The 57,671-nt window shown below is 32.2% G+C and carries 53 protein-coding genes, 1 other RNA gene and 1 pseudogene (1 of these 55 cut by a window edge); 23 read left to right on the top strand and 32 right to left on the bottom strand.

Annotated features, from left to right (window positions below; translation table 11 throughout):
* The 5 genes from glf to rny form a co-directional block, all read left to right on the top strand.
* A protein-coding gene (gene glf, locus NNH57_RS26250) for a UDP-galactopyranose mutase (RefSeq protein WP_074409964.1) crosses the window boundary here: on the top strand, window positions 1-874 show its 3' portion. The gene continues 248 nt to the left of window position 1, outside the view; 874 of the gene's 1,122 nt are visible here — the last part of the coding sequence; its start codon lies beyond the left edge, outside the window; its stop codon occupies window positions 872-874.
* 89 nt (window positions 875-963) lie between these two features.
* Entirely contained in the window at window positions 964-1,254 is a 291-nt protein-coding gene (locus NNH57_RS26245) for a hypothetical protein (protein WP_074409963.1), read from the top strand.
* Window positions 1,255-1,261: 7 nt separating this feature from the next.
* The gene (locus tag NNH57_RS26240) at window positions 1,262-1,552 is read left to right on the top strand and encodes a cell division protein ZapA (protein WP_025667461.1); all 291 of its coding nucleotides are present in this window, start codon (window positions 1,262-1,264) and stop codon (window positions 1,550-1,552) included.
* Window positions 1,553-1,604: 52 nt separating this feature from the next.
* A non-coding RNA gene (ssrS, locus tag NNH57_RS26235) (6S RNA) lies at window positions 1,605-1,711 on the top strand.
* Window positions 1,712-1,764: 53 nt separating this feature from the next.
* Complete coding sequence (gene rny, locus NNH57_RS26230) at window positions 1,765-3,333, top strand: ribonuclease Y (protein WP_074409962.1); 1,569 nt, start codon at window positions 1,765-1,767, stop codon at window positions 3,331-3,333.
* Window positions 3,334-3,398: 65 nt separating this feature from the next.
* On the opposite strand, the gene NNH57_RS26225 is transcribed toward rny, so the two are convergent.
* Window positions 3,399-3,788, bottom strand: a complete 390-nt coding sequence (locus tag NNH57_RS26225) for a hypothetical protein (protein WP_108807601.1) — start codon at window positions 3,786-3,788, stop codon at window positions 3,399-3,401.
* A 270-nt stretch (window positions 3,789-4,058) separates the two neighbouring features.
* On the bottom strand, window positions 4,059-6,617 hold the full coding sequence (locus tag NNH57_RS26220) for an ATP-dependent Clp protease ATP-binding subunit (RefSeq protein WP_074409960.1): 2,559 nt from the start codon (window positions 6,615-6,617) through the stop codon (window positions 4,059-4,061).
* Window positions 6,618-6,973: 356 nt separating this feature from the next.
* Between NNH57_RS26220 and gyrA the strand changes: the two genes are divergently transcribed.
* Together gyrA and NNH57_RS26210 are read left to right on the top strand one after the other, a co-directional pair.
* Window positions 6,974-9,517 (top strand): DNA gyrase subunit A, encoded by a 2,544-nt coding sequence (gene gyrA, locus NNH57_RS26215; RefSeq protein WP_074409959.1) that lies wholly within the window; start codon window positions 6,974-6,976, stop codon window positions 9,515-9,517.
* A 27-nt stretch (window positions 9,518-9,544) separates the two neighbouring features.
* Complete coding sequence (locus NNH57_RS26210) at window positions 9,545-10,834, top strand: tetratricopeptide repeat protein (RefSeq protein ID WP_074409958.1); 1,290 nt, start codon at window positions 9,545-9,547, stop codon at window positions 10,832-10,834.
* Window positions 10,835-10,952: 118 nt separating this feature from the next.
* On the opposite strand, the gene pheT is transcribed toward NNH57_RS26210, so the two are convergent.
* On the bottom strand, window positions 10,953-13,379 hold the full coding sequence (gene pheT, locus NNH57_RS26205; RefSeq protein WP_074409957.1) for a phenylalanine--tRNA ligase subunit beta: 2,427 nt from the start codon (window positions 13,377-13,379) through the stop codon (window positions 10,953-10,955).
* A gap of 129 nt (window positions 13,380-13,508) precedes the next feature.
* Between pheT and NNH57_RS26200 the strand changes: the two genes are divergently transcribed.
* From NNH57_RS26200 to NNH57_RS26185, 4 genes are all read left to right on the top strand, one after another.
* Complete coding sequence (locus NNH57_RS26200; protein WP_074409956.1) at window positions 13,509-13,712, top strand: hypothetical protein; 204 nt, start codon at window positions 13,509-13,511, stop codon at window positions 13,710-13,712.
* A gap of 65 nt (window positions 13,713-13,777) precedes the next feature.
* Window positions 13,778-14,440, top strand: coding sequence for a hypothetical protein (locus NNH57_RS26195; protein WP_074409955.1), 663 nt, complete (start codon window positions 13,778-13,780; stop codon window positions 14,438-14,440).
* A 77-nt stretch (window positions 14,441-14,517) separates the two neighbouring features.
* Window positions 14,518-15,747 (top strand): peroxiredoxin family protein, encoded by a 1,230-nt coding sequence (locus NNH57_RS26190; protein ID WP_108807603.1) that lies wholly within the window; start codon window positions 14,518-14,520, stop codon window positions 15,745-15,747.
* Between the two features lie 138 nt (window positions 15,748-15,885).
* Window positions 15,886-16,986: a DUF2911 domain-containing protein gene (locus NNH57_RS26185; protein WP_074409953.1), complete on the top strand. Its 1,101-nt coding sequence runs from the start codon at window positions 15,886-15,888 to the stop codon at window positions 16,984-16,986.
* A gap of 74 nt (window positions 16,987-17,060) precedes the next feature.
* On the opposite strand, the gene NNH57_RS26180 is transcribed toward NNH57_RS26185, so the two are convergent.
* Complete coding sequence (locus NNH57_RS26180; RefSeq protein ID WP_108807604.1) at window positions 17,061-18,137, bottom strand: DUF418 domain-containing protein; 1,077 nt, start codon at window positions 18,135-18,137, stop codon at window positions 17,061-17,063.
* Between the two features lie 69 nt (window positions 18,138-18,206).
* Window positions 18,207-19,076, bottom strand: a complete 870-nt coding sequence (locus tag NNH57_RS26175; protein ID WP_074409951.1) for an AraC family transcriptional regulator — start codon at window positions 19,074-19,076, stop codon at window positions 18,207-18,209.
* 194 nt (window positions 19,077-19,270) lie between these two features.
* On the opposite strand from NNH57_RS26175, the gene NNH57_RS26170 reads away from it, so the two are divergent.
* From NNH57_RS26170 to NNH57_RS26150, 5 genes and pseudogenes are all read left to right on the top strand, one after another.
* Window positions 19,271-19,666 (top strand): lipocalin family protein, encoded by a 396-nt coding sequence (locus NNH57_RS26170; protein ID WP_108807605.1) that lies wholly within the window; start codon window positions 19,271-19,273, stop codon window positions 19,664-19,666.
* Between the two features lie 13 nt (window positions 19,667-19,679).
* Window positions 19,680-20,762 carry a hypothetical protein gene (locus NNH57_RS26165; RefSeq protein ID WP_132066048.1) on the top strand — a complete coding sequence of 361 codons (1,083 nt, stop codon included), beginning with the start codon at window positions 19,680-19,682 and terminating at the stop codon, window positions 20,760-20,762.
* Between the two features lie 55 nt (window positions 20,763-20,817).
* Window positions 20,818-21,375: a porin family protein gene (locus NNH57_RS26160; protein WP_159099187.1), complete on the top strand. Its 558-nt coding sequence runs from the start codon at window positions 20,818-20,820 to the stop codon at window positions 21,373-21,375.
* 270 nt (window positions 21,376-21,645) lie between these two features.
* Window positions 21,646-23,739: a phosphate acetyltransferase gene (gene pta, locus NNH57_RS26155; RefSeq protein WP_074409947.1), complete on the top strand. Its 2,094-nt coding sequence runs from the start codon at window positions 21,646-21,648 to the stop codon at window positions 23,737-23,739.
* A gap of 49 nt (window positions 23,740-23,788) precedes the next feature.
* A pseudogene (locus NNH57_RS26150) lies at window positions 23,789-24,974 on the top strand (acetate/propionate family kinase).
* Window positions 24,975-25,000: 26 nt separating this feature from the next.
* On the opposite strand, the gene NNH57_RS26145 reads toward NNH57_RS26150, so the two are convergent.
* From NNH57_RS26145 to NNH57_RS26085, 13 genes are all read right to left on the bottom strand, one after another.
* Complete coding sequence (locus NNH57_RS26145; protein WP_074409945.1) at window positions 25,001-25,441, bottom strand: SRPBCC family protein; 441 nt, start codon at window positions 25,439-25,441, stop codon at window positions 25,001-25,003.
* Window positions 25,442-25,588: 147 nt separating this feature from the next.
* Window positions 25,589-26,137, bottom strand: a complete 549-nt coding sequence (locus NNH57_RS26140; protein ID WP_108807607.1) for a DUF1697 domain-containing protein — start codon at window positions 26,135-26,137, stop codon at window positions 25,589-25,591.
* 25 nt (window positions 26,138-26,162) lie between these two features.
* Window positions 26,163-26,681, bottom strand: a complete 519-nt coding sequence (locus tag NNH57_RS26135) for a hypothetical protein (RefSeq protein ID WP_074409943.1) — start codon at window positions 26,679-26,681, stop codon at window positions 26,163-26,165.
* 220 nt (window positions 26,682-26,901) lie between these two features.
* Window positions 26,902-28,338 carry a serine hydrolase gene (locus NNH57_RS26130; RefSeq protein ID WP_074409942.1) on the bottom strand — a complete coding sequence of 479 codons (1,437 nt, stop codon included), beginning with the start codon at window positions 28,336-28,338 and terminating at the stop codon, window positions 26,902-26,904.
* A gap of 2 nt (window positions 28,339-28,340) precedes the next feature.
* Window positions 28,341-28,778 carry a MarR family winged helix-turn-helix transcriptional regulator gene (locus tag NNH57_RS26125; RefSeq protein ID WP_074409941.1) on the bottom strand — a complete coding sequence of 146 codons (438 nt, stop codon included), beginning with the start codon at window positions 28,776-28,778 and terminating at the stop codon, window positions 28,341-28,343.
* A 77-nt stretch (window positions 28,779-28,855) separates the two neighbouring features.
* A complete protein-coding gene (locus NNH57_RS26120; protein ID WP_108807608.1) occupies window positions 28,856-29,287 on the bottom strand; it encodes a hypothetical protein in 432 nt (143 codons plus the stop codon).
* A 21-nt stretch (window positions 29,288-29,308) separates the two neighbouring features.
* A complete protein-coding gene (locus NNH57_RS26115) occupies window positions 29,309-30,097 on the bottom strand; it encodes an MBL fold metallo-hydrolase (protein ID WP_108807622.1) in 789 nt (262 codons plus the stop codon).
* A 550-nt stretch (window positions 30,098-30,647) separates the two neighbouring features.
* Complete coding sequence (locus NNH57_RS26110) at window positions 30,648-31,046, bottom strand: GlcG/HbpS family heme-binding protein (RefSeq protein WP_074409939.1); 399 nt, start codon at window positions 31,044-31,046, stop codon at window positions 30,648-30,650.
* 133 nt (window positions 31,047-31,179) lie between these two features.
* Complete coding sequence (locus tag NNH57_RS26105) at window positions 31,180-32,019, bottom strand: helix-turn-helix domain-containing protein (protein ID WP_108807609.1); 840 nt, start codon at window positions 32,017-32,019, stop codon at window positions 31,180-31,182.
* 161 nt (window positions 32,020-32,180) lie between these two features.
* Entirely contained in the window at window positions 32,181-32,672 is a 492-nt protein-coding gene (locus NNH57_RS26100) for a DinB family protein (RefSeq protein ID WP_074409937.1), read from the bottom strand.
* A 352-nt stretch (window positions 32,673-33,024) separates the two neighbouring features.
* Window positions 33,025-34,422: a glycoside hydrolase family protein gene (locus NNH57_RS26095; protein ID WP_074409936.1), complete on the bottom strand. Its 1,398-nt coding sequence runs from the start codon at window positions 34,420-34,422 to the stop codon at window positions 33,025-33,027.
* A 203-nt stretch (window positions 34,423-34,625) separates the two neighbouring features.
* Window positions 34,626-36,038 carry an AraC family transcriptional regulator gene (locus tag NNH57_RS26090; protein WP_108807610.1) on the bottom strand — a complete coding sequence of 471 codons (1,413 nt, stop codon included), beginning with the start codon at window positions 36,036-36,038 and terminating at the stop codon, window positions 34,626-34,628.
* An 80-nt stretch (window positions 36,039-36,118) separates the two neighbouring features.
* Complete coding sequence (locus NNH57_RS26085; protein WP_108807611.1) at window positions 36,119-37,360, bottom strand: S41 family peptidase; 1,242 nt, start codon at window positions 37,358-37,360, stop codon at window positions 36,119-36,121.
* A 188-nt stretch (window positions 37,361-37,548) separates the two neighbouring features.
* Between NNH57_RS26085 and NNH57_RS26080 the strand changes: the two genes are divergently transcribed.
* Complete coding sequence (locus NNH57_RS26080) at window positions 37,549-38,535, top strand: sensor histidine kinase (RefSeq protein ID WP_159099188.1); 987 nt, start codon at window positions 37,549-37,551, stop codon at window positions 38,533-38,535.
* Window positions 38,532-39,269 carry a LytR/AlgR family response regulator transcription factor gene (locus NNH57_RS26075; protein ID WP_074409932.1) on the top strand — a complete coding sequence of 246 codons (738 nt, stop codon included), beginning with the start codon at window positions 38,532-38,534 and terminating at the stop codon, window positions 39,267-39,269. Before NNH57_RS26080 ends, NNH57_RS26075 begins: the two co-directional genes overlap by 4 nt.
* A gap of 211 nt (window positions 39,270-39,480) precedes the next feature.
* On the opposite strand, the gene NNH57_RS26070 is transcribed toward NNH57_RS26075, so the two are convergent.
* The 6 genes from NNH57_RS26070 to NNH57_RS26045 all read right to left on the bottom strand — a co-directional run bounded on the left by NNH57_RS26070 (window position 39,481) and on the right by NNH57_RS26045 (window position 41,766).
* On the bottom strand, window positions 39,481-39,972 hold the full coding sequence (locus tag NNH57_RS26070; protein WP_074409931.1) for a hypothetical protein: 492 nt from the start codon (window positions 39,970-39,972) through the stop codon (window positions 39,481-39,483).
* Window positions 39,973-40,197: 225 nt separating this feature from the next.
* A complete protein-coding gene (locus NNH57_RS26065; protein ID WP_109097090.1) occupies window positions 40,198-40,380 on the bottom strand; it encodes a hypothetical protein in 183 nt (60 codons plus the stop codon).
* Window positions 40,381-40,564: 184 nt separating this feature from the next.
* Window positions 40,565-40,753: a hypothetical protein gene (locus tag NNH57_RS26060; RefSeq protein WP_074409930.1), complete on the bottom strand. Its 189-nt coding sequence runs from the start codon at window positions 40,751-40,753 to the stop codon at window positions 40,565-40,567.
* Between the two features lie 131 nt (window positions 40,754-40,884).
* Entirely contained in the window at window positions 40,885-41,070 is a 186-nt protein-coding gene (locus NNH57_RS26055; protein WP_024769611.1) for a hypothetical protein, read from the bottom strand.
* A 184-nt stretch (window positions 41,071-41,254) separates the two neighbouring features.
* Entirely contained in the window at window positions 41,255-41,431 is a 177-nt protein-coding gene (locus NNH57_RS26050; protein ID WP_159099189.1) for a hypothetical protein, read from the bottom strand.
* 149 nt (window positions 41,432-41,580) lie between these two features.
* Window positions 41,581-41,766, bottom strand: coding sequence for a hypothetical protein (locus NNH57_RS26045; protein ID WP_025667826.1), 186 nt, complete (start codon window positions 41,764-41,766; stop codon window positions 41,581-41,583).
* Between the two features lie 443 nt (window positions 41,767-42,209).
* On the opposite strand from NNH57_RS26045, the gene NNH57_RS26040 reads away from it, so the two are divergent.
* On the top strand, window positions 42,210-44,783 hold the full coding sequence (locus NNH57_RS26040; RefSeq protein WP_234423340.1) for an endonuclease: 2,574 nt from the start codon (window positions 42,210-42,212) through the stop codon (window positions 44,781-44,783).
* Between the two features lie 62 nt (window positions 44,784-44,845).
* Here the strand turns inward: NNH57_RS26040 and NNH57_RS26035 are convergent, their stop codons facing one another.
* The 7 genes from NNH57_RS26035 to recG all read right to left on the bottom strand — a co-directional run bounded on the left by NNH57_RS26035 (window position 44,846) and on the right by recG (window position 51,526).
* Window positions 44,846-45,376: an alpha/beta hydrolase gene (locus NNH57_RS26035; protein WP_074409928.1), complete on the bottom strand. Its 531-nt coding sequence runs from the start codon at window positions 45,374-45,376 to the stop codon at window positions 44,846-44,848.
* A gap of 19 nt (window positions 45,377-45,395) precedes the next feature.
* Window positions 45,396-46,421: an alpha/beta hydrolase gene (locus tag NNH57_RS26030; protein ID WP_074409927.1), complete on the bottom strand. Its 1,026-nt coding sequence runs from the start codon at window positions 46,419-46,421 to the stop codon at window positions 45,396-45,398.
* Between the two features lie 61 nt (window positions 46,422-46,482).
* Window positions 46,483-47,262, bottom strand: a complete 780-nt coding sequence (locus NNH57_RS26025) for a glycerophosphodiester phosphodiesterase family protein (protein WP_108807614.1) — start codon at window positions 47,260-47,262, stop codon at window positions 46,483-46,485.
* A gap of 129 nt (window positions 47,263-47,391) precedes the next feature.
* Window positions 47,392-48,051: a LysE family translocator gene (locus NNH57_RS26020; RefSeq protein ID WP_074409925.1), complete on the bottom strand. Its 660-nt coding sequence runs from the start codon at window positions 48,049-48,051 to the stop codon at window positions 47,392-47,394.
* Window positions 48,052-48,096: 45 nt separating this feature from the next.
* Window positions 48,097-48,627: a GNAT family N-acetyltransferase gene (locus tag NNH57_RS26015; protein WP_074409924.1), complete on the bottom strand. Its 531-nt coding sequence runs from the start codon at window positions 48,625-48,627 to the stop codon at window positions 48,097-48,099.
* A gap of 145 nt (window positions 48,628-48,772) precedes the next feature.
* Window positions 48,773-49,300 carry a hypothetical protein gene (locus tag NNH57_RS26010; RefSeq protein WP_082995019.1) on the bottom strand — a complete coding sequence of 176 codons (528 nt, stop codon included), beginning with the start codon at window positions 49,298-49,300 and terminating at the stop codon, window positions 48,773-48,775.
* A gap of 120 nt (window positions 49,301-49,420) precedes the next feature.
* Window positions 49,421-51,526, bottom strand: coding sequence for an ATP-dependent DNA helicase RecG (gene recG, locus NNH57_RS26005; protein ID WP_108807623.1), 2,106 nt, complete (start codon window positions 51,524-51,526; stop codon window positions 49,421-49,423).
* A gap of 102 nt (window positions 51,527-51,628) precedes the next feature.
* On the opposite strand from recG, the gene NNH57_RS26000 reads away from it, so the two are divergent.
* From NNH57_RS26000 to NNH57_RS25990, 3 genes are read left to right on the top strand one after another with little or no spacing between them, the layout of a single operon-like run.
* Window positions 51,629-53,749 (top strand): M1 family metallopeptidase, encoded by a 2,121-nt coding sequence (locus NNH57_RS26000; RefSeq protein WP_074409921.1) that lies wholly within the window; start codon window positions 51,629-51,631, stop codon window positions 53,747-53,749.
* 8 nt (window positions 53,750-53,757) lie between these two features.
* Window positions 53,758-54,651 carry a patatin-like phospholipase family protein gene (locus NNH57_RS25995; protein WP_074409920.1) on the top strand — a complete coding sequence of 298 codons (894 nt, stop codon included), beginning with the start codon at window positions 53,758-53,760 and terminating at the stop codon, window positions 54,649-54,651.
* 1 nt (window position 54,652) lies between these two features.
* Window positions 54,653-55,576 (top strand): patatin-like phospholipase family protein, encoded by a 924-nt coding sequence (locus NNH57_RS25990; RefSeq protein ID WP_074409919.1) that lies wholly within the window; start codon window positions 54,653-54,655, stop codon window positions 55,574-55,576.
* 23 nt (window positions 55,577-55,599) lie between these two features.
* On the opposite strand, the gene NNH57_RS25985 is transcribed toward NNH57_RS25990, so the two are convergent.
* Window positions 55,600-56,118 (bottom strand): DUF7935 family protein, encoded by a 519-nt coding sequence (locus tag NNH57_RS25985; protein WP_108807615.1) that lies wholly within the window; start codon window positions 56,116-56,118, stop codon window positions 55,600-55,602.
* Between the two features lie 380 nt (window positions 56,119-56,498).
* Between NNH57_RS25985 and NNH57_RS25980 the strand changes: the two genes are divergently transcribed.
* Window positions 56,499-57,656, top strand: coding sequence for a type III secretion system chaperone family protein (locus NNH57_RS25980; RefSeq protein ID WP_132066087.1), 1,158 nt, complete (start codon window positions 56,499-56,501; stop codon window positions 57,654-57,656).
* The last annotated feature ends 15 nt before the right edge of the window (window positions 57,657-57,671 follow it).

Below are 57,671 nucleotides of genomic sequence, written 5' to 3'. Positions count from 1 at the left end.
AAATTCTCCACTATCATTGTCAAAAGGTAAACTGTATAACCTGCCTTTTAATATGAATACTTTTTATCAACTGTGGGGAACCAAGACACCGCAGGAAGCAAAAAAGATTATTGATGAGCAAGTAGCGCAATATGGAGTAAAGTCTCCACAAAATCTTGAAGAACAAGCTTTATCTTTGGTCGGGAAAGATATTTATGAAACTTTTATTAAAGCCTATACAGAAAAACAATGGGGTAAAAAAGCTACAGAACTCCCTGCGTTTATCATTAAAAGACTTCCGGTTAGATATACATATAACAACAATTATTTTAATGACATTTATCAAGGAATTCCTGTCGGGGGTTACAATGTAATTATTAATGGTTTACTAGACGGTATTGATACCAAAACAGGAGTGGATTTTTTTGAAGATAGAAAAGAGCTTGAATCTCTAGCCGATAAGATTGTATATACTGGCAAGATAGATGAGTTTTTTGAATACAAGCATGGACATTTAGAATACAGATCATTACGATTTGAACATGAGCTTCATAATATTGAAAATTACCAGGGTAATGCAGTAGTAAACTATAATGATGAAAGTTATGCATTTACCAGAATTATCGAGCATAAACATTTTGAATTTGGAAAGCAGGATAAAACAATTATAACAAAAGAATATCCCGAAAATTGGGATAGAAGCAAAGAGGCATATTATCCTATTAATAACGGTAGAAATCAAGAAATTTTTAAAAAGTATAAAGAAGAATCACAACAATTAGAAGGTGTGATTTTTGGAGGAAGGCTGGCAGAATATCGTTATTATGATATGCACCAGATAATCGCATCGTCTTTGGTTAAAGTAGAAGAAATATCGAGGATTAAACCACAATAAAGAAAGGGTTTAAAATTAGTTGTAAAACTATTGGGTTTTTTCAATTGGTATGTTAACTTTGTGTAACGAAGTATTGTGTAAAATTTACAATGAGTGATTTAATTGAAATTATTGATTCTCTTGAAAATAGAATAAGTAAGTTGCTTCATAAATATGAATTAATTAAGCAACAAAATTTAAGTTTAAAAGAGAAAATATCGGATTTGGAGTCTAATTCAGAACTTCAAATAGATCAATTAAAGCAGTGGGAAGAAAAATTCAGTGCACTCAAAAATGCAAACGCAATATTAGGCAGTGACGAATATAAAAGGGAAACCAAGCTCAAAATAAACGCTTTAATAAGAGAGATTGATATGTGCATCGCACAACTTTCTGAATAAGTAAAATATGGCAGATAAGCTTAAAATTAAATTATCTATTGCAGATCGTGTATACCCGTTAACCATTAATCCGGATCAGGAAGAAGGTTTACGGAAAGCAGCAAAAAAGATAGAAGCCATGATAAAGCAATTTGAGCAAAGTTATGCAGTTAGAGATAAGCAAGATGTATTGGCAATGTGTGCTTTACAGTTTGCTGCACAAGTAGAACAAAAAACTATAGATAAAGATGATGACACGGTTAATGTGGCTAATAGATTAAATGAATTAAATAATTTGCTACATGAACATTTATCATAACGTTCTTTAAAATAAATAAGGTTACTGCCTGCACTAGTTGTTATTTTGATAAACTCAACAAGAATTAATTAAAAAGGGTGAGTTTAAGTTGTAAAAGCGCGCCGCCTTGAGCGGATTCTTGAGCAATTTGTTAGCCCTAAACCTGTTTTTACAGAGTTTATACAAAACCTTTGCTAGTGCAGGCTTTTTTTATATAAATACTAACACAAATTATGGATAATAATATTATATTTTTAATAGTTGCTGGGGTAGCAGGACTAATGATAGGATTTATCATTGCCAAAGTTCTGGAACGTAATAAAGCTTCAGAGATTATTAGAAATGCTAAAAAAACTTCCGAAAGCATTTTAAGAGATGCTAAAAATGAGGGAGAGACAATTAAAAAAGACAAGATACTTCAGGCCAAAGAAAAATTTATTGAATTAAAATCAGAACATGAAAAGGTAATATTGTCGCGAGATAAAAAAATGGCCGAAGCAGAAAAACGAACAAGAGATAAGGAATCTCAAGTTTCTAATGAATTATCTAAAAACAAAAAACTAAATATAGAGCTCGAGGAAAAAATTAAAGAAGGAGAGCAACGCAAGGACTATTTAGAAAAGAAACAAAGCGAACTTAAAAAACTTCATAAAAGTCAGGTACAACAACTTGAAGTTATATCGGGATTATCTGCAGAAGAAGCAAAAGAACAACTTGTAGAGTCTTTAAAAGGACAGGCAAAGACCGATGCTATGGCACTTATTCAAGATACTATTGAAGAAGCCAAGCTAACCGCACAACAGGAGGCTAAGAAGGTAATTATTAATACTATTCAAAGAATAGGCACAGAAGAAGCAATTGAGAACTGTGTTTCGGTTTTTAATATTGAAAGTGATGATGTAAAAGGTAGGATTATTGGTCGTGAAGGTAGAAATATTAGAGCTATTGAGGCCGCTACAGGGGTTGAGATTATAGTGGATGATACTCCTGAAGCAATAATTTTATCTTGTTTTGATTCTGTAAGAAGAGAAGTGGCTCGATTGTCACTTCATAAATTAGTGACCGATGGAAGGATTCACCCTGCACGAATAGAAGAAGTAGTAAGAAAAACAAGGAAACAAATTGACGAAGAGATTATTGAAGTTGGTAAGCGTACCGTAATTGATCTCGGGATACATGGATTGCATCCAGAACTAATTAAGACTATAGGTAGAATGAAATATAGATCTTCTTATGGTCAGAATCTTCTACAACACTCGAGAGAAGTTGCTAAGTTATGCGGCGTAATGGCTTCAGAATTAGGGTTAAATCCTAAACTAGCAAAAAGAGCAGGTTTACTACATGACATTGGTAAGGTTCCGGATACAGAAACGGAAGTGCCGCATGCTATCCTTGGAATGCAATGGGCAGAAAAATATGGTGAAAAACAAGAAGTCTGTAATGCTATAGGGGCGCATCATGATGAAGTAGAGATGACATCGTTAATTTCTCCTATCGTTCAGGTGTGTGATGCAATTAGTGGTGCCAGACCCGGTGCTAGACGTCAGGTATTGGATTCTTATATACAAAGGCTGAAAGATTTAGAAGGAATCGCTTTTGGATTTGATGGAGTGAAAAAAGCTTATGCGATTCAGGCAGGTAGAGAGCTTCGTGTGATTGTTGAAAGTGAAAAAGTGAATGACGAAAAAGCAGCTAGCCTTTCTTTCGAGATTTCTCAAAAAGTACAGACAGATATGACATATCCTGGTCAGGTTAAAGTGACTGTAATACGAGAGACAAGAGCAGTAAATATTGCTAAATAATATTTATAGAACTTAATAACATAATAAAGCGATACTGTATTATTACAAGTATCGCTTTATAGCTTTTATACTATTTTTTGATTCCTATATTTTTTGATCATATTATCTTTCCATTTTAGAGCTAACTCCATAGTGTCAAACTGTTTAAGCTCTTTGTTAAAGAAGGCTTTTTCAAGCTTTGTTTGTATTTTTTGTCTATGATCGGCAGATACTACCGCAAAACCAATCACATTTGAAATTTTGGCAGTTTCTAGATATACCGTTGGATTTACGGCATAAGAGTTAATGCGATGTGTGATATAAACAAAAGGTTTGTTTTTGAAATGTTTTTCTGTAATCAGTAGCAAAACATCGTTATGTTCTGGTAAGACTGTAATTCCTTCTTTCATTATAGCCTTTACATAATCTTCATATATCTCTATATGACAGAAATAGAAATTATATGAAGTGATCATCTATTATTTGTTAGCATTTTAGTACGTGTTTTAGATATGGAATAGGATAGAAATAGGGCTCTCTTTCTTATTTTATTATCGGTATAAGGTATGAAAAAAACATAAATTAGAAAGGGATTAGGAAAGTTCTAAGGTTATCTTATTATTGTTTTTTTTATAATTCTTGCATGATTGGGTTTAAGACTGTTACAGGTTTTTGATCTATATTAAAAGAGACTGTTACGTATAGATAACAGTCTCTTTTGTATTTGTTGTTTTATAAAAATTAAGTTAAGATTCGGTTGATTCTTCAGCTTTTTTAATAGTAATTGTTAATTCGCCAGAATCATCATCCATATCCATAAATATACTATCACCTTCTTCAAGTTGAGAGTTTATAATCTCTTCTGCTAAAGCATCTTCTATATATTTTTGAATAGCTCTTTTTAAAGGTCTTGCGCCATACTGTCTATCAAAACCTTTTTCGGTAATATAATCCTTAGCTTTTTCACTTAAGGAAAGGTCGTATCCAAGATCTTTAATTCGTCCGTATAGTTTATCAAGTTCAATATCGATAATTTTATGGATATCCTCTCGTTCTAATGCATTAAATACAACAACATCATCTACTCGGTTTAGAAACTCAGGAGCAAATGCTTTTTTTAATGCATTTTCTATTACTCCTTTAGCATAATCTTCTGCCTGGGTCTTTTTGGCAGAAGTTCCAAAGCCAACTCCTTGTCCAAAATCTTTCAGTTTACGAGCTCCAATATTAGAGGTCATAATGATTATGGCATTTCTAAAATCAATTTTACGTCCAAGGCTATCGGTAAGATATCCATCATCTAATACTTGAAGCATCATATTAAAGACATCGGGATGCGCTTTTTCGATTTCATCTAATAGAATAACTGCATATGGCTTTCTTCTTACTTTCTCGGTAAGTTGGCCTCCTTCTTCATAACCAACATATCCAGGAGGTGCTCCAATAAGTCTGGAAACTGCAAATTTCTCCATATACTCACTCATATCGATACGAATAAGTGTGTCTTCACTATCAAAGAGTTCTCTGGCCAAAACTTTGGCTAATTGTGTTTTACCAACTCCAGTTTGTCCTAGAAATATAAACGATCCAATGGGTTTATTAGGATCTTTAAGTCCGGCACGATTACGTTGTATTGCTTTTACGACTTTGGTAACGGCTTCATCCTGACCTATAACTTTACCCATAATTAGGTTGGGTAATTCGGCTAGTTTATTACTTTCAGTTTGCGCTATACGATTAACAGGTATACCGGTCATCATAGAAACCACATCTGCTACGTTTTCTTCATCAACGGTTTCTTTATGTAGCTTGGATTCTTTTTCCCATTGTTCTTGTGCAACACCAAGCTCTTTCTCGAGATTCTTTTCGTCATCTCTAAGCTTTGCGGCTTCTTCGTATTTTTGTTTTTTGACTACACTATTTTTAAGTTCTCTTACTTCTTCAAGTTTTTTCTCAAGATCGAGTACTTTTTTAGGAACATCAATATTGGTAATATGTACTCTAGAACCCGCTTCATCCAACGCATCAATAGCTTTGTCTGGTAAAAAGCGATCTGTCATATATCTATTGGTTAATTTTACACAAGCTTCAATAGCATCTGGTGTATAACTAACATTGTGATGTTCTTCATATTTTTCCTTGATGTTGTTAAGGATTTCTATAGTTTCTTCAATATTTGTAGGTTCTACAATTACTTTTTGAAAACGTCTCTCTAAGGCACCATCTTTTTCTATGTATTGGCGATATTCATCTAAGGTTGTGGCACCAATACATTGGATTTCACCTCTTGCCAAGGCTGGTTTAAACATGTTAGAAGCGTCTAAACTTCCTGTAGCACCACCTGCACCGACAATAGTATGAATCTCATCTATAAAAAGAATGATATCATCGTTTTTTTCTAATTCGTTCATTACTGCTTTCATTCGCTCTTCGAATTGTCCACGATATTTGGTTCCTGCAACTAAGCTTGCCAAATCAAGAGTAACGACTCTTTTGTCAAATAAAATTCTAGAAACTTTACGTTTTACTATTCTTAGAGCAAGCCCTTCTGCAATAGCAGATTTACCAACTCCAGGTTCTCCTATGAGTAGTGGGTTGTTCTTTTTACGTCTACTTAATATTTGGGATACACGCTCTATCTCTTTGGATCGTCCCACTACGGGGTCGAGTTTTCCTTCTTCTGCCATTGCAGTTAAATCACGGCCAAAGTTGTCTAAAACAGGAGTTTTAGATTTTTTGCCTGCTTTACTTCCTCCAGAAGGAGAGTTAAAAGGATTTTCCTTAGATGAATCACCTGTTAAATCATCATCATCTTCAGAGAAAGATTCTGCTTTTGGGTTATCTATATATTCTTCTTCGTTAGCAATCATAAACTTAAATTGGTCTTTAACATTATCATAATCTACTTTTAAACGATTTAAAAGTTTTGTAGTTGGGTCATTTTCATTTCTTAGGATACATAACAGAAGATGAGCAGTGTTAATAGAAGAACTTTGAAATAGCTTAGCTTCCAAAAAAGTAGTTTTTAATGCTCTTTCTGCTTGTCTAGTTAAATGTAAATTTTTTTTCTCGTTCGAGGCGACAGCTATATTTGGATTTGCGGGACTTAGGATTTCAACCTTCCTTCTTAAATTTGTTAAATCGATATCTAGCGCATCTAGAATATTAATAGCTTTACCACTTCCGTCACGTAGTAACCCTAACATAAGGTGTTCTGTGCCAATAAAGTCATGCCCTAATCTAAGAGCTTCTTCTTTACTGTACGCAATCACATCCTTTACTCTGGGCGAAAAATTATCATCCATAAAATTATTCTCTTTCTTTATAACTAAAATAGTAATTTTTAGAATTAAATTGACAAAAACTATTCCTTTTAATTAGATATTTTGACATTGGGATATTTTGTCATGCAATTTCAAGCTTTAAAAATACACACACCAGCTCTGAGACAGTGTCTATTATGGTTTTTTTTGCTTGTATTGGTAAATAGACAAAAAATGCATTAATAATCAAAACCTAAGATCACAGACTTATTAACGACATCTGCCCATACTATTGTTAATAAATTCCGTATATTACAGGGTAATTGGCTGTTAAAACCGTCTTAATTTACTTAAATTAGCGCGTTTAATTAATCAATTTTAGAATAAAATAATTTTTTATGGCTGATGGAGAAAAGCTTATACCTATCAATATAGAAGATGAGATGAAATCTGCATACATTGATTATTCAATGTCTGTTATTGTATCTCGTGCACTTCCTGATGTTAGGGATGGTCTTAAGCCCGTACATAGGCGTGTTTTATACGGTATGTATGAATTGGGTGTTAAAGCGAGTAGTGCCCACAAAAAATCTGCAAGAATTGTAGGTGAAGTTCTTGGTAAATATCACCCTCATGGTGATACATCTGTATATGATACGATGGTTCGTATGGCGCAAGAATGGAGTTTGAGATATATGTTAGTTGATGGCCAGGGTAACTTTGGTTCTGTAGATGGAGATAGCCCTGCGGCTATGCGTTATACAGAAGCAAGAATGCGAAAGATATCAGAGGATATGCTGGCAGATATCGAAAAAGACACTGTAGATCATACATTTAATTTTGATGATACTTTACAAGAACCAACAGTTCTGCCAACAAGGGTTCCAGGATTATTAATAAATGGAGCTTCAGGAATTGCAGTTGGTATGGCAACAAATATGCCTCCTCATAATTTAAGTGAAGTTGTTGATGGTACAGTTGCTTATATTGAGAATAATGATATCGAAATTGATGAATTAATACAACATATTAAAGCCCCGGATTTTCCTACAGGAGGAACAATTTATGGGTATGATGGTGTTAGAGAAGCTTTTAAAACGGGTAGAGGAAGAGTCGTTATACGAGCTAAAGCAAGTTTTGAAGAAGTAAACGGTAGAGAAAGCATAATCGTTACCGAGATCCCTTATCAGGTGAATAAAGCAGATATGATTAAAAAGACTGCTGATCTTGTTAATGATAAGAAAATCGAAGGAATTTCTACAATACGTGATGAGTCTGATAGAAATGGTATGCGTATTGTATATGTCCTTAAACGAGATGCAATACCTAATATAGTACTAAATCTTTTATATAAGTATACAGCTTTACAATCTTCTTTTAGTGTAAATAATATAGCACTGGTTAATGGAAGACCACAGTTGTTGAATGTAAAAGAAATGATTCATTATTTTGTAGAACACAGACATGAAGTTGTTGTTCGTCGTACAAAATATGAATTGAGAAAAGCTGAAGAAAGAGCTCATATTCTTGAAGGTTTAATCATAGCTTCAGATAATATTGATGAAGTAATTGCTTTAATTCGTTCTTCTGCGAATACAGAAGAGGCACGCGAAAAATTGATAAAACGTTTTGAACTTTCTGAAATACAGGCAAAAGCAATCGTAGAGATGCGTCTGCGTCAATTAACAGGTCTGGAGCAAGATAAATTACGTGCTGAGTATGATGAGTTGATGAAGACTATCGAAGACCTTAAGGATATTTTGGAAAAGAAGGAGCGTAGAATGCAAATCATTAAGGACGAGCTAGCAGAAGTAAAAGAAAAATATGGCGATGAGCGTCGTTCTCAAATAGAATATGCAGGAGGAGATCTTAGTATAGAAGATATGATCCCGGATGAAAAAGTAGTAATTACGATTTCACATGCTGGATATATAAAAAGAACTTCTCTTAATGAATATAAGAAACAAAATAGAGGAGGAGTAGGACAAAAAGGAAGTACAACACGTAATGAGGATTTTCTTGAACATTTATTTGTAGGAACCAATCATCAATATATGCTGTTCTTTACTCAGAAAGGAAAATGTTTCTGGATGAGAGTATATGAAATTCCGGAAGGAAGTAAAACTTCTAAAGGAAGAGCTATTCAAAATCTAATTAATATACATAGTGATGATAAAGTGAAAGCTTTTATCTGTACCCAGGATCTTAAAGACGAAGAGTACATTAATTCGCACTATGTCATTATGGCAACGAAAAAAGGTCAGGTCAAAAAGACATCTTTAGAGCAATATTCGAGACCGAGAACAAATGGTATTAACGCTATTACTATAAAGGATAATGATGAACTTCTCGAAGCTAAATTAACCGATGGTAAAAGCCAGGTAATGTTGGCTGTAAAATCGGGTAAAGCAATTCGATTCGAAGAAGAGAAAACCAGACCAATGGGACGTGGAGCCTCGGGAGTAAGAGGAATCAGACTTGCCGATGATAAAGATGAAGTGATTGGTATGGTAGCCGTTAATGAAATGGAAAGTAATATCTTAGTAGTTTCAGAAAATGGTTATGGAAAGCGCTCGAAATTAGAAGATTATAGAATAACGAATAGAGGAGGAAAAGGTGTTAAAACCATTTCTGTTACTGATAAAACAGGATCTCTGGTGGCAATTAAAAATGTTACCGATTTAGATGATCTTATGATTATAAATAAATCAGGAATTGCTATTCGACTTTCTGTAGAAGATTTACGTGTGATGGGACGAGCAACACAAGGTGTACGTCTTATTAATTTAAAAGGTAAAGATTCTATTGCCGCAGTAGCAAAAGTTATGCACGACGAAGATGATATAGATCAGGATGAAGATATAGAAGATGTTGATTCTTCTACAACAGATGCTGATAACACTTCAGATGGCACGAATATTGATAATGAAACAAAACAATAATTAAATCCCATTTTAAAAACTCAAGTAATGAAGACTAAATTTATCGTAGTACTATTTCTAGCTGTTAGTGCTTTTGGATTTTCTCAGAAGGAGAGTACTCCAAAACAAGCATTAAAAGCGGCAAACAAAGCCTTGAAATCTGGTAACATGGATGTAGCTAGTGAAGCATTGAAAGCTGCTGAAGGACAGTTAAACGCTGCTGATGAAAAAATGAAAGCGCAATATTATTTTTTTAAAGGCCAGGTTGTAGCTGCTTCTGCAGGTGAATCTTTAGAGAAAATTGAAAGTGCAGCGAGTGCTTATAGTAAAACAATCGAAATTGAAAAAGCCGCAGGAGGATCTAAATATACTGCTGATGCTTCTCAAAAATTACAATTGTTACGCCAATCCTTAGTTGAAAACGCAATTAAAGATCAGAATGCAAAAAACTATAAAGGAGCATCAGAAAAACTTTATTTAGGATATACAACCAATAAAGCTGATACAACATATTTATATTATGCAGCAAGTAATGCTGTTAATGATAAAGATTATGATACTGCTCTAAAATACTATAAGGAATTAAAAAGCCTTGGTTTTAGCGGAGTAAAAAAGGAATTTGTTGCAACGCATAAAGAAACAGGTAAGGTTGATGTTTTTGAATCGAAACAAATAAGAGACCTTTCTGTAAAAACTGGAGATTATATTAAGCCAGAAATTAAAACTTCTGAATCTAGAAAAGGAGAGATTGCAAAAAATATTGCTTTGATTTATATGAGTCAAGGAAAAGATGAAGAAGCAATAGCTGCTATTGAAGATGCTAAAAAAGAGAACCCAGAAGATTCTGCATTAAAGCAAGCAGAAGCTGATGTATACTATAAATTAGGAAATATTGCTAAGTATAAAGAAATCATGGAGCAGATCGTAGCTAACGATCCTGAAAATCCAGATTTACTATATAATTTAGGAGTTAGTGCATCTCGCCTTGGTGATAATGATCAGGCACTGGGTTACTATAAGAAAGCTTTAGAGCTAAAACCAGATTATACCGCTGCTCAAATCAATATTGCTTCTATAATTTTAAGTGGAGAAACTAAGATTGTAGATGAAATGAATGGATTAGGAACATCTTCAAGCGATAATAGAAGATATGATGAACTAACAAAAAAGAGATCAGAATTATATAAAACGGCAGTTCCTTACCTTGAAGGAGCTCTAAAAAGTAGTCCTGATAATGTAGAAGCTATTCGTACATTGATGAATATATTTTATCAGTTAGATGATCCTAAGGCTGGCGAAATGAAAGACAGACTTAAAGCTTTAGAAGGAGGCAACTAGTAATAAGAACTTTTCAATATTACAATATCATAAAAAAACCGGAATGTACATTCCGGTTTTTTTATGATATATTTTAAATAGTATTTGTAGAATAGTATCTTAAATTCGACACTGTTACTTACCTAAGTTCAGCGCCTAATTTATTTTCAAAATTGTACTGCAATTTGTTCATGATCTTATCGATTTGTTTATCGGTAAGTGTTTTATTGTCGTCCTGTAAAATGAAACTTACAGCATACGATTTTTTTCCTTTAGGAAGGTTTTTACCCTGGTACACGTCAAATAAGTTTACATCTTTTAGAATTTGTTTTTCGGTTTGCTTGGCGATAGTATGAATTTCTTCAAACTTTATAGAATCGTCTAATAGCAAAGCAAAATCACGACGTACTTCAGGAAATTTAGGAATACCTTTATACTTTAGTTTATTGTGTTTCGCATATTCTAAAATAACATCCCAGTTAAAATCGGCATACAATACTTCCTGAGAAATAGAGAAATGTTTAAGTACAGATTTTTTTAGTATTCCAAAATCTACTAATTGCGCTTTACCAATACTTAAAGAAAGCCCTTCAGTAAAAACATCGTTCTTTATAGGAGATGTTTTTAATCTTGTTAGCCCTAAACGTTCTAAAACAGAAAATACTATTCCTTTTAAATAAAAGAAATCACTTGCTTGCGGGCTTGCAGTCCAGGTTTCTTTAGACCTACTTCCAGAAACAATAATACTTAGATGTTTATTCTCTATTCTTTTATCTTCATAGTTATGATATGTTTTTCCAAACTCAAACAATTTAAGATCTGATCGTTTTCTATTACTATTATAGGATACAGCCTCTAATCCCGAAAATAACATGGATTGCCTCATTACTGCCAAATCATTACTAAGTGGATTTAGCATTTCTACATTATTCTCATTTTTAAGCTGTTCACTCAAGGCAATATAATCAGGAGAAGTAAGCGAGTTGGCTAACATCTCATAAAATCCCAGACCAACAAGTTGATTTGATATGGTATTTTGCACATTATAATCAGAGAACCTATCAATATTTGATATCGAAGCATTCAATTTTTGAGTAAAACCAATAGTATTATAACCGTATACTCTAAGAATTTCTTCTATTACATCAACTTCTCTTTGTACATCATTTCTGTATGCCGGAATGGTAAGACCTATTCCTGTCTCGGTCACGCTATTGATTTTAATATCTAATGAAGTGAGAATCCTTTTAATAGTATCTTGAGGTATTTCTTCACCAATTAACTTTGTAGTATTTTCAAAAGATAAAATCACCTGGAAATCTTCAATCTTTTTAGGATATAAATCCATGATTTCACTAGAAATATTACCTCCTGCCAGCTCCTGTATTAGTAGAGCGGCTCTTTTCAATGCGTATTCGGTGATATTTGGATCAATACCTCTTTCAAATCTAAAAGAAGCATCTGTGTTTAGACCATGTCGTTTTGCAGTTTTACGAATACTAATAGGATCAAAGTAAGCACTTTCTAAGAAAATTGATGTTGTTCTTTCTGTAACACCAGAGTTTACCCCTCCAAATACACCAGCAATACAAAGTGGTTTTACAGCATCACAGATCATAAGATCTTCTTGGTGTAATTCTCTTTCTACTTCATCTAGAGTTGTAAATTTGGTACCGGCATCAACAGTTTTTACTTCAATTTTATTCCCTTCAATATAGTGTGCATCAAATGCATGTAAAGGTTGTCCTAACTCATGTAAAACATAATTGGTAACATCTACAACATTATTTTTGGGAGTAATTCCTATCGCTTTTAATCTATGTTGCAACCAGGCAGGAGATTCTGCTACTTTAATATCAGAAATCGTTACACCGCAATATCTGGGTGCCATCTCATTATTTTTGACTTCGATATCAATTTTATTTAGCCTGTTTTCTACTCTGAAATTACTTACAGAAGGAGTAATAAGTTCTAGATTAAGGTCTTTTTGTAGTAGCCCTGCTTTGAGATCACGTGCAGTACCCAAATGACTCATTGCGTCTGCACGATTTGGAGTTAATCCAATTTCAAACACATAATCATTTTCAATATCAAATATGTCTGCAGCTTTAGTCCCTACAGTGATATCAGTACTTAAGACCATAATCCCGTCATGACTTTTTCCTAACCCTAATTCATCTTCGGCACAGATCATACCATGGCTTTCTTCACCTCTTATTTTTCCTTTTTTTATGACCCATTCTTCACCTTTATCATTATAAAGTTTTGTGCCAATAGTAGCAACAGGGACTTTTTGCCCAGCGGCAACGTTAGGAGCACCACAAACAATCTGAACCGGTTCACCATTACCTAAGTCTACTTTGGTAACTTTAAGCTTATCTGCATTTGGATGTTTCTCGCAATTAAGAACTTGCCCTATAACAACACCTTCTAATCCTCCTTTTACACTTTGATAGGATTCTATTCCTTCTACCTCTAACCCCAGATCGGTAAGGAGCTCTCCGGTTTTCTCTGCATCCCAATCGATATTAATAAATTGCTTCAGCCAGTTATATGAAATCTTCATTTGTGATCTTTCTAAATTCAGTTGGTAAAGATAATATATTGGGCAGAGGATACAAATAGTTGTAAGTATATCTATAAACAAAATTGTGGTATATTTATAATAGTTTTATTCTAACCAAATTTTAATATTATGAAAACAGGAATTAAGTTACTTACGATCATGTTCCTTTTCGGAATTATTTCTTGTACAGATAAGAAAAAAGAAGAGGAAGAAACCAAAGCAGTTGTAGAAAAAATAGAAGCGATTGAGTCTGAATTGGATCAGGTTTCTGAAGAAGTCGAGACCAAAGTAGAAGAATTAGAAGAATCTTTAGAAGATTTGGATGATATTTAAAAAGTCTTCTAGTAATAAACCTTCATACCCTTAATCATTTTAACACTAACTAAAAAAAAACTAACATGAAATTTATAAAACTAATATTGGTATTTGTTTTGATTTTCACTTTAGGAAATCAGGTGGTAATTGCTCAGGGAAAATCTCAAGAAGCAAAAGAAAAAATAGCTAAGAAAAAAGAAAAAGTTCAGGAAAAGGCAGAAAAAAAAGCAGAGAAAGCCCAAGAGAAGGCAGAGAAAGCTAGAGAAAAAGCAGAGAAAAAAGTTGAAAAACTAGAAGAGAAAGCAGAAGAAGCTAAGGATAAAGCTATTGAAAAGGCTGAAAAAGCAGAAGAAAAAGCCGAAAAAGCCATAGAAAAAGCTGAAAAGAAAATAAAAGGGAAGGCATATGGAAAAAATAAAGAGGGATTAACAGGTAAAGAATTTGGAATGGCCAGAGCCGAAGAGGCTAAAGACATGGTAAAAGAACGTAGCGAAGTACTGAAAAAGAATGAAGAAAGAATTACCAGAGGCAAAGCAAAAATTGAAGCTGCAAAAGAACGTCTGGTAAGAGCAAAGGAAAAAGAAGGAGAAGAAGCTTTAACTCCAGAAGAAATTGCAGAAAAAGAAGCTAAAATCAATAAAGCCGAAGAAAAGCTAAAAGCCTTAGAAAAATCAATAAAAAATGGAAAAGAAAAGGTGAAAGAAGGAAAAGAAAAATTAGAGAAATTATATGCAAAGGAGCAATAAAAACTTAATAAAATTATAAAAAGAGAATCGTCCGGTAAGTTTTGAGTAACTTTCCGGACTTTTTATACTATCAAATAATGAGAAAAACAGCCGTACTTATTCTACTTGTTGTCACTATTTTTTCTTCTTGTAAGAAAGATAAACCATCTGATTTGGTTGAGTTTAAAAGTGGCCCATGGAAAGCAACACTAGAAGTTAAGGATAATAAAAAGCTTCCTTTTCTGATCGAAGTAATGGATGATCAGACCTTAAGAATTTTTAATGCCGAAGAAACAATTAGTGTTGATGAAGTTATAATTAATAAAGATTCTATACTAATTAAGCTTCCTGTTTTTGAGGGATATATTGCCGGTCGATTTATAGACTCTATGACAATTTCCGGAAGTTTTATTAAAAAAAGCCTGGATAGAGTAGTACCATTTACAGCAAAATATGGTGAGCAGGATCGATTTGAAATTGTTTCAAAATCGAATTATGATATTACGGGAAATTGGGAGACAGTTTTTAGTAAAGACAATGAAGAAGACAGGTATATTGCCAAAGGTACTTTTAAACAAAATGGAAATATGGTTACAGGTACATTTAGAACAACTACAGGAGACTATCGTTATTTGGAAGGTGTTTTAAATAAAGACCAACTACAATTATCAACTTTTGACGGAGCTCATGCTTTCTTATTTACTGCACAGGTAACAGATAGTACACTAAGCGGTTACTTTTATTCTGGCAATCACTGGAAAGAACCTTTTGTAGCTAAAAGAAATGAAAACTTTAAGTTACCTTCTGAAGATTCATTAACTTTTCTGAAAGAAGGACATGATACATTAGAATTTAGTTTTCCTGATGTCGAAGGAAATCAAATTTCACTTACAGATGATCGGTTTAAAAATAAAGTAGTCATCGTACAAGTTATGGGAACCTGGTGCCCTAATTGTATGGATGAAACCAAATATTATGTAGAGTATCAGAATAAAAATAAAAATAATGGAGCCGAATTTGTAGCATTAGCTTTTGAATATGCAAAGACCAAAGAAAAAGCATTTAAATCGATAAAAAGATTACAACAAAAATTGAACATAACCTACCCAATTCTTTTGGCTCAATATGGAACTTCAGATAAGCAAAAAGCACAAGAGAAACTGCCAATGCTAAACCATGTGTTGTCATATCCGACAACTATTTTTATTGATAAAAAAGGGAAGGTACGCAAAATACATACAGGATTCAATGGCCCGGCTACAGGTCAGAAATATATAGATTTTAAAAAAGATTTTGAAGACTTTGTTAATCAGCTGTTAAAAGAATAACATGGTTTAACAATCAATTATGACTTTCTTTTTGAGTTTAACACTACCGTAACATTAGGATTGAGATATACCTCTTACATTGTTTAGGTTAGAAATTTAATTTCTCTAAGTGATAATAATTAATCAAAAAAAACAGTCATGAAACAATTCAACTTAATTACAACTTGTATTGTGAGCGCAATGATGTTGCTCTCAATTCAAACAAATGCACAACTTACCACTCCAGAAGGAAGTCAGCGAGCACAGGTAATGCAACGTGTAGGGATTACTAATATCACCATTGATTATGGGAGGCCAAGTGTAAAGGAACGTGAAATCTGGGGGAAACTAGTTCCTTATGGATATAATAACCTGGGGTTTGGAACATCTAAAGCAGCACCTTGGAGAGCTGGGGCTAACAGCAATTCGACAATAACGTTTACTCACGATGTTAAAATCGAAGGAAAAGACATTAAAGCAGGGACTTACGGGCTTCATGTTGCGTTAAAAGAAGATGGCGGGGCTACGGTTATATTTTCTAATAATTCTACGTCCTGGGGAAGTTATTTTTATGATGAAAAAGAAGATGCTTTGCGTGTAGATGTTAAAACCAAAGAAACAGCACATACAGAAATGTTAACCTTTTTATTTCCTAAAGTTGAAGCTAATAGTGCTATAGCAGCATTGAGATGGGAGAAAAAGGAAATTCCTTTCAAGATCGAAGTCGATGTGAAAAATGTAGTAATGAAAGGTATTAAAAATGATCTTCGTAATTCTGCTGGTTTTACTCAAACAAGCTGGGATAACGCTGCGAATTATGCTTTTAATGCAGGTGAGTTAGATCGGGCATTAGAATGGGTTAATGCATCTATATCGGGTAATTTTTTTAGTAAAGAAACTTTTGCTAACCTATCTCTTAAATCACAAATTTTGGCTAAGCAAGGAAAAACAGGTGAAGCTATGACTTTTGTAGATAAAGCAGCTAAACTAGGAAGCACTGCACAGATTTTTAGATTAGGGACAGGGTTAATAACCTTAGGACAAAAAGATAAGGCACTTGTCATTTTAAAAGATAATGTAAAAAATAGTAAAGGTGCATGGCCATCTAACTATGGATTAGCAAAAGCATATTCGGCAACGGGAGATTATAAAAATGCTATAAAAGCGATAAACACATCACTAGGTAACGCTCCTGATCGATTTAAAGGAAGACTTAACGGCGATTTAGAAAAACTTAAAAAAGGCCAGGATATAAATTAGGATTAATCTATAACAAACAATAAAGACCGTCTAAGTTTTATTAGACGGTCTTTATATTTTTATTCTATAGACCCTTAATCGGTTAATTTTCGCATTATCCATTCAACAGGACCATATTTTGCATATTTTTTACTAATCATTGAAAAAATAACACATGCTATACAAAAGAACAAGGCGTATAAAAACGAAAAGTTTATAGTATACTCTCCCATTTTTGAAGGATTGATAATTTCTATACATCCCATTCCTATGATAACATGTGCTATATAAAAAGTTAAAGCAAGTTGTCCTGTGTTTTTTAGAATACCTATAAAAGTAGTACTCTCATATTTTTTTGAAATTAGAATACAAAAAGAAATAAGAAATATGGCTATACTACTCCCAGAAACCATGTATAGAGGTAATGGAGGCATAGGATCTGTTCCAAGAATTGGAGTTAATTCTGTGATAATTTCTTGATCTCCCATAGAAAAGAATACAATTGAGAAATATGACATTATCTGTACTACTATAAATACAGAAAGACTAACCCACAATGCTTTTGTAACTACTCTAGTATTATCTAATTCCATTTTACCAAACCACATTCCTATAATCATAAATGCACTCCATGGAATGACAGGATGGAAACCATTAAAAAAAAGATTTTTTAAAAAACCTTTTACTGTCCATAGATTTGTATACTCCATTTTAGTATAATCCCATCCACTATCATAATTCCATAATATCATGAGTATAGGATATAATATAATCATTCCTATTGCTATTGATACTAGTGTTTTTGGATTACTTTTTATTAAAAATATTGCCAGCAATATGTATATCGCATAAAAGTGTAAAATATCTGCTTGCCAGATTGTTGAATAGGATATACCAATTAAGAAAAGAAATAGAGCTCTTTTAAGAAGTTTATTTTTGTTTCTGTTTAACGCTTCTTCATTATTTTGATGTATCGCATTTTTTGTTAGTAATGAAATTCCTACACCTGCCAGAACTACAAAAGTTGCGGCTGCTTTTCCATCTAATACTCCTAAAAAAGTATTCAAGAGAAGGTTGCCATGATTTCCAAATACCATTTTAAAATTAACGATAATCATCCCAAAAATAGCCAATGCTCTTGCTACATCTATTCCGATAATTCTTTTTTGCATAGCACTCTGTTTTTGCAAACAAATTTAGATGAGCAGCTTCGAAGCGTTATTGTTCAATACAGACAATTATTATTTTACAGGAATATAAATCTCGGTAAGGAGTTCTTTTTTAGGAGTATTAGATTCGTCATTAAGATAAAACTCTAAAGTTGGTTTGTCTTCAAACTCTAACTGTACTTCGGTTATCCAGTACCCATAGATCAAATTATAGGTGTCTGTAGAGCTCTCATGACTACCTTTGTGTATGAACTTAGCATATTTTTGCTTGGGTATATGTTTGGTTTTAAATAACCCTTTTAGAGAAAAATCTATTTCTTTTTCTAGTATAATTCCGGCATTATATCGGCAATGTAAAGTATCGGTGATTGCGTCATCATCTAGTATTTCTCCCAATATAATTGTTTCATCTTTTAATAAGCTATGTTTTGACGCATATGAGATCAATTGTTTCCAGGTTTTCTCTATTCCTTTAATATTTTCATAGGACCCTTGATAAGTTAAATATAAAATATCAAAACCAGGAATTTCTTCGATTTCATACTTAAGAATTTGTTCTTGAGTATTTTCTAATGGGAAGATGGCTTTTTGAGTAATGTATTCTTTGATTTTGTTCGAATTTCGAAAAGAAGAAGGAGAGCTTTTAAACTGCTTTTTGAAGGCTTTACTAAAAGCGGCAATGTCACTATATCCAATTTCATGGGCAATATCCGAGATATTCTCGGTTGAAAATTTTAGATATTCTGCTGCCTTTTCTAGTTTTATCCTCTTTATGTATTGTCCTATAGTTTCGTGATGTAATGCAAGAAATATTCTATTTATATTTCGATACGAATAAAACGATATGTCTTCTATTTCTTTTTTACTGATTTCATTTTTAAACCTTTCTTCTATATAGAGAATTAGTTTTTTATAACGTTCCAGTTGTGTTGGATTTCCCATGTTTTATCATTTTAGAGGAAAGGTACTACGAAATAGTAATTTTTGAGTTGTCTTTTTAGGACAATTAAATATGTTATTTCTAGAGTAAAATAAGAATTTTAAGATCATATACAGGTCATATTTTTTTGTCTTAACAGGACAAACAACATACGATTCATGCTTACTAGTTTTGGCTAAAATTTTAAGAGTAAGATATGAACAGCAAAATAAACATAACAATTCTAACGACGATATTATTCACTTTTTCGTTTCATAATATCGGTGCACAAACCCTGAATAAGAATGCTTTCCTAAAGAAATGGAATCTGGATACTTATAAGACCGGAGTTAAGAAATACCCACCATCCAAAAAAGAAAGAAATGATTATATCCTTTTTAAAAAGGATATGACCTTTATCTCTATGTCTGAAGGAAAAAAAGAGAGTGGTGTCTGGATGCTAAATACTAATGGAGGTTACATAATGATGACTGATGACAAAAGAGAGACCGTAAAGGCATACATCATCACTTTAACATCCAGAGATTTAGTGTTGTATTTTGATATTGAGGAGATTAGGGGAATAGAGGTTCATTATAGTTCTAATTTATAAAATCAAGTTTATAATGAAGCATATCTGGAATATATCAATGTTTTTCTTGTCTTCTATAGTATTGTCTCAGGAAAACATAACCTTAAAAACCATTCCTTTTCATACAGAAAACGTATCGATATCTATAGCACAGGTTTTTGATATTAGAAAAAAGAAAAACTTAGGACTAGGAACTAATAGACATGGAGAAAAAGTCATTTTTCAATTGTACCCAGATGCACCAACGGCTATTCTGAATTTTATGAAAACTTCTTTTTCGCAAACCAAAGACGCAAAACCAATATTTATAAAAATTAAAGATTTAGAAATTCAGCAATCACAAAGTAGTATAAGCCATATAACAACGAGGGTGTATATTAACTTGATTTTTTATGAAAAAGAAAATGATAAACTGCAAAAGCTTTTTGATGTACAGCATTATGAAGATGAAACTTTTGCTATATCTAATACATCAAAAATATTCGAAACCTACGAACAAAGAATCAGAGCTGCATTAGAATATTGCTCCTTAAGTTTTATCAATACTTATAAAAAAAGAAGCAAACCAGAATCTATATCAGGAAATCTACAAACCAGTGTAGAAGATGTTTTTTATAAGAAATCAGAAATGAAGAAAGCAAAACGATTAGGGAAATGGTTTGATATGTTAACATATAGGAAAGTATACAGCAAACATAAAGAGGGGTGGAAAATGAGTTATATCGGTTTTGCCGATAGTGATAAAGACTTCATCATGCCCTTTGTAATATCTTATGATAAATATAGTATAAAACGGAGTTCATTACTCAACAAGAATTACACATCTGTTGATGCCTTTAGTATAGGAGGTGGTTTTGATGGGTATTTAAAAATAATACCTGGCTTATATGCTAATATAGGTGTAGAAGTACCTTTAGGGCTTGAAATCACCAAAAAAATAGAAGGCAAAAAACGACATAATTTTCTTATCGGGATAAGCTCTAGACAGGGAATAAAAATTATCCCATGGAAAGAGTATGGTATTGTGATTGGAGCAGGTGTTTTTCAACAAATACAAACTTCTAAGGTGTACACCAAAAACTTTGGGTTTGAGCTCGAACTAGGGGTTAATTTTTAATCTGAAAATCACTTTCAGAACAATAATGTATTCAATTAAAACAAATAAATCAAAAATGAAGAAAACAATTAAATTAATGTTATGTACAGTGTTATTGGGGATAATAACTATAAGTGCACAGGAAAAGCAAAATGGGATAGAATTTGGAATTAAAGCAGGGGCTAATCTAACGGAATTTAGGAATACATCTTCTAAATTTAAAATAGGAATAATGGGAGGAGTGTTTTCTCAATATAGACTATCCGAAAAATTAGCAATTCGGTCCGAAATACTGTATTCTGCCCAAGGAGCTAAATCAAAAAATAATTCTGGAAAAATAAAATTAAACTATATTAATGTGTTACCTGCATTGATAAAATTCTATCCCATTAATAAGTTAAGCCTCGAAGCGGGACCTCATGTAGGATATTTGTTAGGGGGCAAAGGAGGAGGTTTTGTTAAAAGTAACTTTAAGAAAATCGATTACGGAGTAGCTTTGGGTATAGGGTATTTGTTAACTGATAATTTAGAAGTTGGAATTAGATATAACCTTGGATTGGCAGATATTACCAAACAAAATAATACATCGCTTAAAAACTCTGTGTTTCAAGCAGGTATATCTTTTAAATTGTAATATGTATAATGATTGGATTGATCAAATTAATCGTAGCATATGTTATAGCATGTATTGTATAAAGGCTTTAAAAGCAGAAAAGACATGAATTAAGGTGTCAAAAAGTTATAGGATATAATAAAAGGTTTAGTGTAATTCTAAACCTTTTTTGTTGAAATGAAAATCGAATTGTTAATATTATAAGACTATGATAGAAAGAAGTTTTATTATACAATGATCTTATGTTAAATTACGGTATTAACGTATCTTTGTACTACCAAATTGTTATACATGAGTAAAGCCGTTTATATTGCTACTATAGAACCTAATAGTGGTAAATCTATTGTTGTTTTAGGTATGATGCGTATGCTTCTGGGTAAAGTAGCCAGAGTAGGGTATTTTAGACCAATTATCGACGATCCTAAAGAAGGAGAAGTTGATAATCATATTAATACTGTAATATCGCATTTTGAATTAGATATTAACTTCAAAAAGGCCTATGCGTATACTAGAAGTGAAGTACTTCAAAAATACAACCAGGGTAAATCAGGAGAAATTATAGATGAGATTATCAGGAAGTATAAAAACCTTGAAGAAAGATTTGATTTTATATTAGTAGAAGGTACTGATTTTTCTGATGAAGGTAATATTATTGAATTTGATATTAATGTTATTATAGCAAAAAACCTGGGTATCCCGGCAGTTATAGTAGCAAGCGGAATTGATAAGCAAAATGATGAAATTGTTAGTAATCTAAAACTGGCATATGATACTTTTAATAGTAAAGATGTAGAAGTTTTGGCTATGGTAGCAAATAAGGTTACCCAAGGTTGTGAAAAGCAATTAGAAAATAGTTTTGAAAAAGATTTTGGGAATAATGTCGATCGTATTATTATCCCCAAAATTAATTCTTTGATTAATCCTACTATCAAAGAGATTGTAAACGAATTAGAAGGGAATGTGTTGTTTGGTAAAGAATACCTAAATAATCAGGCTGGTAGTTTTGGAGTAGGAGCTATGCAATTACGTAACTATCTTACACATCTTAAAGATAATAGTCTTGTCATTACTCCCGGAGATCGTGCAGATATCATTTTAGGGGTATTGCAAGCAAATATCTCTGATAATTATCCTAAGATTTCGGGGATTATACTTACCGGAGGAATTATTCCCGAACCACCAATACTTAAATTAATAGAGGGTGTTTCCTTATCTTTTCCCATTATATCGGTACCTAGTGGTACATTTTCTATTACCAATAAAATAGGAGCAATTAAGTCTAAAATCTATCTGGATAATCTACAAAAGATAAATACTTCGATTAGCATATTCGAAAAATATGTTAATGAGGATCGATTAGCAGATAAACTAATTACATTTAAGTCAGAAGGGTTAACCCCCCGAATGTTTCAATATAATTTATTAAGACGTGCTCTAAAACATAAAAAGCATATTGTTCTTCCAGAAGGATCTGATGAAAGAATTTTAAGAGCTACCTCTAGACTATTAGCTTCTGGAGTTGTGGATATTACTTTAATCGGAAACGAAAAGAAAATAAAGAGTAAAGCTACAAAACTGGATATTCCGATAGATTTTGATAAAATACAGATTGTTTTCCCTACAGAATCTCCTTATTATGATGAGTATGTACAAACATTTTATGAGCTAAGAAAGCACAAAAACGTAAATCTGGATATGGCCAAAGATATGATGGCAGACGTATCCTATTTTGGTACGATGATGATATACAAAGGGCATGCAGACGGAATGGTATCGGGAGCGGTACATACTACACAACATACAATTAGACCAGCGTTACAATTTATAAAGACCAAACCAGGAGTAAAAGTTGTTTCTTCTGTATTCTTTATGTGCTTAGCAGATCGGGTATCAGTCTTTGGTGATTGTGCAATTAACCCTAATCCTAATGCAGAACAATTGGCAGAAATAGCAATTTCTTCTTCAGAATCGGCAGCAGCTTTTGGGATCGAACCAAAAGTAGCTATGTTATCATATTCGTCGGGAACCTCTGGTAAAGGAGAAGATGTAGAAATAGTTAGAGAAGCAACTGCCATTGTAAAGGAAAAACATCCTGATCTAAAAATAGAGGGACCGATACAATATGATGCAGCAGTAGATTTAGAAGTTGGACAAAGTAAATTACCAAATTCTGAGGTAGCAGGTCAGGCAAGTGTTTTGATATTTCCAGATTTAAATACAGGAAATAATACCTATAAAGCTATTCAACGAGAAACAGGAGCATTAGCTATTGGCCCCATGTTACAAGGATTAAATAAACCCGTTAATGATCTAAGCAGGGGATGTACTGTTGATGATGTGTATAATACCGTAATTATAACAGCAATTCAAGCTCAGGGATTATAAACAGAGTAAAGAAATATCTGATTTTTGATACTCTTAATTATTAAAAAATATGCAAATACTTGTACTAAATTCTGGAAGTTCGTCTATAAAATTTCAACTATTTACAATGCCCTATGCAAAAGTAGTTTGTTCTGGGTTAGTAGAACGTATTGGTTTAGATAATGCTAAAATTTCTTATGCATCCGAGATACATGACATTGAAAAAACTGTGACTGTTAATACTCACAAAGATGGGCTACAATTAATTGCCAGCTACTTGATGGATGATAAAGTAGGAGTGATCCGATCGGCATCAGAAATTCATACTGTTGGTCATAGAGTAGTTCATGGGGGAAGCACTTTTGCAGAAACGGTTGAAATCACTGAAGAAGTAAAACAAAAAATCAAGAAACTTTCTGCATTGGCGCCATTACATAACCCTGCAAACCTGGAAGGAATTTTGGTTGCCGAAGAAATTTTTTCTAATGCACAACAAGTAGCCGTGTTTGATACAGCTTTTCATCAAACTATCCCTGTAGAAGCTTATAAATATGCGATTCCGAATAAATTTTTAGAGAAACATAATATTAGAGTATATGGTTTTCACGGTACCAGCCATAAATACGTTTCAGAAAAAGCTATAGAATTTTTAAGGAAAGAGAAATCCAAGGTTATTACAATTCACTTAGGAAATGGATGTAGTATGACTGCGGTTCGGGATGGTAAAAGTATAGATCATACTTTGGGATTTGCACCCATGAATGGATTGATTATGGGAACACGATCAGGAGATATTGATCCTGCAGTAATCTTTTATATGGTTAACTCCTTAGGATACTCTCTAGAAGAAGTGAACGATCTTTTACAAAAAGAAAGTGGAATGTTAGGGTTAACAGGATATAGTGATTTACGAGATATTGAATCTGCAGCAGAAAACGGAAATAAAGATTGCCAGTTAGCACTACAAATGAATGCATATCGTATCAAAAAGTTTATAGGAGCATATGCTTCGGTTATGAATGGCTTAGATGCTATTGTATTTACTGCCGGAATAGGAGAGAACTCTGCTTTGATTAGAAATTTGGTGTGTAAAGATCAAGAGTTTTTGGGCATTCGATTAGATGAAGAAAAAAAACAATATTCGATCTAAAGAAATAAGGGATATAAGTTTACCTTCTTCAGAGGTGAAAATATTAGTTATTCCTACTAATGAAGAATTAGAGATTGCCAAACAATCCTTCGAATTATTAGCATAAGAGCAGTATAAAAAAGAAAATTAACATTATTGTCGTTCAGCAAACTCTTTAAATTGTCTAAGCCATTTTTCTGCTGGTTTTCGATACATACTCGGAAATAAAATAGCCATCAATTTTGGCATAACCCAGTTTATACGAGTGTATTCGTATTCGAATTCATATTTTGTTTTTTTATCGTCTAAGGCAATAAAATTACATTTCATGGTATTGTCCATATGTTTATGATGATAACTGGCTTCAAATGAATGCGGGAGTTCATTTTTGGTAATTGTTTCAGTCAACTCCATATCATGTTTTCCGTGTTTGTAATACATTTTAGAAACAGCGCCAACTTTACCGTTTTCTCCACTAATCAACTCTTTTCTAATAAATCCATCCTGATATTCTTTAAGATTATCTGGGTTCGCAAAAAGCTCAGCCACTTTATGTAAAGATTGATCAATCTCTATATAACCTTTATGTTTCATCTGTTCTTTTTTATTGTTTTTTAAATGTCAGATGGAATTACGCCATTGAACATCTAGGTTGGTATCAACTCAATTGTTATGGCTCATTTCATATCAATTTAGTTTTAAATTGTAACAAGATAATTAATATTATTCTTTATTCGAGACTTAAGAATTAATTTCAAGTTTTTTTTCTATTCGTTTGATAGTATTCCAGTTACGAGTTGTGATCTGTTTGCCAAAATATCGTTCGAGGGCTTCCATTCCTTTTGGTGTCTTGGTTACCGAAAGATCTAAGACACTTATTATTGTTTTGTCGATCTTATCAATAATTTTGAAAGCATTATTATCATTTGTCCATGGTAACTGCAAATCGGTTTTAACATCTTCCTTCAGGAATGAAACATACAATCGAATGTCTTTCGTTAATAATATATCCTTAAAAGGATCTTTATCTAATAAATGATAGATTGTTTCAGATTTTCTTATGATAGTAGGGATAGGAAAACCAAAGGTTTTTTCTAAATGATCAGATACCATTTTTTCAAGACTCTTTACATCATCTTTTGCCGAGTCAAATATTATATTTCCCGAGTTAAGAATTGTAATCACTTTTTCGAAATTCAGTTTTTCTATTTCTTTGCGAAGGTCGGCCATAGGAACTTTGTGATGACCACTTACATTAATTCCTCGTAGAAAAGCAACATATGTATTCATTTATTCGAATTTTATGTTAGTGTTTTTACTCTTTTTTTAATTCGTGTTTTAATTTTTTGGTATAATCAACAAACTTTTTTCCCATCATCTTATTTGCTTTTAAAGTCAAATCAACTTTATTTTTATCAGTATCTAACCAAAGAAAGAGTTTCTCTTTGTGAAAATAATATCGATCTTCAATTATTATAGTTTTGTTTGCATCAAATTCTTCATTATAGATAGGTATGTTGTAGCGATATTGCTGGTCAAATGCAAAAAATAACTTTCTGTTTTTAAAATAATATTGAGTTATATTTTTTCCTGTTTCTCCAAATTCAATGATTTCGATTAGCCTTAAATCTTTGTTATCTAAATATGCAGTTACAAGCCCTCCTTCTGTCGTATTTAATTCAATTTCAGGGGATTTTTTTACATAAGAAGTTATATTGTTTCTTATCGTCTTATACTCAGATCTTATTTCCTCCAAGATCGTTTCTTTGGATTGTGCAGAAATCAATTCTAACCCAAAAAGCAAAAGAGTCGATATAATTATTGTTTTTTTCATAATTGTCAACGGTGTTATATATAAAGTAACATCTTGATAATTGAAGTCTTTTACTATAAATGTATTAAAAAAGCGTAAGCTTTGGAGGCTTACGCTAAATTAGTTGTTTTTAGCATTTCATTTCTTGTTAACCGTATAAAATTTTATACGTTTTCAAATTGGAAAATACTTTTTAAGATCTGAAATAAATTTTATGTTTTCTATGAGAATTCAGAGAGGTTTAGATGTTATTTTCTGATAATACTTTTAGTTTTTCTTTTGCGTTTTCGTTTTTGGGATTCAGTTTCAAGCTTTTTTCATAGCTTGTTATGGCTTTTTCTGTATCTCCATTTTTCATATAAGCTTCACCAAGAGAATCATAGGCATCATATGATTTAGGAAAAGCATATACTTCTAGTTTAAAAAGCTGAATTGCTTTCTTGTAATAACCTCTTTTTATCATTTCATAACCTTTGGAATTTAAATCCCTTTCAGATAACTTTTCTGCTGTATCTTTAATCATATTTTTTGCGTATTCAAAACTCTTTTCAAAACAATTACGTACAACTTTTTTTGTATAAAAATAACTATCGGTCATTGGTGTTGATCCGGCAAGAGTTTTTTGTATATAGAATCGAGCGTCTAAAAAACCTTGATCTGCATCTTTATTTGTTAAAATGATAACCGTATAATTTTGCTTCTCATAAATTCGCCATTCACTTCCTACTCCAAAATGCCCTCCACTATGACCATACATTTTTGAATCAACTAAACCAGGAAATTGCATACCATAGCCATACCACTCCTCATCAGATTTTTGAGTTTTCATTAGGTTAGTATGCTTTATATCTAATAATTTGTTTTTCCTAAAGGCGTAGGTAAATCTATATAAGTCTTCAATAGTTGTATAACCACCACCTGCAGCGCTTCCTCTAACAGTACCCATGAAAGTATTTTTTTTTAACTTATTTGGGTATATATCAGATAAAGTATAACCTTCTGCTGCATTTTCTATAGGATGATCAATATCATAAAGCCCAGAATTAGACATTTTAGCAATAGAAAATATATTCTTTTTTATGTACTGTTCATACGATAGCTGTGAAACTATTTCTATAATTCTGGCAAGTAAAATATAATTTGTGTTCCTATAAGAAAATGTTTCATTAGGCATCGACTCCATCGGTTTGTTTTCATATAATGGAGCCAAATCTTGCATGCTTCGATATAAATCTTTAGATGTTTTTTTTAGTTCTTCAGAAGCAAAATAGTTAGGTATACCACTTCTATGAGTTAGCAGAAGCCTAATTGTAACAGAATCTCTTACAATTTGATTTGGATAGTTAGGAATAAATTTACCTACAGTATCATCAAGAGAAAGCTTTCTAGCCTGGATTAACTGAAAAATTGATACAGATGTAAATGATTTTCCAATAGAAGCATACGAAAATTTTGTATCTATATTGTTCGGTATTTTATGACCTAAATGAGCAAAACCATATGCTTTCTTTACTACTATGCTATCATTTTTTGCTATTAAAACAGCTCCGCTAAATCCATCTAAAGAATCGAGATATTTTGTTATTCCTATAGTGTCAAAATCTTTTGATATTGTTTTGTTTTCTTGTTTACAAGAGAGTAGAATAAAAGTAATAGTAAATAGAATTATCTTTTTCATTTTTATTGATTACAGTTGATTGTTATTTTATTAAGTATTGTATATAATTGGTTCAACTCATCCTCTGTGATATTCCTAAGGGCGGTATTTCTGTTAAGTTGTATGGTTGGACTTAAAATAGTTAATGTTTCTTTTCCTTTAGTTGTAATTTCAAGTGATGAACGTCTTTTGTCTTTATTGTTGATTCCTTTTTTAATGTACCCTTTTTTCTCCATCAAATTTAAAATCCTTGTAATAGAAGCATAATCTTTAAAGACTAAATCACCGATTTCCATTTGGGTTAAACTGCTATTGTCATTTAAAATAATTAGGATTAAAGCTTGATCAACCGTGATGTCTTCAATGACTTTCGAAATATTTCTGTTGCACAGTCTTCTATAAGCTTTAATGGCTTGTTCAATAGAATATAATGTAGTGGTTGTGGGAGTATTAACTTTCATTTATTTGATATATCAAATAAAATAAACCAGATGCAATTACTTTTATTTATACACTGTATTAGATTAAGTAAAGTTTTCTATTCCCCTCTTTTTTTATTTTCTGATATCTTCATAGCTATTTTTCCACCGATCCATGCCATAGGAATATAAGCGATAACTATATCTGCAACGGCAAACCAGGTAGGGCCGGGTAGCATATAATTAACCATGATTCCGCCAAATAAGAATAATCCACCAATACCTAATGAGAATTTCATTTTATGGCTTGCAGCTATTAAACCAGCAATCGTTGCACCGGTAAGAGTACCCAGAGCATGAGCCAAAAAAGGAAAAATAAAATGTTCGAACCCTAAAGATGGCATAACGGCTGTGAGAGCATCCATATCATTGGGATCAATTCCTTGTATAGGAATTAATTTATGACCAGCTTTGATGAGAGCTATATTGATAATACTACCTCCTAACCATGCGGCAATAACAGCTAGAATATTTTTAAGTATTGAATTCATAGTTGTCTTTTGTGGTATGCATTAATAATAAACATCGTTATCTGCTAAGTTTTCTTTAGTTGCCTGAAACTCTGTAGGATCATGATAACCAAAATATTCAATTTCTTTTCCATGTTTTTTCACTATTTCCCTTATTTTTTGAAGGCTTTCTTTTCTCATTTCATTATCGACAGCTCTTATCCGTGCTAATTCATCTACGGGATGATTCAAATCAGATATCTCATCTCTCAGGTAATACGCATCTCCTACATAAAAAATCCACTTTTCGTTTTCTTTAAATGTTACTCCGCAATGTCCTAGTGTATGGCCAAACAAAGGGATTAAGTAAATTTCGGTTTCAAAATCTAAATCAACTTTTCGGGCAGGGAGTCCAAACCATTTGCTATTACTTTTTTCGTACAATTTTATTTCCGGATTATGTGCCAATTGTTGGGGAAGATACCTTTCGTTTCCACTTTTAAAACTTTCGTACTCTTCTTTAGCAATATGAATTTTCATATCAGGAAAATCGGCAAGCCCCCCAATGTGATCGGGATCAAGATGAGAAACGATACAATCTTTAATTTTTTCAGGACAAAATCCTAACTTTTGTATTTGTGCTATGGCAGTACGTTTTTCGTCAAATTTAAAACCTGTAAGCTCTATCAATTCCTTTCCAAGTTTTTTTTCAGGGTCTTTGGTCTCTGATAATCCAATCCCAGAATCAATTAGCACTAATTGGTTTATTCCCTCAAGGAGTAAACAATGCCCAATTGCAGATCCCATTGGTGATTCGATTTGAACACAGTTTAAATGATGAATTTTGATCATAGGCTTCATTTTTTAGACATGTGTAGTAACATACTTGTATACATTAATTGCATGGTTAAACACCTAATTTAGTAATTAATTTTTATAAGATGTTGATAATAAGCTTTCTTTTACCGATCAAATCAATGTGTGGAAATAGAATTCAGAGTCTAACTTAACCAAACTACAATACGATATGGGTATAACGAAGTATCCTATAGATATTTTTTTATTTGAGTTTAAGAATGTTTAAAAGTGTTCTATATGGGTAGAAATGCGGTATTCTGGTTTTTCCAATTTCTATAATGTGAAGGTTCATTATATGCGAACGATGGATTTAAATAATTTTTTGATTAAACAGTAACCATTTTATTTACCAAACAGAATTATTAACTGATGCTTTTATTTCGTTTTGTTATATGTTTTCCAGGCTTGCATTGCTCCTGTACCGCAAAAGACTAAAGCAAACGTGCCAATAAATTCGGCAATATATTTTTTCATATTATTTTTAAAAAGAAGAGAGGAGAACTAGCATGCTAATTCTCCTCTTTTTAGTACACTACTTAAGATTTTAGATTGCTGATGCTCCAGCTTCTGCAACTGCATGGTCATTCTCAACAGAACTTCCACTTACCCCAATAGCACCAATAATTTCACCGGCCGCGTTTTTAATTGGTACACCTCCAGGAAAAGTAATTAAACCGTTATTAGAATGTTCGATGTTGTACAAAGCACCTCCAGGTTGAGATAATTCTCCAATGATTCCCGTATTCATATCAAAATAACGGGCTGTCTTTGCTTTTTTGATTGATATGTCTAAAGAACCTAACCAAGCTCCATCCATACGAGCAAATGCTACTAAGTTTGCTCCTGCATCTACAATTGCAATATTCATTTTTGTATCTATTGCTATAGATTTTTCTTTTGCTACTGAAATGATTTTTTCAGCCTGTGACAATGTAATATTCATTATTTTATGTTTTAATTTTTGTTATAATCTTAGTACAAATGTACAGTGTAGATGGTCTTACTCAATTACTAAAACAGTTCAATAACTTATGAAAAAAGGTCAAGTGTAAAAATGAAACGAAAAAAATGAAATATCATTTAGAAATTTCTTTGGGGCTGACCCCAAATTTATTTTTGAAAGCTATGCTGAAGTTTGAAAGATTATTATACCCAAAATCAAGATATATGTCTGATGGTGTTAGTTTGCCTAGTTCTAACGTTTCTTTTGCTTTTTGAAGTCTCTTGTCTTGTAGCCATTTTCCGGGAGATGTTTTATATTCACTAATAAAATGACGTTTGAAAGTCGATAAACTCATATTACATAAAAATGCAATTTCTTCTAGTTTTAAATTCGAATGTATTTTACTTTCGACAATTTTTTTAAAGGGAGAAGTTTCCTTAACTATTAATGATTTTAGATATAGCTCAAACTTTTTTCCGTATTTATGAATAAGGTACAGCATAATTTCTTCAAATTTTACAGAAAGTAGGTTTTCTATAAAAACTGTTGGTGCATCACTAATTGTTGATAATGAGTTTAAATATGAAGTTATGTATGCATCATTCCTAATTGCAAAATATGGTACTTCTTCCTTTACTATTTGTTGGTGTTGAATGTGTTTTTCTAAAAAATCCTCAAGTATTTTTTCAGAAAAAAATAAAAGTTTACAATAATAAATAGCATCTGTATCTAATAATTCTGTCCAAATCCAATTTCCTTTTTTAAGAAGTAGTGATTGATCTTTATTTACAGTAACTGATGTTCCTGCAAAGTGCACTTGCTTTTTTCCAACTTGTAAGAAACTAAACATGTGCATATTTAAATTGACCTTAGTTTTAATAGTATCTTCGGTCATTTTAAAGTCGTAAACAAAAAGATCTGGTTTGAGTTTAGGGGTATTAATATATAATTCTGGTATGTTGTCTATTGGCATATGATAGTATTTCATAAGTCATCGCATAATTCAACCTCTTTCAGGGAATAAGATTTTTGCGACTCTAAGATCTAATAAGGCTATTTTTATATGGTATAGCTATTTTCGTTTTTTATGTTTTGCTTTTTACACATTATAGAAACGTATTGTTACAGTCTTTATTAAATGTATCTTTCTTTAATACTATTTATATGATGCTTTTCATGACCAATAATAGATTTTAGAAAGTCTTCAAGAGTAATTTCATATTGTCTAGCCATACCTTTTATTAGTAATTGATTTTCAGACAATGTCTCAATAAAACTAGCAGATGCATTCCGTACATTAACAAAGTCAGTTATTAATTGTTTCAGAGTTAGTTCTTCAAAACGACTATTATTTACTAACAGATTTTGATCATAGCCCCATAGTTCTATTGATTCATTCCTGCTCATTAAAAATGCTCGAAATATTTTTATCCTTTCATGATCAGTTATATGTCCAACAATTTGTTTAATACTCCATTTAGTAGGAGCATAGCGATAAACAGCTTTTTCTTCACTGATAGAATTTAGGAATATAATTGTTGATGACGAAGCAAAGAGTGATCGATAATTCATATCCTTTACAAGGTCATAATAATATGGGAATCCAGCTTCGGGAGTATATTTCATATCTTACTTTAATGATTTTGTTCAATAATACTGCGACAGTTAGCTCTTTTAATCTTTAAACCCTTTTCTATATAGCAAAAATACTATAATCTTGTATTATCACATAGTTTAGAGGATCAACAAATCTATTCACAAAAGTTATGTTCCCAAATTGATTATTGAAATACTTGTGATATAACCGAAATTAAAATTGATGTTATGAAAAATACCAAGGGAAGAAAGGATAATATTAATCATAGAAATGATTAGGGATACATTTTGAGAATTCAAAAAACATAAACACCAGCATTAATGGTGTTTATGTTTGTGAGTAACACTCTTTACTATATTTTTGAATGATGGATATTAAACTTTAGCTAATCTTACAATTTCCATTACCATCCGGACTCATCCAATTACCTTCGATAGTATCTCCATCTGCGAGTTGAAGTAAAGCTTGTCCTTTTAATTGACAGCCTTGATTCCATTTAGAATCAACTTCATATATCATTGAAATCCCATTTGTCCCTTTAGGAAAAGTGAATGTTGTTTTTGGGCCATTGGCTTTAATCGCAACCGCTTCTATCCAAGTCGGATTAGCAGCATTCAAATTCGAAGTATAATTAAATTTAATATTTCTTCCTGAAGGAGGCGTTGTAATAGAATTTGTTAATGTTACTTTTACAGCTGTTGGTAATCCTGATGATGGAATAGCAGATCCTTTTACATATGGGTTATTTTGATCACAAGGAGCAGTTCCCATTGTATTTCCTGTACTACTAAAAGATGTTATTTTAGAATATTCGGTAATTATCGAATTTGCACCATGACCAGGAATTTCGTCACCGCTTGTTGTGAGCATTCCCCATCCCGCATTTCGTTCGTAATATCTAAATGCAAAGCCACCCGAAACGACATCTGCCATATTTATTGGCGAACCCGATCCCGATTGCGGAGTGAGTTTCGTACCTCCATACAAATAATCAACTTGTTTCCAAGTTCTTGGAGAGACAGCCCTGGGGTTTGACCCCATTTCGGTAAAAGTTATCGGTACAGGGTTGGTACCTTCAAATGCTTTTGTTAAAGTATAGTAAGCACCAACTTTTGCTGCAAGTGTTCCTCCTGCCCATCGCTCACAATTGTAACCCAAGAAATCAAGACGCTCAGAAGAATCCCCACACATATATGCCTTAGCTGCTGGTATAGTGAAATCAGGATCATCACGAAGTGCCGCTGTAACAGGAACAACACGAGGGCTGCTTTTTGCCATATAGGCTTTCAAGTATTTGGCTCCGGCTCTAATTTTGTTTGGAATATCATAACCTGGATTTTGACCTCCTGTACCAGGATCAATTGTTTCGTTTCCTATTGAAAACCCCAGAACATTCTGGTATTTACTGAATTCATCAGCAACCGCCTTCAGCCTGGCATTATAAATTGTAGGACCGTCATGTACTGTGGTATGATCCACAGCTCCTACTAACACATAAATTCCTGCAGCAGCCAGGGCATTCATTACTTGTGTGTGATCTTTTGTTGGATCAACTTGATACACACGAATGGCGTTTATTTTCATATTAGTGAACCCATAAGTTGTTGTAGCTTTCAATAAATCTTGAATTGTAGTTAGATTATTGTCTGAAATTGGATCTACAAAATCTGTAGGTTGGTAGCAAACTCCTTTAGGTGCCCACTGATCTGTACCGCACATAAATAGATTATTAGAAATCGTAATAGGCGTAATGTTTGATGAATTGATGCTTTGTGTCATAGTTTGGTTTTAATATTGGTTATTGTATGAACCAATATACTAACCCAAAATCAATCTTACATTAGTATAAGTACCTTAATATATAAGTACATATACGGTAAAATCTCTTTAGCTATTCCTAATGATTGTCTTTATAATACTTGTTTGTTTGACTTCCTTCGAAAGTGGAGCAATTAATCGTATACGTTGTGATATGTCGTTTTTTATCCTTCGAGAATCTCTCTGATTTCGTTTATAAATTTTAAGGATTCAGTTTCAATTTGTTTTGTTAAAATATTGGTATTGTCAAAATTAGGCTTTTCCACTATTTTATGATCGATAATCAAAAGACTGTCATTAATTGATTCTGCTAGATGATAGGTATTCCAGCTACTACCTTTAAACATCTCCCAATACTTTTTTCGGATACTTTTATTTTGACCAGATAAGCATATTGTAAAACACATCATTTTATGATTAAAGATGATAACAAATTTCAATTTTTGTTTTTTTAACTCCTCGGTAGTTAAAGAAAAATAGGAAAAATCTGGATTACCTTGATAAATGGTCCCTAATCTAAAGACCGTAGCATATTCTCTATGAAAAAAAGTTCTTAATTTTTTCATGTACCCTATAAGTTGGTGATAATCTAATTGTACCTGATCTTGCTTGGCTGATCTGCTGTGATTAGAAAGATCCTCTTTGCCAGATGTCTTGATATTTTTACCATGTTTTTCGATAGGAATACATATATCTACTATAAATTTTTGTTCAGGATGCGTTTTATGATCGTTAAGGTACACTTCAAAATAATCTCCATCTCTAAACCTATAATCGTTATCTAGTACCCATAAAGACATAGTTTTCCATGCTTTTGAGAAATCTTTTGCTTCAATCTCAAAATTTCCAACGGCGTAGTTCCCTTTTTGGATCACAAGAGGTCTAATTTCTCCTTCGGCTTTAAATTCTCTATTAATTGTTACACATGCACTATACCTTACTTTTGAAGTATGGGTAACGCTTGGATTATCATGATAAATGGTAATAGCTTTAAAATCTGAGATTGGAAACATTTCTTTTTTGCTCCCCCATTCTATCAATTTCTGGTACATATTGCCAATTTTATCAAACTCTCCTATATGCATTATGCCAGCAAGTTTTATTTCTTGTAGTTCTTTTACGGTTATTTGTGCATTCATTTCAATCCATTTTTTAATGTTATCAATGCTACAAATGTATTTTTCGGTTGTAAAAGGTTCTATACCAATCTTGCTAAGTATATTTTTTCCCTGGGTTGTAAACCTGGTAGGGCTAACTCCGTAATACTTTTTAAATGCTCTTGAAAATGAACTTTCACTATTAAAACCATAGTTGTAGGCAAGTTCCTTTATAGGTTTATTAGCGTCGACAAGCAGGATCGAAGCAATACGTTCTATTCGTTTTCTATTAATATATTGATTTAAATTTTCACCAATAATTGTTGAAAAAACTCTATGAAAATGATACGATGAATAATGAGCTTTTTGGGATAGCCGTTCGAGTGATAAGTTTGTATCGAGATTCTTTTCTATGAAATCCAACACATAACTAATTCGTTTAATATATTCTCGTCTTGTTTTGTTTATTTCGGTTTGCATTTTTGTTTCATTTTTCCAAATGCTATAACACTCTGGTCTTTGTTTATCATTATTGTATAGCCAATTGTTGCAAGTTGGTTTTATTCTTTATGCTTAATGTAATTAAGAAGTTTTTTTCGTCTTTCCTTCTCACTAAAAGCTTTTATAATTAGATCAGGAACTGTTTTTGTTTCATCATTAGCGCTTCCATCAGGGTTTAATCCCATTTCTCCGGTAAATCTAATAACAATTCCACTATTAGGAAGCGTTAATAGTAATGGGTCTGTCCCGACTCCATCTCCACTTGTTTTTTCCCCAGCAACAGTTGCAAAGTTAGTTGCCTTACAGAAATATGCCAATGCTTCTGAACTAGAAAATACTTTACCATCTACCAAAAGATAAATCTTACCCGAATATTTTCTTTTGTTAGAAACAGGATCTATTGTTATATGTTCTCTTCTAAATAAATAACTACCATCTTTTAATTCTTTTGGCATATTGGGTAATCCAATTTCTTCATAAGCGATAGTATTTTCAAAATAGTTTGGTTTAAATTTTTTTAACCTATCACAATTCTTAAAACCATAGACTATAGGGTAGGTAATGGTATCATCAATTAAATAGGGAATCATATTTTGCAACCAATATTCTGTACTACCACCATCATTACCTTGTATATCTATTATTAGGTTTTTATAATTATATGCTTTGTTAAAAAAATGCTTTAATGTATCAGCATCTTTCTCTACATAATCATAGCTAAATGATTTTACATTGATAATTGCAGTTGATAATGAATCTATAAAATCGATTTCAACATTTTTAGGCGTTTCTGTATCTGTCTTGATTTCGTTAATGTTGTTCTTATTAGCATTATTGTTACGTTCTGGAAAGAAAAGTTCGCGATTAATCTTTTTCCAGTATGCAGAACGAATAACATCTGATTTTTCTAATTCTTCTACATAAACTGAATATATAGAATCTTGAGCTACTCCTTGTTTATATGCATCATAAAAATAGTTATAAATTATTGTTGGGTAAGCATCTGTATGGCCATTATTTAAATCATTAAAAACTCCATTAAGAACTTTAAAAAACTCTTTGTTATTCTTTGTTTCCTTTATTTGTTTGCTATACTTCCTTTTATTTGAAAGCCAATCGAGATTATGTACTCTTTTATTGATTCCAAAATAAGGATAAGAAGCCCGAAGTTCGCTATATAAATAGTTGAAATCATCTAATTTTTCAGATTGAGATAGTTGTTTAAATTGTGTTTGCCCTAATAATGTTAGACTAATTAATAGGTTTAAAATAAGAAGTATATACTTTTTTTTACTTGACATTTTTTAATTTTTTGATTGAGAAAAATATTTGCTATCTCTCAAAACTAGATGCGAAAAAAGACAGATTAAAATAATTGTGATAGGCGTAGGTGTATATGTGATATGATTTATTAAAAATGTGATGAACCGTGTTGATCACAAAAAAAGAAGTACAACTAAAGTAATCCTTACCTTTACACTTGATGAAAATGGTAGAAAAAATACTAAAAAAGCGATGGTATTATCACTGTTTAATTTGGGTGCTCGCTATACTCGTGATTTTTGCTTTTTGGTCTTCAGAAAATACAGACATACTAGAAAAGATTCTGGATACAACTACGATTATTATCCCTTCTATTATCCTAACGTATCTTCTGTTCTTTTTTCAAGATTATTTTTTTCCTAAAAAACAGTATATCTATTTTAGTATTGTTGCTATTACACTTACTATAATTATAGGATATTGTGCCGCATATTTTGGTGCTTATTTATACGGTGAAGGAGCTGAAGTAGATATTAGACAATGGATCCAAAATATATTTATAATAACCTTTATTGTTATAATGTCTCGAATAGCAAAGAGAGGTATTATAAGCCAATTAGAACTCCAAAAACTTCAGGTAGATAAGCTGAAAATGGAAATCCATGTATTGAAAGCTCAACTCAACCCTCATTTTTTGTTTAATACTATCAATAATATTTGCGGTGTTAATCAGGTTGATTCAGAGAAAAGTACCGAAATGCTTATTAACTTAGCTGAATTGCTTAGATATCATTTAGAATTTTCAACTGCTCAGAGAATTCCGGTTCGTAAAGAAATTCAGTTAATAGAAGCTTTTATAGAATTAGAGAAGATGAGATTACGAGATAATTGTTCGGTAGAGTTTAAGCGACCTAAAACAGATATTAAAACTTCTATAGCACCGCTTCTTCTTTTGCCTTTTGTCGAAAATGCATTTAAACACGGAACTCATACCTCACTTCCTAGTTTTATAAATATTAAGCTGTTTTATGACCAATTTAAGCTTGAGTTAATTATAGAAAATAGTCTGTTCAAAAATCAAAAAGTGTCTAAAAATTATATCGGACAAATAAATACCATAAAGCGTTTGCAACTTATTTACCCAGATAGGCACGAACTAATGATCGAAGAAAAGGATAAAACTTATCGCGTTTATTTAAATATTAACTTATGAATGCTATCTATAACATACTTATTATCGATGATGAGCCTTACGCGCATAATTTATTAGAAAGTTATTGTAATAAACTAGATTACATAAAAATAGTAGGAAACTGCTATAATGGTTTAGAAGCACTTAACGAAATTAATAAACAGCGGGTAGATATTATTCTTTTGGATATACAAATGCCAGAAATCTCTGGAATTGAGTTATTAGATACTCTTCAAAAAGAAGATATAAAAGTGATAATGGTTACGGCTTATTCTGATTATGCTATAGAAACGTACAATTATGATTTAGTGGTAGATTATTTATTGAAACCAATAAAATTTGTTCGTTTTGTTAAGGCCTTAGAACGAGTGAAAAAAGTGATTACACTAGAGAAAAACGAAACTTCTCAAAATTTAGAAACTAATACTGCTAGTACTAATTCGACTTATTTTTGTATAAAAGAAGGAAAGATTATTCATAAGATCACATATGAATCTTTACTGTATATTCAATCTTATGGTAATTATTTAAAGCTATTCCTTACCGATGGAGAAATAAAAATTATTAGAAATACGATCTCTAAAATTGATAAAGAATTATCCTTGTTTGAATTTTGTCGAATCCATAAAAGCTACCTGATAAACTTAAAACACGTTAACAAAATAGATGCTAATAGAATACAAATAGGGGATATTACGCTACCATTGGGAAGTAATTATTCTCATTATTTTAAGGAAAGGTTTATTAAGAAATAAGCCTGAAGGATAATCAAATTTATCGTGACTGCAGTTAACTCTTCTAATCTAAATATTTTTTTAGTAAGTTCTGAGACAGTCTGGCGGTTTTGTGTATAATTTCATTATGGAAAAATGGGTAAAATTTTTAGGATCAAGAAGGAAAGATAACAAAAATGCGAGGAATTTACGATGTAATAAATTATACACATAGTTGTGCTTAGCATTTTATTTACTGCGTATTTTTAAAGTTGTCTTCAAAATATTTTATCCACTTCCCGTTAATTAATTGTTCTCCATACTCTCGAAAGCCTCCCTCTGGAGTTTTACTGAAAATAAATCTGTTTTTTTCATTGCTTTGTACAATGAGTTGTCCATCTTTATACTCTGCAGGATATCTATTTACCCCTTTTTTAGAAAAAGGGTAGTAATAATATTTTTTATCTTTTTCATCATAATAAATTATGGTATGAAGTTGTAAGAACTCAGTATTCAATTCAATGACTAAAATACTCTTATCTAGGTCATAAGTAATTTTTTGATGGGCTGATCCTTGCTTCGAAACAATTCCATTTTCATAAACTTTGGTTGTACCGATCCATTCTCCAATCATAAAGTTTAATTGCTCCATTTTTTCTTGCTTTAAGTTTTGACCAAAAGCAGAATTAAATAGAAGAAGAAAAACTACGTAATAATAGTGTTGAGGAAATTTTTGATATTTCATATTTCGTTATCTAATATTAAATACAACAATTAAATAGAGGATATACCTTATATCTCTCTCATGTATGTTTATTTACAAATCTAGAGTATTTCTATAATATTATACTCTAAAAGAGTTTGTATATATCTAATATCTGTTTACTATCGATTGATTGACCATACCCATAAAAAAAGGATGGCTTTTTAAGCACATCCTTTATCCAATACTTTAAGATTTAAAATATTGTTAATATAAAATACATTGTCCCCATGTGTTACATCTACCTGGTTCACAAAAACTTCCTCCAGGATAACTAATTCGACATTTGTTACGTCCACAACACGATATGCTCGCCATAGCTCCTTTAATATTACGTTGTTGTTGTTTGGATAGTTTTTGAACTCCAGTTAATTCCAAAATGTTTTTCATTGTATGAAAGTTTTAAAAGTTAATAATTGAGATTATCTCTTGTTAAAAATATTGGATCATGTAGTGAAATACAACACCATATTCTTGAGATTTATAAATTTCAACTTATAAAAAACTGTTTTAAAAGAGTAATAATTGGAGATTCACTATCATCTTTTAGTGATGATACCCAATACTGTTTTGGTTATGCCCAAATACAGTTTCCATTGGATTGACAATATCCATAATCGCAAAATTCTGCTCCATTAGGAAGACGGAAACAACATCTTTTTGGTCCGCCACAATATACTCTGCGACCCCAGGAACCTTTGATGTCTTGTTGCTCTTTTTTGGATAATTTTTGAACTCCAGTTAAATTTAAGATATTCTTCATTTTGTAAAATATTTAAAAAAGTTAATAATTCAATTTTGAGTACAATGATGCTGCTTTACCAGAACCAATTAGTAATGATCAAAAAAATGACAAACCTAAAAGTTTGTCTTTACGTATGGTTTTGAATTTTCTTAGAAAAAGATACAACGCCCCCAACGGTCACAACGACCAGGTTCACAAAAACTTTGATTTCCAAAGCTAATGAGACATCCTCTTCCACTAGGGCAGCAAGTTGCACGCCCCCATGCTCCTTTAATATTTTGTTGTTGTTGTTTAGATAGTTTTTGAACACCGGTTAATTCCAAAATGTTTTTCATTGTGTGAAAGTTTTAAAAGTTAATAATTCAGATTTTCTCCATTAAAAATATTGGATCATGTAGTAAAATACAACACCATATTCTTGAGATTTATAAATTTCAACTTATAAATTGGGTTATTTTTAATAGAATAACATAGAGATTCGCTATTATCTTTTAATACTTTCACACAGTGTTATTTTGGTTATGCCCACATACAACTTCCGTTAGATCGGCAATATCCATAATCACAAAAACTTGTTCCAGGAATACGACACTTTTTTGGCCCGCAACAGGTGGCTCGTCCCCATGTTCCTTTAATTTGTTGTTGTTGTTCTTTACTTAATTTTTGAACACCAGTTAATTCTAAAATAGTTTTCATTATATATATATTTAAGTTAGTATTTAAATATACTTTAAAATAGTGTGAGTCAGTTTTTTAAAACGTTAAATAACATTGTTTTTAATTAAAAATGTAGCACAAAAAAAGGCAAACCAGAAAGTTTGCCTTTTGTATGGTTTTGAATTTTCTTAGAAAAAGATACAACGCCCCCAACGGTCACAACGACCAGGCTCACAAAAACTTTGATTTCCAAAGCTAATAAGGCATCCTCTTCCACTAGGGCAGCAAGTTGCACGCCCCCATGCTCCTTTAATATTTTGTTGTTGGTCTTTACTTAACTTCTGAACTCCTGTAACATTCAAGATTTTTTTCATCGTGTAATATATTTAAGTTATGGTTTAAATTTAATTTAAAATATTGTAAGTCAGTTACATGAAAACCACTAAAAAAGTAAGGTATTGATCTTGTTTATGACTTTGGATTAAATCACTCAAAGAATAAAATTTTATAAGAGAAAATGCTAAGAGTATTGACTATTAGTAGTATTATGAGCAAAAATCATGTTTATGATTTTGTGTTTTTTTACAGAAATTTGTTGTAAATGACACTCTTGTTTTTTGTAAGAAATAACTTATTAACAATCGTTAGGGGTAGTAATTGATTGAATTGTAGCGATTTGAATATGTTTTTTTGTGTAAATAGTGGATTGTCAACATACTAGGTAACTATTTGATAACGTTTTACTATAGTAAGTCTAACAAAATAATTTTAGATTCGAGATCACGTAATTATGCTTAATAAACTAACTTATAACATAATGAAAAAAATAATACTCTTACTTCTGTTTATACCTGTTATGGGGTATAGCCAGATACCATCATATTACAATGATGTAAACCTAACCTTATCAGGAACTGCTTTAAAAAATGAATTAAGTGATAAGGTGACAAATACACATACCACATTTCTTAGTTATACACCAGGGGTGTGGGATGCATTAAAGCAGACCGATTTAGAACCTTCTGATCCTTCAAAAGTTGTTTTAGTATATGGATATAGTGATACGGATGGAAATTCGAGTACAGATAGAACACGAGGAGTAAATAATAATGGGGGAGGATCTACTGACTGGAACAGGGAGCACGTATATCCAAAATCATTGGGTAACCCGAATCTGGGAACACAAGGGCCAGGAGCAGATGCACATCACTTACGACCATCAGATGTACAGCGCAATTCATCAAGAGGAAATAGAAAGTTTGCAGATGGATCGGGTAATTCTGGACCTACTTCTCAAGGACATTGGTATCCTGGTGATGAATGGAAAGGAGATGTAGCACGTATGATGATGTATATGTATATACGCTATAACAATCGTTGTTTGCCAAAGAATGTTGGAGTAGGGGCAGCAGCAACTGGTGATAGTAATATGCTACAATTATTTTTAGAATGGAATGCAGAGGATCCTGTTTCGCCATTAGAATTACAACGTAATCCAATTCTTGAAAATATACAAGGTAACAGAAACCCATTTATAGATAATCCTGCATTTGCTACTCAGATTTGGGGAGGACCTCAAGCCGAAGACAGGTTTGGGGATACAGGAGGTAATGATACGCAGGCACCAAGTATTCCTGCTAATCTCATAGCAACAAATACAACTCAGACATCTACAGTATTATCATGGAGTGCATCAACAGATAATGTTGGTGTAACAGGATATGATGTATATAGAAATGGAGCATTTTTAAGTTCTTCATTAATGAACAGTTATAGCGTTTCGGGATTAACCGCTAACACTACGTATTCATTTTCTGTAAAAGCGAAAGATGCAGCAGGTAATATATCTGCAGCTAGTACTACGATTAATGTTACGACTCAAAATACTTCACCTGGTGGTGATGCTACGGCATTGTTTTTTTCGGAGTATATAGAAGGATCTTCAAATAATAAGGCTTTAGAAATAGCAAACTATACAGGCGTATCGGTTAATCTTTCAGGGTATACAATCAAAAGGCAAACCAATGGCTCTGGATCTTGGTCGGGAGGATTAAACCTTTCTGGTGTTTTGGCTACTAATGATGTTTATGTAGCTGCCAATAGTTCGGCTTCGAATACTATAAAAAATGAAGCAGATCTGGTTTCGGGAGCTTCAGAATTGACTTTTAATGGTAATGACCCCGTAGGCTTATTTAAGGATGGAGTTTTAATAGATGTGATAGGAACCTTTAATGGAGGATCGTCTAACTTTGCTAAGGATGCTACTTTAAGAAGAAAAGCAGATGTATCATCACCATCTGCAACATATAACACATCTGAGTGGGAGTCATATCCCCAAAATACCTTTGATGGCCTGGGAAAGCATACATTCAATGGAGGAGGTAATACTGGTTCAGATACTGAAACTCCTACAACCCCTACCAATGTAACAGTTGCTAATATCACAGAAAATAGCACACAGCTTTCCTGGACAGCCTCTACCGATAATATTGGGGTTACAGGATATACGATTTATCAAGATGGAGCAGTACTAACGACAACTACCGGAGTTTCGTATAATGTATCTGGCTTGGCAGCAGGAACGAACTATTCATTTAAAATATCTGCATTTGATGCAGCAGGAAATGCCTCCGCATCTAGTAATACCGTAACCGTTACTACTCTTGATACTGTAGTTTCCTATTGTACGTCAAAAGGAAATACTGTAAAGTATGAATATATTGACTATGTGGGAATAGGAGGGATCTCTAACACCACATTAGCTAATGGCGGTTATGGAGATTTTACCGCTCAGGTAGCAAATCTTAACTATGGAGCTAATACTATTATATTAAGTGTTGGGTTTGCAAGTGCATCTTATACAGAACATTGGGCGGTATGGATTGATTTTAATAAAAACGGAACTTTTGAAGGGACTGAAAAAGTAGTTAGTGCATCTACATCAGAGACAAGCAACCTATCATATAATTTTGATATACCATCTACAGCAGTATTAGGAAATACTCGAATGCGAGTTGCTATGAAATGGAACGGAGTACCAACATCTTGTGAAACTTTTGGATATGGAGAAGTAGAAGATTATACTGTAAATATAGGGTCAACCATGGGAGCTAAAGGAGCATCATCAATAAAAGTTGATAGAAAATTAGAACAGGAAGATAAAGTGTTCTTGGCCAAAGTATACCCTAATCCAGCTACAACTTATATTCAAATTAGCTTGAGAAACAATCGTGACAGTAGTTTTACATTAGCTAATATGCAAGGCAGCATAATAAAATCTGGAGTAGTAACCGATAACAAAATTTCTTTAGAGGGAATAACATCGGGTATTTATTTTATAACAATATCTGATGGAAGTCGAAGTGTTTCAGAAAAAATAATGATTAAATAATTTTTTTGCAAGTGTAATTACTAAAGCCTTACAGTATTGTAGTATTGTGAGGCTTTTTTTATTTAATGATTTATACTATTTTTTATTCTATTGCTTAGTTGTATAGCAAATTCTGGTTCGATGTATAGTTGATGTTTTTTTTCTTTTTCTATAATGGCATTAATACCCATTAGAGCATACCATTCGTTTTTTGGAGAATAGATATCATTCTCTCCAAAATAGAGCTTTATTTTTGTTTTGGGTTTATTTGTTTCATATCGTAACCTTGTTGATGAAACCGCGTGCAGTGATACTATATTCTGGTTTTTTATAGCCGATTTCCAGCCAATGACCCCACCAACACTAAACGCAAGGATATGTATTTTTCCTTTTTCTAGGGTAAGTAAGTTTTGCACTGCCCGATCAATTCCTCCTTTAGTAAATTGTTTATGAAGGTTTTCTTCGGTGTATGTCGATATGTCTAACATTCCTAATTCACAACAGTCATAATATTGTAACACAAAATGATCTTGAAGCTCTTTGGTATAATAAGCAACCCAATCCGATTTTTTCTTTCCCCATAGGTCAGACAAAATGATTAGTTTTGGTTTCATTGGTTGTTTTGCTTTTTGCTTACTTTTTTAAAGAGTCCAAAATTTCTTTAATTGACTTTATAATAATATTGGGTTTTTCTAAATGAATATAATGCCCTGAATTTATAGAAATCTGTTTGCTTACTGTTGAATAATTCAAAAAATCTTTTTGTAATTTAATAGAGTATTCTACTAATTTTTCCCTTGAGGAGAATTCTCCTTTAGAGAACGTATCATCACTTATCCAGGAATAGTCTATAGGAGCACTAAGTATGATAAGCGGAATATTCCCAAAAGTATACATACTTTTATGATTAGACATTTCGCGAAGTTCTTCAAATAAATATGGATAAGCAGTTGTTATATCTTTTGGCCTAAATTGTGGTCTGTTGTATGCTTCTTGAAGTATTACGGCTTCTGAAGGAGAAAAATACTTTTTAAATTCAGTTACTTTCTTTGCTCGTTCTACTTTTTCCAAATGTTGCTTTTTGTCTATTTTCCCTGTTTGAATTTTTGGTACTTCTATATCTCTAGCTGTAGTATGCCCTGCTCTAAACCTTAATACTCCTTCTTCATCAGGGAATCTAAAAACTTCATCAGGGTGTGTAGCATCCACAAATACAACTCCAGCTACTTCATTCTTAAATTGCTTTACAAAAGATTGCGCAATTAAGCCTCCTAATGAATGCGCAACTAAAATATATGGACCTTCTATTTCTTCTGTTTTTAATAGCTTATGAAAATCATACGCTTGTTGTCTACGTGTTTTATCATGATGCCCCCAATCGCTCCACCCTCTACCAAGTTCGTCTATCGCAACTGTTTTGGTATATTTACTTACTTCATTAAGTATTGGACTCCATAGTTGAGCTACATCATTTGCTCCATGTATAAAAAGAACAGTGTAATCCCCTTTTCCTTTAGAGATATAGTGTAAATTATATCCACCAATGTCTACTATTTTACCAGGAGGAGTACTCTTTGGTTTCTGATTTACAAAAGAGAAGGTAAATATGGATAACATCAAAACACCTAATAATAGAGTAATAGTCTTTAGTATTTTCATAATAGAATGATTATAATTTTGCCAATTGATTATATAGGATCTTTTTAAAGTTTGAAGTTAATTATTGTAGTTCATTCACTAATTTTTTAGGATAACCTGTAAATATACCATTTACTCCAAGCTCTTTCATTTCATTTAGCTCCATTTCATTATCTACAGTTTCTACAATTTCTCCTTCATACATCCAGGCCCAAAGTGTTTTGTTTCGTTTTTTAACATGCTTAACCACTCTTTTTGTTAAAACATTGACTTTACCAGCTTTTTTAGGGAGCATTAGTATATCTGATGTAATAGGAAAGAGCTTATCTAAATATAGAAAACTACTATAAATCATTTTTTTTGCTTCTTTGGTAGGTACACCATACCTCCATTTAGGCCGTTTCTTTTTGAAAGAAGAAATTACTTCATCATATCGACTAACTATAATTATCTGGTTAGCCATAGCATATTTTTTGATTAATGTAATTAGCCGAGTAACGGCTATAAGATTATTTGTATGAAGATCGAGTAATAGTTTAGCTTTTGGGAATTTTTGAAATACCTCTTCTACAGTCGGAATTTGTATAGGGTTCTCACGATATATAAATTCATTTTCAACATTAAAATTATACCCTGCATTAAGCTGTTGTATTTCTTTTAGAGTAAGTAGGTGAATTTTGTTATTTACTCCAGTGATTCGTTTTGTTTGATAATCATGAAATAGAACTAATTTTTGATCTTTAGTAATCTGAATATCCATTTCTACCCACCAATCTGGATTTATTGATTGACAATGGTGTATTCCTTTAATTGTATTTTCAGGATTTTCACCTCTTCCACAACCGTAACATACTATTTCCATACCTAATACTAATTATTTTGCACTATACTATCGGTAAAAGGACTTTGTTTTTAAGGTGTAGTTACAAAAAAGCGAATCATCAAATAAATTATATGTTTTTTGACTATTTATATAATAATAAAATACCTGCTATTTTGTATTAGAATGCTCTATAGGCTGATTAATAGTCAATGTTATTAGGCCAAGAGCTATGTAAATAGAACCTGTAATGTTTTTTTGTCTTTTGAGGTACTTTTTAGAACTGGTAAACCATTTTGATATTTTCACAGAAAGTAAAACATATAATGTATCACTTAATATTGCAAAAACAGTAAATAAAATACCAAGAAATAATATTTGACTGGCATTACCTCCTTTGTCAATATTTATAAATTGTGGTAAAAAAGAAAAAAAGAATATCGCTGTCTTAGGATTAAAGGTGTTTACTAATATCCCTTCATAAAAAATTTTGTCTAATCGCTTGTTTTTATTTGTGATTACAGGTTGCTTACTAGGTATTTTTTCTAATAATTTTTTGATACCAAGATAAATAAGATAGATAGCCCCCAGATACTTTACAATCGAAAATGCAGTAGAAGATGTTAGTAATATAGAAGAAATACCAATTGCAGCGGCCGCAACATGAACCATGCTTCCAATACCTATTCCTAAAACCGAAACAATACCTGCCTTATAACCCTGTTCGACACTTTTGGCCATAATATAAAGAACAGACGGGCCGGGTATAAGAATTAATATAGATGCAGCTGCCAAGAAAAATATAATATTTTCAAAATCTGGTAGTATCATAGTAGTAGTGTAGTTTATTATATCTAATTATTGTAATGAGATTCATTATTCTTGAAGTACTAATCTAAAACCAAAAACAGGAAGTTCTCCTTGCATAAAATCTAAATCCTCTGATCTTTTAAATCCCATATTTTCATACATTTTCCATGCTACCTGCATTGCTTTTGTAGAATGAATTATCATTTGATTTTGTTTTTCATCTTTTGCAATCTGTATACAAGCATTTGTTAAACGTTTGCCTAAACCTTTACCTCTGGTAGCTGGATCGACTGCCAGTAACCTAAATCCAGAAGCATGTTTTTCTGTCGTGGCCGTACCGCCAGAACCATAATATTTCATATCACCAAAATAAACAACACCTCCTCCTATTTTTTTATTTGAAGAAATAGCAATCAACAACTTCGTTTTAGGGTTCTCTGTTAAACTTCCGATATTAGCCAACATTTTATAATAGTTGGGTTGTTCCTTTTTAGAAGGAAAACCTTCTAACTGTGAATATACATCAACCATTAGTTCTCCAACTTTTGCAAACTCATCTGGAGTAGCTTCTTTTATAATATATTCCTCATTACTCATAATTAATGCTAAAAATTTATAGTAGAATTTTAAATTAATTTAGGTAACCCAAAGGCTTTAAAAGATCTAAAAACTTGGTATTACAAGAGATAAAAATATAATTATATGAGTAAAAAAATCGTTTAAATCTCTTCTTAACCAAAATTTAACTCCTTGCTTTTCCTGTAAATACATTAACTTTTGGATCTATTGGATTGCCAGTTGTCCTCCTAAACGATACTATTTGTCCTGTGTGGTAGAGCGCATCAGATATTGGACCATTGATCATATGCCAGAAAGGGAATTCTCCTTTATACCCATCACTTTGTATAACTATCATATAGTTATCTATATCGTCTTTTGTGTTTTTTGCATATAATTCACTTGCCTTCTTTAGATTGTACAGCGTTTTTTTTCTTAAGATATCAAAATTCAGAGGAGATAGATCATTTGGAGTAAGTCTGATACTAGGTAAATTTTGCGCAGTATTAGTAATCATTATTGAAAGCCAATATATATGTTCTATGGTTTCATATGTATTATACCCTTCGGCAGATGGCTTATATTTTAGATCGCTATCTGCAAGATTATCTGTAGCCCAGTAATAACGATATCCAAGACCATCTATAAGTCTAGAAATTATGTTACCTGAGGAGTAATTTTCTGGGTATTCTGGTATCTGTTGATATGGCATTTTTAAGAAGTCTTTATTTATTTTTAACTACTTTGTTTAGAAATTTCAAAGGTATCATAATACAGTGCTTATTTTTGATTATAAATTAGCTAAACATGATAGTATTGTATTTATTACACATTAAGAAATGTAATTCCATATATTCTTATGTTTGGCGAGTTGCTGATAGGTGTACAGTAATACTTTATTTTTCTCTAAGGATAAAGAAGGGTCTTCATTTAGGATTTTCATAGCATAATGCCTTGCTGTTTTTAAGATATCATTATCTCTTACGATATCTGCTATTTTAAGATTAAGCACACCACTTTGTTGGGTGCCCATAATATCTCCAGGACCTCGTAATTTTAGATCTACCTCGGCAATATCAAAACCATCATTGGTGCGTACCATAGTTTCTAATCGGGTCTTACTGTCTGCAGATAATTTAAAGCTGGTCATAAGAATGCAAAAACTTTGTTCTGCTCCACGACCTACACGCCCTCGTAATTGATGTAATTGTGATAAACCAAAACGCTCTGCACTCTCTATAATCATTACACTGGCATTTGGTACATTAACGCCAACTTCAATTACAGTAGTAGCAACCATAATTTGGGTTTCCCCTTTTACAAAGCGTTCCATTTCATAATCTTTATCAGCAGGTTTCATTTTACCATGAACAATAGAAATTTGATACTCTGGAGCAGGGAAGGAGCGGGCAATACTCTCATATCCGTCCATAAGATCTTTATAATCCATAGCTTCTGATTCCTGTATCAATGGATAAACAATATAAATTTGTCTTCCTTTTTGTATTTCTTCAGAAATGAACTTAAATACTTTTAATCGGTTGCTATCGTATCGATGTACCGTTTTAATAGCTTTACGACCTGGAGGGAGTTCATCAATTACCGAAATATCCAGATCACCATATAAACTCATCGCTAATGTTCTGGGTATTGGGGTTGCTGTCATCACCAAAATATGTGGTGGATAGGTGTTTTTATGCCATAACTTAGCACGCTGTGCCACTCCAAATCGATGTTGCTCATCAATAATGGCTAATCCTAGATTTTTAAACTGCACTTTGTCTTCTAATACAGCATGAGTACCAATTAGGATATGTAATGACCCTTCTTCTAGTTCCTCGTGGATTTTTCGTCGTTCTTTGGCTTTAGAACTGCCCATTAATAGTTTTACATTAACATCCAGCTCTTTGGTAAGTGCAGTAATCCCTTGGTAATGTTGATTTGCCAGGATTGCGGTTGGAGCCATTAAACAAGCTTGAAATCCATTATCGATAGCCAATAGCATGATCATTAATCCCACAATAGTTTTTCCCGATCCTACATCTCCCTGCAAAAGACGATTCATTTGGGCACTACTTCCAATATCATTTCGAATTTCTTTGATCACCCGTTTTTGCGCATTGGTAAGATCAAAAGGAAGGTGATCCTTGTAGAAATTATTAAAATGCTCTCCAACTTCAGTAAATGGAAACCCTTTTATTTTTTGTTTTCGAATTAGTTTTTTAGTGATGAGTTGTAGCTGAATATAAAATAACTCTTCAAATTTAAGCCGATATTGCGCTTTGGATAATAGTTCCTGGCTTTTAGGAAAATGAATATTAAAAACAGCTTCACTTTTTGAAATAAGTTTAAGATCCTCAAGAATTTCCTTAGACAACGTGTCGTAGAAACGTACTTTGGTCTCTACAAACAACTGTTGCATCATTTTACTCATCACGCGGTTGGTGATACCCTTATTAGAGAGTTTTTCGGTAGAAGGGTATATGGGTTGCATTACCGTTCTTAGATTTTTTTGATGCTCGGTTAATAGTTCCATATCAGGGTGTGGCATACTAAAACCATTATAGTATTTGGTTTTTCCAAAAATGACATAGGGAGTATTGATTTTTAAATTTTCGCGAATCCATTTATGCCCTCTAAACCAAACCAACTCTATAGAAGAACCCGTATCATCTACAAATTTGGCAACTAATCGCTTTCCTCTTTTTTGCTCTACAGTTTTAATATTAACAATCTTGCCTATAATTTGTACCTCTGCCGAATTACGCTGTAATTGGTTGATCTTATAGTATTGTGTTTTATCAAGATATCGATTCGGGAAAAAGTTAACCAAATCCTGGTACGTATGAATCCCAAGCTCCGACCGAAGCAAAGTAGCACGGGATGGGCCAACACCTTTTAGATAATCTATGGGAGTTTGTAAAATATTAGGATTCATCATAGCGAATATACTATATTATAGAAATATTGTCAATCTAAAATTTGTAACATAAACAGACTAATTTCGTTATTTTGGCAGAACATTTGATTTACGTGTAGTATGAAATTTATTTTAAGCTTTTTAATACTTGTTTTTTCTTCAATAGGCAATGCTCAGGAAATGGCTTCTGCAGAACCTCATAATTTTAAAAAGGAACAAGCTGATGTTGATTTTCAAAATGGTAAAGTCGATGTGACTGTAGATTCTAAGTCAAAAAAAATAAAAGGAAAAGTAACATATACTTTTAAAATAATAGAGTCTGTGAAATCTGTTTTTGTAGATGCTCAACATATGATAATCAGTAAAGTATCTTTAAATGGTAAAAATGTGGATTTTAAGTATGATAATAAGAAGATTATCATTAATTCAGACTTTAAAAGAGAAAACGAGTATCAACTAGTGATTTACTATGAAGCTAAACCTAAAAAAGCACTTTATTTTGTTAAAGATTATGAAGGTAATGATCAGGTATGGACACAAGGGCAAGGAAAATATACCTCTAACTGGCTTCCCAGTTTTGATGATATGAATGAAAAGCTCGAATATGATCTCACGATTAGTTTTTATAAAGGCTATGAAGTTATTGCCAATGGAAAACTCACTAAAACAGAATCGGTAAATGATTCTATCCAAAGTTGGCAGTATGATATGCAACGTCCCATGAGTAGCTATTTGGTTGCTTTTGCCATTGGGAAATATGATAAAGTAGTAGAAACTTCGGCAAATGGAACTCCTTTAGAAATGTATTATTACCCAAAGGATAAGCATAAATTCGAGACAACCTATAAGCATAGTAAACAGATCTTTGATTTTTTAGAAAAAGAGATCGGGTTTTCGTTTCCCTGGCAAAATTATAAGCAAATTCCTGTTAAAGATTTTTTATATGCAGGTATGGAAAACACAGGAACAACTATTTTTTCTGATGCCTTTATGGTTGATGAAACAGCATTCATTGATCAAAATTATATTAATGTCAATGCACATGAGTTGGCACATCAATGGTTTGGAGATTTGGTAACTGAAACCGAAGGAACACACCATTGGCTTCAAGAAGGGTTTGCAACATATTATGCATTATTAGCAGAAAAAGAAATTTTTGGAGATGATTATTTTCAATACAAATTGTATGAAAGTGCAGAACAACTCACCGAGCTATCCAAAACAAAGAATGCAACATCATTATTAAATCCCAAAGCAAGCTCTCTAACATTTTATCAAAGAGGAGCCTGGGCTATTCATGCATTAAGAAATTTGATTGGCGATACTAGTTTTAAAATTACAATTCATAATTATCTCGAAAAGCATAAATTTCAAAATGTTACAACCAATGATTTTATAGCGATAGCTTCGGCCGTGAGTGGTAAAGATTTGAAAGCATTTAGGCAATTATGGTTAGAGAATATAAAATTCCCTTCGCAAGAAGCATTAGATATACTTGCAAAATCAGATTTCATTAAAAACTACCTTGGCCTGGCGCAAGAACGTACTCAACCTATGGCAGGAAAATGGGGTACTTTGGCTAAGGCATTAGATTTCCCTACAAATGATTACATTGGTCAGGAAGCTGTATATCAATTAGAAGGGCAAAACTCTCCAGAGGTTATAGCCTTGTATGATAAAGCTTTTGAGACAAATAACATTTTTGTACGTCAGGCTATTGCCAATACATTAAATACAGTACCTAAGGATTTACAAGAACAATATGAATCTTTGCTAAAAGATGCCTCGTATGCTACCATAGAACCGGCACTTTATCATTTATGGACTAGTTTTCCAGAAAAAAGAAAAGAGTATCTGGATCTTACCAAAGAAATTGTAGGCTTTAATACTAAAAATGTTAGAATGTTATGGTTAGTTTTAGCATTAAACACAAAGGATTACTATACCAGCGAACATCAAAAATTTTATCTGGAGCTATCGGGTTACACATCGTCAAAATTTGGATTCAGTACTCGTGAGAATGCGTTTACTTATTTAGAAAGCTTACAAGCTTTTTCTGACCATTCCTTAATAGATCTAGTTGATGGAGCTACGCATCATAATTGGCGTTTTAGGAACTCTTGTAGAAAAATTTTGGATAAAATACTAAAGGACGAAAAATATAAAAAGAAATACGTAGTTTTATTGGATAGTTTACCGAAGAATCAACAAGATTTTTTGAGAAAAAAATTAACCCCATAACATAAAACATGCGTGCATTAGTAATTTCTGGTGGTGGAAGTAAAGGAGCTTTTGCAGGTGGTGTTGCACAGTACTTAATTCAGGATTTGGGTAGAAAATATGACCTGTTTATTGGTACTTCTACCGGAAGCCTTTTGGTATCACATCTGGCATTATCCAAAATCGAAGAGATAAAAACTTTTTATACCTCGGTAAATCAATCTTCAATATTTAAAAGCTGTCCTTTTACTATTAAAAAGCAAAGAGGATATACAAGTATCAATATCAATCATTTTAATGTATTGTATAATTTGATTAAAGGGAAAAAATCATTTGGAGATAGTAAAAACCTTAGAAATCTGGTAGAGAGTGCTATTTCTGAATCATATTTTGAAGAACTAAAATCTGGAGAAAAAGATATAGTCATTACAGTAACCAATCTTTCTACTAATGAAGTAGAATATAAATCAATAAAAGAATGTACATATCAGGATTTTTTAGATTGGATATGGATATCTTGCAATTACCCACCTTTTATGAGTTTGGTTAGAAAAAACCATTGTGATTATGTTGATGGTGGTTTGGGATCGATGGTTCCTATTGAAGAAGCAATAAAACGTGGAGCAACAGAGCTCGATGTTATTGTGTTGGAAACAGAAATTAATTATTTAAATAGAATGCCTACCAAAAACCCCTTTACCTTAATTACAAGTATGGTCGATTTTATGATGGATAGGATCGAACATCAAAACATTCGGATAGGTAAGTTTAAGGCAATAGAACACGATGTAGCAATGGATCTATATTATACTCCTACCGTACTGACTACGAACTCATTAATTTTTGATAAGGAAAAAATGACACAATGGTGGGCAAAAGGTTATAAATTTGCAAAGAAAAAGAACATTTCGAACCCATTATAATATGCGAGCACTAGTAATTTCAGGAGGAGGAAGTAAAGGAGCTTATGCCGGTGGTGTAGCGCAATACTTAATTCAGGAGCAAGGTAAGAAATATGACCTGTTTCTCGGGACTTCTACCGGAAGCCTTTTAATTTCACAATTGGCTTTGGGTAATATCGAGAAAATGTATGATATCTATACCAATGTTAACCAACATACAATTTTTAATGTAAATCCTTTTGTAGTTAGAAAAAAAGGAAATAGAGAGTTTGTATCGATTAACTTTTTTTCTTCACTGTGGCAATTTATTAAAAGAAAACGAACATTCGGAGAAAGTAAAAATTTACGACGTGCTATACGCAGAAACTTTTCTGAAGAAGAATTTAAGCTGGCACGTACAAAAGTTGATGATGTTGTAGTTACCGTTTCTAACCTCACTAAAAATAGTACAGAATATAAATCGATTAATGATTTTTCTTATGAAGATTTCTGTGATTGGGTTTGGATATCCTGTAACTATGTTCCTTTTATGAGTTTGGTTACCAAAGATGGTTGCGAATATGCAGATGGAGGTTTTGGGTGTATGGTACCTATTCGGGAAGCGATACGAAGAGGAGCAACAGAGATTGATGCCATTATTTTGGAGTCAGAAAATATGGAGCATAATAAAGTATTGGGTAAAAACCCATTTTCACTTATGGTAAACCTATTTAGTTATATGTTAGACCAGGTCGAAGGACATGATACTGTATTAGGTAAATTAGCAGCGATTAATAAAGAAGTTCCTTTAAATCTATACTACACACCATCCAAACTTACAGAGAACTCATTGATTTTTAATAAAAAATTAATGAGTAGCTGGTGGAGACAAGGTTATGAATACGCAGCTCAGAAAGCAAAAACTGCAGAAGAAAATAAACTTAAAAATATAGATCTTGCAGGATAATCCTTCTGAAATAAGGCAACATTTTAAAATAGATCGCCAATTTCTTCTTTAATAATTGCAATTGCAGTATCACTGGGAGCACCTTTCTCTATAAGCTCGGTAAGAATTACTTCTCTCATTTTATTTGCCGAATCTACATCTTCTTTTAATGCAGTTTTTCGAATTAAAGCAATAGTTGCATTTTTGGAAGCCTTAAGTGTATTCCAGCATTCATCAGAAACATAGATTTGTTGGGTAAGATTATGTTCAAATTCCTGATCAATCGTATGAGTCAATAAAGATTCATAGTCTTTTTTTTCTTCTGTAATAGGAGCAATTCTTGTTAATAGATTACCAGGAGAGATTCTTTCTAAAAATAAAACCATACGTTCATATGCTTGAAGTCTAAGTGGTAACGATTGCTTTTGATGTTCTCTATGCAAAAGAAATCTACGACGTTTTTCTTCATTACGAGTATGAAGACTAAAAAAATAGAATGAAATAACACCCACAATCACTGCAGGAATAATATTAAAAAGAAGATCAACTATTTTGGATTCCATATGTTGTTATTAAATATAAGTGTAGATTACTATCTCTAGACAAATAAATCAAACTTTTTTGATTTATCTATCTAGATTTACAATAAATTTATTTTTTCCATAAAATTTACACTTTACTTCCTAAAAGCAAATATGTAGTTAGGTAATTTTTTCACTGAAAATAGGGATGTGTATGCTAAAGATAAACTCTAAGTTTGTTTGGTAAGAAAGAGTACAACAAATTTGTGTATATCAATGTCTTTTTAGAAAAAAATAAAGCTTTCATGACTCTTTTGTTAGGTTTGTTTTTTTGTTTACATTTAAATTCTTAGAAAATAGAGACTTGTTGCACTCTTTACTAATGGGAGAATAACATAAATATTAATTATTAATCTGTTCTTATGAAGGAAACTTTAAGTTTTGACGAGACCCTTATGTCATCTTTAGACACTAAGATTACGGTTTCAAAATGGGATGACACCAAGGAAGCATATGATCAAAAACGATACAAAGATGTTGTTTTAAGCTTGTTTGATTATCTGGATCTAGATATTAGAAAAAAATATGGCAATGCAGATGAAACCTATTTTAAGATACCTCATGGCTCTATAATTGTAGAAATTAGTATTACAGATACACATTTTAATGTTAAAGCACCTTTTCTAAAAGTAGGTGAAAATCAAAAAATACCACTATATAGAAAAATTGCTGAGGTTAATTTTTCTCCCCTTAATTTATCGCAAATCAAACTGGATAATGATCAGCTTAATTTTTTATATAGCACTCCTTTACACCTTTGTGAGCCTTTAAAAATATATTACGTTTTAAAAGAGATATGCCACAATGCAGATAATTTTGATGATGAATTTATTAGCTTGTTTGATGTAGAACAATTACATGATCCGCATATTGAGAATTATAGCCAGGAAGTTTTGGATACGATTTGGGAAAAAATCAATTCTTATTTAAAAGAAGCAGATCAATATATAGAATACTTCGATCAGACCAGAGTAGGGTACTATAATTGGGATATTATTAATATTACATTAAAACGTATAGATTATCTCATGGCTCCTCATGGTAAGTTGAGAACAGATATCGAAAATCAAGTAAATGATTTGTATTCTCAGGATGATATGCAAAATCGAATTCAGAGAGGAAAAAAGTTTTTGGATACATTGAAAAATAAAAATAAGGAAGAACTTTTAGCAGATTTCTATATCTCAGAATCATTCGTGCCGACAAAGATGCGAAGTGAATTAGAGCATATAAAACAAAGCTGGGAGCGACCTTATGAAAATGCAAAAAAGGAAATTCAAAATAAACAATATACAGCCGCGACATTAACACTACTGGTTGCTTTTTATGATTTTTACTACTATAACAACATCCCAGAAGATATAAATTTAAAAATGGTGAATTCGCTTAAAAATGCAGCGGGTAAAGAGTGGGAAGCTTCAGCGATATCACTGTTTAATGGGATGGATAGTATTCTAAATGGTAAAGCAGTACAAACTTCGACTCCTAAGAAAGGATTCTTTTCTAAGTTATTTGGTTAGATTATAAATGAAAAA

It is taken from the genome of Aquimarina spinulae, assembly GCF_943373825.1.
GTDB lineage: Bacteria > Bacteroidota > Bacteroidia > Flavobacteriales > Flavobacteriaceae > Aquimarina > Aquimarina spinulae.
Note: the sequence above shows the minus strand (reverse complement) of the source record. Positions and strands in the feature narration are given on the sequence as shown.

Bases quoted from the DNA above. Each gene is read 5' to 3' on its own strand.
- NNH57_RS26105 (WP_108807609.1), bottom strand. From the start codon at position 32,019: ATGCCAATAGACAACATACCAGAATTATATATTAATACCCCTAAACTC.
- recG (WP_108807623.1), bottom strand. From the start codon at position 51,526: ATGAATCCTAATATTTTACAAACTCCCATAGATTATCTAAAAGGTGTT.
- NNH57_RS26110 (WP_074409939.1), bottom strand. From the start codon at position 31,046: ATGAATATTACATTGTCACAGGCTGAAAAAATCATTTCAGTAGCAAAA.
- NNH57_RS26125 (WP_074409941.1), bottom strand. From the start codon at position 28,778: ATGAAAGTTAATACTCCCACAACCACTACATTATATTCTATTGAACAA.
- NNH57_RS25995 (WP_074409920.1), top strand. From the start codon at position 53,758: ATGCGTGCATTAGTAATTTCTGGTGGTGGAAGTAAAGGAGCTTTTGCA.
- NNH57_RS26060 (WP_074409930.1), bottom strand. From the start codon at position 40,753: ATGAAGAATATCTTAAATTTAACTGGAGTTCAAAAATTATCCAAAAAA.
- NNH57_RS26115 (WP_108807622.1), bottom strand. From the start codon at position 30,097: ATGATCAAAATTCATCATTTAAACTGTGTTCAAATCGAATCACCAATG.
- NNH57_RS26140 (WP_108807607.1), bottom strand. From the start codon at position 26,137: ATGAATACATATGTTGCTTTTCTACGAGGAATTAATGTAAGTGGTCAT.
- NNH57_RS26225 (WP_108807601.1), bottom strand. From the start codon at position 3,788: ATGATCACTTCATATAATTTCTATTTCTGTCATATAGAGATATATGAA.
- NNH57_RS26050 (WP_159099189.1), bottom strand. From the start codon at position 41,431: ATGAAAACTATTTTAGAATTAACTGGTGTTCAAAAATTAAGTAAAGAA.
- NNH57_RS26025 (WP_108807614.1), bottom strand. From the start codon at position 47,262: ATGGAAATAGTATGTTACGGTTGTGGAAGAGGTGAAAATCCTGAAAAT.
- NNH57_RS26080 (WP_159099188.1), top strand. From the start codon at position 37,549: ATGGTAGAAAAAATACTAAAAAAGCGATGGTATTATCACTGTTTAATT.
- NNH57_RS26210 (WP_074409958.1), top strand. From the start codon at position 9,545: ATGAAGACTAAATTTATCGTAGTACTATTTCTAGCTGTTAGTGCTTTT.
- NNH57_RS26075 (WP_074409932.1), top strand. From the start codon at position 38,532: ATGAATGCTATCTATAACATACTTATTATCGATGATGAGCCTTACGCG.
- NNH57_RS26095 (WP_074409936.1), bottom strand. From the start codon at position 34,422: ATGACACAAAGCATCAATTCATCAAACATTACGCCTATTACGATTTCT.
- NNH57_RS26090 (WP_108807610.1), bottom strand. From the start codon at position 36,038: ATGCAAACCGAAATAAACAAAACAAGACGAGAATATATTAAACGAATT.
- pta (WP_074409947.1), top strand. From the start codon at position 21,646: ATGAGTAAAGCCGTTTATATTGCTACTATAGAACCTAATAGTGGTAAA.
- NNH57_RS26040 (WP_234423340.1), top strand. From the start codon at position 42,210: ATGAAAAAAATAATACTCTTACTTCTGTTTATACCTGTTATGGGGTAT.
- NNH57_RS25990 (WP_074409919.1), top strand. From the start codon at position 54,653: ATGCGAGCACTAGTAATTTCAGGAGGAGGAAGTAAAGGAGCTTATGCC.
- NNH57_RS26085 (WP_108807611.1), bottom strand. From the start codon at position 37,360: ATGTCAAGTAAAAAAAAGTATATACTTCTTATTTTAAACCTATTAATT.
- NNH57_RS26200 (WP_074409956.1), top strand. From the start codon at position 13,509: ATGAAAACAGGAATTAAGTTACTTACGATCATGTTCCTTTTCGGAATT.
- gyrA (WP_074409959.1), top strand. From the start codon at position 6,974: ATGGCTGATGGAGAAAAGCTTATACCTATCAATATAGAAGATGAGATG.
- NNH57_RS26165 (WP_132066048.1), top strand. From the start codon at position 19,680: ATGAAGCATATCTGGAATATATCAATGTTTTTCTTGTCTTCTATAGTA.
- NNH57_RS26070 (WP_074409931.1), bottom strand. From the start codon at position 39,972: ATGAAATATCAAAAATTTCCTCAACACTATTATTACGTAGTTTTTCTT.
- NNH57_RS26175 (WP_074409951.1), bottom strand. From the start codon at position 19,076: ATGGGAAATCCAACACAACTGGAACGTTATAAAAAACTAATTCTCTAT.
- NNH57_RS26035 (WP_074409928.1), bottom strand. From the start codon at position 45,376: ATGAAACCAAAACTAATCATTTTGTCTGACCTATGGGGAAAGAAAAAA.
- NNH57_RS26120 (WP_108807608.1), bottom strand. From the start codon at position 29,287: ATGAATTCAATACTTAAAAATATTCTAGCTGTTATTGCCGCATGGTTA.
- NNH57_RS26045 (WP_025667826.1), bottom strand. From the start codon at position 41,766: ATGAAAAAAATCTTGAATGTTACAGGAGTTCAGAAGTTAAGTAAAGAC.
- rny (WP_074409962.1), top strand. From the start codon at position 1,765: ATGGATAATAATATTATATTTTTAATAGTTGCTGGGGTAGCAGGACTA.
- NNH57_RS26245 (WP_074409963.1), top strand. From the start codon at position 964: ATGAGTGATTTAATTGAAATTATTGATTCTCTTGAAAATAGAATAAGT.
- NNH57_RS26170 (WP_108807605.1), top strand. From the start codon at position 19,271: ATGAACAGCAAAATAAACATAACAATTCTAACGACGATATTATTCACT.
- NNH57_RS26015 (WP_074409924.1), bottom strand. From the start codon at position 48,627: ATGAGTAATGAGGAATATATTATAAAAGAAGCTACTCCAGATGAGTTT.
- NNH57_RS26190 (WP_108807603.1), top strand. From the start codon at position 14,518: ATGAGAAAAACAGCCGTACTTATTCTACTTGTTGTCACTATTTTTTCT.
- NNH57_RS26065 (WP_109097090.1), bottom strand. From the start codon at position 40,380: ATGAAAAACATTTTGGAATTAACTGGAGTTCAAAAACTATCCAAACAA.
- NNH57_RS26145 (WP_074409945.1), bottom strand. From the start codon at position 25,441: ATGAAACATAAAGGTTATATAGAGATTGATCAATCTTTACATAAAGTG.
- NNH57_RS26220 (WP_074409960.1), bottom strand. From the start codon at position 6,617: ATGGATGATAATTTTTCGCCCAGAGTAAAGGATGTGATTGCGTACAGT.
- NNH57_RS26055 (WP_024769611.1), bottom strand. From the start codon at position 41,070: ATGAAAAACATTTTGGAATTAACCGGTGTTCAAAAACTATCTAAACAA.
- NNH57_RS26185 (WP_074409953.1), top strand. From the start codon at position 15,886: ATGAAACAATTCAACTTAATTACAACTTGTATTGTGAGCGCAATGATG.
- NNH57_RS26135 (WP_074409943.1), bottom strand. From the start codon at position 26,681: ATGAAAAAAACAATAATTATATCGACTCTTTTGCTTTTTGGGTTAGAA.
- NNH57_RS26030 (WP_074409927.1), bottom strand. From the start codon at position 46,421: ATGAAAATACTAAAGACTATTACTCTATTATTAGGTGTTTTGATGTTA.
- pheT (WP_074409957.1), bottom strand. From the start codon at position 13,379: ATGAAGATTTCATATAACTGGCTGAAGCAATTTATTAATATCGATTGG.
- NNH57_RS26000 (WP_074409921.1), top strand. From the start codon at position 51,629: ATGAAATTTATTTTAAGCTTTTTAATACTTGTTTTTTCTTCAATAGGC.
- NNH57_RS25980 (WP_132066087.1), top strand. From the start codon at position 56,499: ATGAAGGAAACTTTAAGTTTTGACGAGACCCTTATGTCATCTTTAGAC.
- NNH57_RS26195 (WP_074409955.1), top strand. From the start codon at position 13,778: ATGAAATTTATAAAACTAATATTGGTATTTGTTTTGATTTTCACTTTA.
- NNH57_RS26180 (WP_108807604.1), bottom strand. From the start codon at position 18,137: ATGCAAAAAAGAATTATCGGAATAGATGTAGCAAGAGCATTGGCTATT.
- NNH57_RS25985 (WP_108807615.1), bottom strand. From the start codon at position 56,118: ATGGAATCCAAAATAGTTGATCTTCTTTTTAATATTATTCCTGCAGTG.
- NNH57_RS26010 (WP_082995019.1), bottom strand. From the start codon at position 49,300: ATGCCATATCAACAGATACCAGAATACCCAGAAAATTACTCCTCAGGT.
- NNH57_RS26100 (WP_074409937.1), bottom strand. From the start codon at position 32,672: ATGAAATATACTCCCGAAGCTGGATTCCCATATTATTATGACCTTGTA.
- NNH57_RS26160 (WP_159099187.1), top strand. From the start codon at position 20,818: ATGAAGAAAACAATTAAATTAATGTTATGTACAGTGTTATTGGGGATA.
- NNH57_RS26130 (WP_074409942.1), bottom strand. From the start codon at position 28,338: ATGAAAAAGATAATTCTATTTACTATTACTTTTATTCTACTCTCTTGT.
- NNH57_RS26020 (WP_074409925.1), bottom strand. From the start codon at position 48,051: ATGATACTACCAGATTTTGAAAATATTATATTTTTCTTGGCAGCTGCA.
- NNH57_RS26240 (WP_025667461.1), top strand. From the start codon at position 1,262: ATGGCAGATAAGCTTAAAATTAAATTATCTATTGCAGATCGTGTATAC.